Genomic DNA, 54926 nt, shown 5'->3' with positions numbered 1-54926 from the left:
ATCGTACGCGCCGAGGAAACGTTCGCACTCGATCCCACGAATGGCTAGGAGATGTTCAACCAGTTCGTGCAACGGATAAAGGTTGTAGCCGCCTATCAGGGCGAGGCGGAGTCTTGGCTGGACGCTTCCGGGTGCATAAAGCTTCGCCTTTTTTCGAAGCGTCGACAGAAAGAACAGCTCGGAGAAGCTCGTCGCTTGCCGCGAGCGGGCGACAAGATGCCCCCAGAACGTGGCATCGCCTGACAACGCCAGGGACTTGAGTTCGGCATCATTGATGGGCCGGTCTGGCACGGGTACTGCAGCTAGAATGGCGGCCTCCGTTCAGGACAGCGGCATCATTTGATTGTTCACTACATTAAATGATGATATGACTTGGGTCAATTAAATGTATTTAAATGATCGGTTAAGGTGTAATAAATATATGATGGCGTATATCAGGCCGGAGCCGGTGAGCCCAAGCACGCTTTCCACGAAAGCTGAGAATCTGAAGCGGCTTCCCGGAGGAAATAACCTGCTTCTCCGAGAACTTCGGCTGGAGGACTCCGCGCAAGTCATCGCCTGGCGGAACGATCCCGTTCTCGGCAAGTTCCTGACCCGCGAGAAGCTGACCTTGGCTCAGCAGGAAGAGTTTTTCCGGAAATATCAGGCGAGGGCCGACGATTACTATTTCATTGCCGAATTTAAGCGCTCGAAGAAGCCGGCGGGCAGCATCGCGCTTGCGAACCTGGATTTCGCGGCGGGACAGGGCGAAGTTGCGCGGTTGATAGTCGATCCTGCCGCGCGCCTTTTTCTGGCAGAGATGTTCGACCTTTTACTTGAATTCGCATTCGAGCAGCTGGGGCTTTCGGCCGTCGTGGCCAATGTTCAAGGCAGGAATAAAGCCGCGAAGAACTTTCATATTCGCCTCGGCTTCCAAGTTGAAAAGGTTGCGCCGAAAGCTTGGTGGAACGGCGACGACGTGATTACGTTTCGGATGTCGCGCGCAGACTATCCACGGCTAAAACAGGTCTGGTCGGCGCTGCTCCTCGATGCACGAGAAGGTTAAATTGTTGGAGCAACCAGCCAGATTCCGTTCGACGCCGCCCGTCTCCCTAGGCTGCCAGGGAAGGGAGGAGCAGGGTATGGATTTGCACTTTCATCACGTGGGAATGGCGTGTCGAAAGATCGCGGCGGAGCTGCCCGAACTCGCGGTCGTTGGCTACAGTCCTGAAGGCCCCATGGTCGAGGACCCGATCCAGCAGGTTCGGATTCAGTTTGTGTCGGGCGGCGGTCCGCGCCTGGAGCTCATTGAGCCGACCGGCGCACAATCGCCGGTTACGGGTATCTTGAAGCGCGGCAGCAAATTCTATCATCTTGCTTACGAAGCGGCTCGCTTCGACGAAGCGATCGCTTGCTTTAGGGCGCAGCAATATCTTCCTGTATCGTCACCCGCGCCGGCGATTGCCTTCGACATGCGCCGCATAGTGTTTCTTGCCTCCGCCACGCTCACGCTCGTTGAGCTCATCGATGCGAGAACCTAGCGCGAGTTGGCGATGGATCCGGATGCTGGGTAACGATTTGCGCGAGTCCGTCAGGCGACACAGCTCGGCTGCGCCGAACCCATTCAGCAGCGCGCAGGCCGCCGGCCTGCAGTCTCACGACCGGTTCGGGGCCGAGGTCGGACAGCAGAATGCCCATGTGCCCCAATCCCGGAGGCGTTATTGGCCAAACGCCCAACCCGTTTTCTGACAATACGGTTCGATCGATGTCGCCCCAAAACTGCACGACAATGGCGCCATGGGGCGCGCACGCAACGAGGTGAGCTGCTTCCGGCGAGCCGATGCGAGGCTCAGCCGCCGGTCGCAGCGCGACGATGATTGCGTCCCATTCGTCATGATACAAGGTCCGAACGTCCTCGAAGACGTCCACGCTCGCTCCGGAGCTCACGAGACCGGAGCGAAGCGAGCCAATGAAGTCGTTGTCGCACAGCAGAGCAATGCGATTTTTGTAAACGGATAATCCGCTATCCTGCAGTTGCTTCACGCACAGTGGACCGAGAAACGAGAAGACATCGACTGACGGGTGACGTTCGTTCACGCCGACGATTGGAATTCCGCGCCGCAAGCATGCGTCCAGGTCGAGGTCCTCGGAGCGAAATTCCCAGGCCTCGAACATCAAGGCGATGACGGCCTCCCTTGGTAGCTCATCAATAAGCGCAGCGGTCAGAGGCCGAAGATGGCCGCTGTTGGTTACGATATCCGTCTGATGGATGATATCGGGGGTGATCTGCTCCAGGATGTCGATGCGATGGGCCACACCGACGGAATCTGCGAGCTTGAGGGTCTGGTCCCTGGCTTCAGCCGAGGTGCCGTGCTGCGTAGTTTTCGTAAAGGCATAGACGTGCCTGGCTCCGGCCATCGCTGCGAGAACGGCCGTCACGGCATACGCCCCGGTCGCAGCCTCGGTGAGAACCGTAAGTTCCGAAAGGTCTAAGAGAGTTTCGGTGAGGGCACGGCTCATCAGGGCGCCCAGACGTGGCAATGAGAAGGCTGGTCGGAAGGTGGTGTCGAGGCGAGACCGCAATTGCCCGAATGCTGCACCGGACTCGGCCCCGATCATGAATCGCCTCTTGTTTTCGCCAGTTGGGAAAGGGGCCGTTTGCGCGCATGTGCGGCGACTGCTCGAGCCTCGTTTTGTGCCGAAGCGGAGGCTAAAGAGTGATGCCGCATCATTTCATGCAATTAAAATTATAATAGTTCCAAAAGCGCCCCGTGCATATAATGCGTTCGGTATAAGCTGCCTCTGGATCTCGCTTTGCGCGGGAGTTCACCGATGTCGTGACGGAAGCCTAGCATGCGATAGCACTCAAGGTGTCGTTTGCGGGCAGGAAATTTAAAATGCGAGATTAACATATTTAACTTGCGGCGTATCCAAATCCGTTTATTTTTTATCCTCGACTATCGCAGGGAAGGCGCCGATGAATCCACTCGACTCCAATAATGAAGACCGTCGTGAGTTCTTGAGGAACTGCGGAAAATTTGCCGCCGTCACTCCTCCCGTGATGACGCTGCTGCTTTCGACCTCTCTGACCTCAACCGCCATCGCTAGTTCTGGCGGAAACCTTGTGCAGGGCAACAATGGCGGTGGCAACGGTTGTTGCGACGGCAGTCCTAACGGGAAAGAAGACGTTACTCGCTAGAGTGGCGCCTGCGGGTCCGGTCCTGACACCGCCGTCCCGGTGACGGGTTGGAGGTTCAGCCGGCCCGGCGGCGCCTTTGCGCCGACGAGCGATCGATCAGCAGATCGTTGAGCTTCTTGCCGGCTCGAAGCTGGGCTTTCAGCCATCGGGGTTGCTTGCCGCGACCGGACCAAGTTTCGGACGGATTCTTCGGGTTCTGGTATTTCGGCAACACTGGAGGGTAGGGGCGGCGAGGACGTCCCTCGTTCTGGGCCGAAGCGGCCGTCCCCTCAATCTTGCGAAGCCGCTCTTCGAGCTTGGCTTTTTCCGCGGTCATCCTTCGACTGAGAACAGCCGTGACCTCATCATAGAGCTGCCACAGCTCTGCTGTGGTCATAGATCCCCAGTCCTCATTCCCCATGGAAGTCGTCCCCACTACCTCCGAACCAAATCAGGAGGGGGATTATCAGGTCAAACCGGGGTCGGGCAAGCACGATCCACTCGTGCGGCTTCGCCACTCGGCAACGCGGTGGTTGGAGTTATCGGCTGAGGCTGTACCTCCGAACGAGCGGTCGCTTCCCTCGCCCCCGGACTCGTCGTCTCGGCGCAAGCAATCGGTGCTCGGCCTTCAACACGCGGTTACGCAAGTTCTGCAATTCAGTGAATTGAACGATGAGAGCCTGATGAGTTTGACGCAAAACTGCTGAAGAATACATGTGACCACCTACTCATTGCCAACGATGCCCTCCATGACCGCTCATTGAAGTTGCTGAATTGACGAGTATGCAGCTCCAATTTGGGTGACCGGATTTCGTCGTTGCTACACTGGCTGCCCGACGCAGCCGTTTTCGTGCTTCACTAACCAGCTTCGCCTTGATGAATAGTATTACTTTTCCTCCCTTCAAAAGCGTGGCTTTTTGAACGAGCTCGCGTTCGTCGAAATTTCGTCGAATGTTAGATTTGAATCGTGAATGGCCCAATATATCGTTGGTAATAACGGTGCCAACGAAGTTAATCGAATGTTGACCATCATAACACAGCAGCCGATCCGTGGGTCGATGACATTCTCTGAGGGAATTTGCTGATTGAATCCATCAGGCGTTGTCGAAAGAACGCTGCTTTCGTCGAGGAGCTTGCAGTCTTGAATTTTGAGCACCGCATTCTTACGGTGCTGCGCATATTTGCCGTTCAAGTTACCGTGGGGCAGCGTCGAATGTTGGGCTGTCCAGGGTATGAGGCGGCGTGATTTTATGGCCGAGCGGACTGGTCCATCCTCGCGTTTCGAAGAAATTGTTGGATTAAACGGCTGCACGGGGGGTTGTTAGCGATAGGCAGGGGAAGCATGCACCGCACCAGAATTGTCATCGCGGATCGACATCCGATCGTTTTGCAAGGGATCAGGAGCGTTCTTGCGACGCAGCGTGATTTTACGATCGTTGCGTCCTGCAGCGATGGTGCAAGCTGCAATGAGGCAATCCGATTCCTTGTGCCTGACGTCGCGCTTGTCGATGCTGCTCTGCCCGATGTCAGCCGGCAGCAGATCCTCGCTCGTGCAAACGATTCAGCCCCAGGACCCGCGGTAGTCTTCTTCGCCGGTGTCGCGGCCGATTGTGAGTTGGAAAGGCTCGCCTCGGACGGCGCCTGCATCGTCCTCTCGAAGGATTCGGATGCCGAGATGCTGGTCTCAACCCTGCGGAAAGCCGCCGAGGGCCAAGCAGCGGCCTCGCCGAACGCATGGCTAGCCAATGATGAGGCCCGCCCCGCTGAGAAGCCCCTAGCACAACTGACGGACCGGGAGCGGCAAATCATGCGGCTCGTGTCGGAGGGTCTATCGAACAAAGAGATTGGACGTCGGTTGAACCTCGCCGACGGTACGATCAAGGTCCACCTTCATCATATCTTCCAAAAGCTGGACATCAGCAATCGCACGGTTCTCGCGGCATTGGCGATTTCGCGAAACGAGGTGAATGCCCCGTCAAGTGAACTGGATTCCCCTGATCTGTTGCGTCAGGATCCGGCGGGCGTGAAATGACCGGGGGCGTCTGGCTTCTTCCGGAGCGTGCGCGGGGGTTATCGTGGCGCCAGATGCCCAGCCATGTCGCTGCAGGCCCCTTCGGCCTCAGCTAACGTTTGAAAGGGCGAGCCGCCAATCTTGATTGCGGCCTGGTTCTTGTGGAGCGGACGCCAACTCGCCAGATAGCCGGCGCGTCCATGAAAGCCGGGGCCGCTGGGGCTTTCGAAGCTGATCACGAACGAGAAGCCCTCGCTGGTCGCGCTCCAGATCTCCATGTCCCGGACGGACCGATGGAATTGCAGCGGCATCGCAATGATCCGTTCCAATCGAGCCCCGCGCTCGACTTCCGTTAAAAAATTAAACTCATTAAATGGCAAGCGCAACTGCGAAACTGCGCCTGAACGGCAGGAATGCACCAGGAAGTGCCACAACGGGCACAAAAATTGCCGATCAACTGACAGCGCACGTTAAGGAGCGCGAGTTCACATAAAAAATTATCGGTTGAAACTGCATTTAATATATAATACCATAAATAAAATTTTAAACCCAGGGAGAGCGTGTTGTGACCCGGGACGGCAACGAGGACGACGACCGGCGGGCGTTCTTGAAAACCTGCGGAAGATTTGCGGCCGTGACACCCCCAGCGATGAGTCTGCTTCTATCCACATCCCTGACCTCGAGAGCCATTGCGAGCTCGGGGGGGCTGCGTGGAGTGACGCAGAAGGAGGGGAGGCAGTCGTTCTTCGATAACGACCGGTCGTCCGTATCAGGGCCGGGGAGCTCCAGCGGCGGGTCGTCAGGCGGCGGCGGGGGAGCCCCTGGCGGTCGGTCTGCTGGATCATCTCGCCCCAGCGGGGCAGCCGGGGGTGGCGGATCTGGCGGTCGTGGCGGGTCTGGTGGTGGCGGAGGCAATGCGAAAGGGCCTTTCGCAACTGGCGGCAGCTCTGGAATTCCAAACGCACAAGGTGGGCTCGATTGCGCAGAAGAAGATGAGGAAAAGCGCAAGGCCGAGTGCCCTGGAGCTAACACGAGGATTTCGAGTGCAGCCGAATCGAGCCGATAGCAGTCTTCTCAGCCCATGCGTGAGCCTGCGGCGCCGTATGGTTTGGCAGGGCTGGACCTTTCTTAAACGTCCGGCCGAGTCCTCCCTTGTTGCACCACCGCAGCGCGATTTGCGGTGCAACACTCCCAAATGTTCATGCGATTGTGGTGAATTGCATCCTTTTCCTGACCTTATCAGTAGGCGACTTCTCCTCAAGACCTCGATCAGGAGCGTGTCATGAATATCCGCGTTCGAGCGGAGGGTCCTGCGGCGCTGCTTCGAGAACGTCTCGAGGCGCTGGTCGCAGAGCTTGCGGAACTTGAAAAGCTCAGAGAGCGGGTAGGTCGAGAGGAAAATCTTCAGCGCAAGCTGCGCAAGGCGGGCGGCGCCAATAACCCAGCTCGGACCGCGGGTGGGCCTTCCGGCTTCGCACAGGCAATGCTCATTCCCATACCGCTTATTCGCAAGAAGTCGGGCTGTTGTGACGAGCGTCCCAAGGCGAATGGATGACAGGAATTTTCGTCCATTGTTCGTTTCGGCCGGGAGCCGGCCGCAAAGTCGAAAAAAATGCCACGCAGGATCGGATGTTTGCAGCGAGCGAGCCTCGCGCGGTTTGCCGAATGGCGCGGGCACATGCGGGTGGTTCGCGAAAACGAACTGGTTCTAAGAGCCTGTCCCGGCTATTCGTCTGCCAGACGAACGGGAGGCGCTCCGCGCTGGAGGCCTATGAACGAGCCCGACCGTGCTCTGCGAGACGATCCGATCGATTCTGCGGCTCATGACCTTGTAACATTCGCATGCCATGGCTTCGAGCCGCGGCCGATCGATTTCAAGCTGGCCACGTCGATTGGATCTTAGTGCTCTTGATGTCCGCATTGTGCTCACGACATGCGTGACGGTGGTGCGGCGGACGCCCAGCAATTCCGACAACGTTTCCTGGGTCAGCGGGAGGAGATCGCTGCCATTTGCCCGATCGTGAATGTGAAGCAGCCAGCGCGCCAGGCGGGCTTCAACGGAATGCAATGCGTTGCAGGCCGCCACGTGCTGGAGTTGCGTCAGCAACGATCTCGTGAAGACTTGCACCATCGCCGCGATGGGGAGGCTGCAACGTTGCGCTGTCAGGAATTGCGCGGGCGAGATCTGCAGCGCTGCCCCCGAAAAACGAACAACGGCCGTCACGGGCGAGTGGGATACGCCAAGCACTGACGTCAGACCCACAGCGCCCTCTCTGCCAACGATCGTCGTGGCGACTGTTTGCCCGTTCGGCAGCTCCATGATGGTGACTATCGCGCCGCTCACGGGGAACAGAAGCTGTTCGATCCGATCGCCCGATCGGACGAGCACCGAATCGCGCTCGATCACGATCTTCCTCAGATGAGGCGCAAGCAAAGCAAAATCCGCTGGCGGCAACGCTGCTAACAACCGATTACCAACCCTGGTCGCGTGGTCCATCATGGGATCAACCCCCCGACGGATGCCGGGCGCGAGGACTCATGCCGGCTTGTTGAGCTGCTCTCTTGTGTGCAGCTCAACAGCAGTTAACTTGCAACCACAGATATGGTTCCTGCGAAGAAGGCCGAGCATTCGTTGGCCTGCAGATCGCACCGCGAGCCTGTGCGTCCGACTTCAACTTGCGCTAATGCAGACCTGTCGCGGACGCACAATTAACCCCATCAACTCGCCAGCCTGCGCGGGGGCTGAATAGCATCTCAGCCACCGATCGTTTCTCCGAACAGCTGTTTGGCTGCGAGTGGTGAAGCGCCAGGTGCGGACCGCGAGCGCGCGCTGAACGTCGTCTCAGGGATCGAACAGTTTCTCAGGTGTGTTCTGGCCGTCTGTCTAGCGGTGTTGGATGACGGTCGTAACCCGATCGAACGCCCACTCGAAGCACGGCGTGGCGTCGCTATACCGTTCGGCAAAATGAACACATTCGGCAAATGCGCGCATTTCCCGCCTGAAAAGTTGCGTTTTTAGGTATGGTTAAACTAATTAAATCTCTTTCTTTATTCGATTAGTTGTATTTTAATGCCCTCGCTCGGTCTCGGCTATATGCCGAAGGACATAGACGGCCGGGGTCGAGGCAGGGTCCATGTTAGACACATCTGCGAAACAGGGAATATTTAAGCGCACCCGGCTTGTGATCGCAGACCGACAGCCGATCGTTCTGCAGGGGCTTAAGTCGGTACTCGGGGCACAGCCGGACTTCGACGTTGTCGCCTTGTGCAGCGACGGGACAAGCTGCATCCAAGCGATCCGGAATCTGACACCCGACGTTGCACTTCTTGCTGACACCCTGCCAGATCTGACGGCATCCGAGATCCTCGCCATTGCGAAAGCTGATCGGCTGCCCACGCGCCTGGTGTTCTTTACAGATTCCGACACGGACCACGATCTAACCTTGGCCATCGCTGCTGGCGCGTGTGATGCAATCGCGAAGTATGTCGCACCGGACGCTGTGCTGCGATCGCTGCGACTGATGACGAAGCGTAGCTTTTTTGAGCAGTCCGATCTCTCGCCAACCGTCGAGAAAACCGACAGCAGCAAAATCGACAACCTGCTGGAGCTATTGACGCCGCGAGAACGTCAAATTGTACGACTGGTGTCAGAAGGAATGTCGAACAAGGAGATCGCGCACCAGCTAAACGTTTCCGATGGAACCGTTAAAGTACACCTGCACAACATATTTCAGAAGCTTGAAATAACCAACAGGACGGTGCTCGCCACCCTCGCATTGCTACAACGCCCGTCCGGGTTCGGAATGCTCTCGCTGGCTCTCCTGGCGGTCGCCATTGCGGACGAACTCAAGGCGTCGGAGGCAAGCGATATGCTTCCGCATGACGACAGCACCGGCCCCGCGGTGGAGTATGCCGAATATGAGCTCTGGAAGCGAGCTATCCTCCGTCACGCCATCGTCGCGAACTCCGACGAAAAGCCGTCGCTCACTCAGAGAGGCGTTTTTGTCGGGGCGAGTCAAATCTCGACCGCGGCATCGGCAATGGAAGCGCCTCGCACCGCTGAGCAATCCGCAGGCTCGAAATCGTGGAGGGACTGCAGTTCTGCTGGATCAATCACGCCCGGTTTGGCCACACCTTCCCTGCGAGGAATGAACGACGCGAAGATTGGAGGTGACTCCACCGCGGAACATCTATTCTCGCAGCTGACATCCAATCCGACGTTGATTCACGGAGGGTATGGTACTTTCGCCACTCTCACCGGTGCGCTGATCTACGCACTGAACGATTCCCATTTGGCCTTGCGGTCGCATGAGTCGGCCAAAGCGCTGCTCGACAGCTTCGTGGATATCACCGGAGATAATGCGGCCACCAAACTTGCTGCGATCACCAATGCCGACGATCATCATGTAGACGATTCAGTCCCGGGTTTCCTTGCGCAGGCTTCTCGCCTGGCTTCCGCGTTTGTGGCCGCTGAAAACGAAAGCGCCGCCGGAGAAGGCACTCGGGGCCACTTGGGTGATGGTACCGTAGGGGAGACTCTCCAAAAACTTGTCGGCCTCGTGCACTTCGGTCACGATGCCGGCAGTAGCGGGGATAGCCACGATCAGCTGACGGGCAGCAACATCGCCGAAAACGTTGTTTATCACGACCCGATCGATTCTACTTTTACCTCTTCGGACTCTGCCTTCAATTTCGCATCTGGGCCGAGCAGGATCAATCTTGCGGCTTTCGGAGCGCTTGCTTGGCTTCATATGACGGCAGCTAGCAAGTCCATACCGCCACACACTGTCGCCTGGATCTTCGACTCCGCAAGCAATGAAACGATCGTCTATGTGAATACGACCGATCATGTTCTGGAGATCGGAGATCGCGGCCTGTTGGAAATCCATCTGCCGGGGATTGTATCCATCGCAGAATTGGATTTCGTTGGCCAGCCCACGGGCGCGGCTGCTGCTCTCACCTTGGAGCAGCTCGAACAAGCGCTGACATCGGTGGCTGCAACCGAAACTGTTCTAAGTACGGACAGTGCCCATACAATTATCGGTGCGGGGGAGACCGCACTCGGGACCGCTGGAGTTTGGGACAGTCTGGCTGATGCCGGCTTGAGGACCGAATTCGCGCCGGCCCGCACAACGGAAGAGAGCGTCGATGGGACCGAGGGGTCGGCTCGCATATCACCGATCGTGCTTGCTCATGCTGCAGCGGTAACGGAAGTTGAAAATCTTACATTGAAGAGTCAGCGGAACGATGCAGGTACCGGCCCCAGCATCGCAGCGGCCGGTAGCGCGGGCGGCAGTAACTCACAGCATGTTCTGGAGCCATGGCCTGCAAAGGAAGCAGGTGCGGAGCAGACAGAAGGTGGCTTCATACCTGGGAGTGATGTCGGTGATGAGAACGAGCATCAATCCCCGGCTTCGGACCCTTCGGGAAGGTCAGGGAAGACGGCAGAAACAGGCAGCGTGGAACATGGCAAGCCGGTGCATTCAACCTCTACAAACGCACCTGAAGCCGCCGATTTTGGTGCATCGAGCCTCGCGACAGCGCAGAAGGACGACCGCGCAGGGGCGCGACACGCTCCCGAGCAAATGTCTGCAATGGCCGGCGCCAGAGATGTGGCCGAAGTGAAGTCCATACCGGGCAATCGCACCGGCAATGAAAACGCGCATCATTCACCGGCTTCGGACGGTGCACCAGGGCCAGCGAAAACGGCCGAACCAGGCGGCCTGGGTCACGGCAACTTGCACGCGTCGGAGCGAGGGCCGGCAACGGCAGCCACGGAGACGGCCGAAGTGAAGTCCATACCGGGCAATCGCGCTGGCAATGAAAACGCGCATCATTCACCGGCTTCGGACGGTGCACCAGGGCCAGCGAAAACGGCCGAACCAGGCGACCGGGGTCACGGCAACTTGCACGCGTCCGAGCGAGGGCCGGCAACGGCAGCCACGGAGACGGCTGAAGTGAGGTCCATACCGGGCAATCGCAGCGGCAATGAGAACGCGCATCATTCACCGGCTTCGGACGGTGCACCAGGGCCAGCGCAAACGGCCGAACCAGGCGACCGGGGTCACGGCAACTTGCACGCGTCCGAGCGAGGGCCGGCAACGGCAGCCACGGAGACGGCTGAAGTGAGGTCCATACCGGGCAATCGCAGCGGCAATGAAGACGCGCATGATTCACCGGCTTCGGACGGTGCACCGGGGCCAGCGCAAACGGCCGAACCAGGCGGCCTGGGTCACGGCAACTTGCACGCGTCGGAGCGAGGGCCGGCAACGGCAGCCACGGAGACGGCCGAAGCAAAGGCCATACCGGGCAACGGCGTCGGCAATGACCATGAGCATCATTCCTGGGCTCCGGCCGATACGCCTGGGCCAGGGGAAATGGCAGAGCCCAGCGGCATGGAGCACAGCAACAAATGGGGGCACTCGACCTCTGCTCACGGGCCGAAGGCTGACGAAAGTGTTGCAACGGCCGGTAGCGCGGACCTCGGTAGCACGCTAAGCGTCGCGGAGCCGGAGCCTGTAAAGGCGAGAACCACCGAGTTGGCTGAAACTGTCTTCATGTCCGAGAAGAGTGTCGGTGATGGCGACAATCATCGTGCATCGAACGCAAGCGCGTCGGCGGCAGCGGCCACGGCAAAACAGGCTGACCTGCAGCACAGCAATTCAGGATACAATTCACACTCGACCTCCGCAAACGCATCAGCAGCAGCCGAGATTGCCGAATCGAGCGCCACAAAAGGCGAGAGTGCAGGGAACGGAAACTCGCAGCACGCTACGCAACCTGCTGCAATCGCATCGGTGGCCGCACAGCCGGCTAAAGCTGCATTCGAGGCCGGCGGCGCCGATCAAGATCGGGTGTTCCGCTTCGACAGCGACGCAACTCCTTTCACTCCCATCGTCAGGATTGAACCTAGAGAGGTCCACAGTCCGCCCGATCCACGCGCCCAGCCCGGTCAGGCGGTCACCCTCGATATCCTCGTCAAAATTCTGCCCAATGCACTGGACGAACCCGCGGCCAACCATGGCAATAACGGTCCCCATCACGCCCCTGTAGCTGCGCATCATGACCTGTTGATTTGAAATGTTGCACGCCGCGCATGGATGCTCGTCCTGCGTCGGTCACGGCGCGCGAGCCCGCGCAAGGTTTCGAGTGCCTAGGAACTTGCGATGCCATCTCGGGTTTGGTGCGCGGCCTACAATCGAAGGACGCACATGAACCGGGGGGGGGAGGACGATGAGGGACAGCACGTCGGATGTGGCCGGTATCAGCGGCGCGGTTCACCTGTGCGTCGACATGCAGAACATTTTCGCTCCCGATGGCCTTTGGGCGACGCCCTGGATGGAGCGGGTGCTGCCGACGGTCGTCTCGGTCGTTGCGCGCCATGCGGAGAGAACGATCTTCACACGCTTCATCACCCCGCGGGATCCGGAGGATCGACCGGGGCAGTGGCAGAGCTATTTCCACCGCTGGCGCCAGGCGACGCGCAGGCATCTGCCGTCATCGGCTCTGGAGCTCGTGCCGGCCTTGGCCCGGTTCGTTCCGCCGGCGGCCGTGATCGACAAGCCGGCCTATTCCGCGTTCAGCAATCCCGGTCTTGCGAGCCTGCTGGTCGAGAAGAACGTCGGCACCGTCGTGATATCGGGCGCGGAGACGGACGTCTGCGTGCTTTCGACGGTCCTGAGCGCCGTCGATCTCGGCTTCAGGATCGTCATCATCGAGGACGCGCTGTGCAGCTCGTCCGACGTCGGCCACGATGCGCTCATGACGATGTATCGCACCCGCTTCCACGGCCAGGTCGACCTGGTGACGGCGGAAGAGCTGGCCGAGGTCTGGCGGGAGTAGGGTCCGACTTCATCGAGCCGCACAAGGTCCTCGCGTCCCACGAGGCGGATCAAGCGACCGCGGCGTCGGCCGCCACCGGTCTCGCATGCGGCGGCCGAGCATCGTCCGCGCCGGACCGCATGCTCAGGTAGGTTGGGTCGAAGCCGGCGAGCCGGACCAGGCCCGGCCAGTCCGTGATGGTCAAGGTCTTGCTTTGCCATTGCAGCAGATGGCAGCGGCGCAGCTCCTGGATGGTGCGGTTGGCATGGACCGGGGAGATGCTGCAGGCTGCGGCGAGGTCGGACTGGGTGAAGGGCGAGGACAACCTGAAATCCCGGGCAAGCCCGACGGTTTGCAGCCGCACCGTGATCTCGCAGAGCAGGTGCGCCACGCGTGTCAACGCGTCCCGGCTGCCGAGATTCACCGTCCAGTTGCGCTGGATGGCGTGATCGGCAAGCAGCATCAACAGCAGGGCGTGCGACATTGCCGGAGATTGCACCGCGAGCTCGCGAAAGAAGCGGTGCGGCACGAGCGCGACGATTGCGGAGCCGAGCGCGGTCAGGTTGCCCTCGAGGCGCGGGCGATACAGGCTTTGCAGGTTGGCGATGTCGCCGGGCACGCAGATCGCGGTGATCTGGCCATCTGCGCTTTCGTCATTCTGCCAGGACAGATATCCCTGGAGCACCAGGCAGCATTGCGTTGCCTCATCGCCGTGCCGCAGGATGGTCTGATGCGCGCCGAAATGCGCGATGCTGCTCGGCATGTCCGCGAGCAGATCGAGATGCTCCGGGGTCAGTTCGACGAGGCTCGTCAGTCGATCGGCGAGCTTCGAGAAAGCAAATCCTGCCTGCATTTGATCTCCGACATCCCCATCGGCTCCAAGTGTGGCCGATAACGACGGCGGAAAGCATTAACGTTTGATAGGTTCGTCTGGAGTATCGGCGAGGCAGCAGGCCGCTTGCCGATAAAAGATCCTCACGTTCAATTGACGTTGTCGCCGAGCATGTTGCGGACGCCTTTGGTGACGGCGGCGAGGCCGCGCGTGCCGTGCATCAGCGCGATCTCGCCCTGCTGTTCGTGGCGGATGGCATGCGCCATGATGCGCAGGCGAGGGTCGCCTCGGCTGTGCCACATCTGGTCGGCCATCCTGACCGCACCGCGGTGATGCCGGCTCATCGCCTCGACGAACAGCATATCCAATTGGTCCGGCGGAGCGGTCTTGACCTGGCGCATCTCGGCCGGCGTCAGGAAGCCCTGCATCGCCGCCCGCTCCTCGGTGCTGCAATCGGGCATCTCCGTGTCGAACCAGCTCAGCCACCAATTCTCGAAGATGCGGTTCGCCCCGCTCTGGCTCGCGACCATCAGCATCGCGAGCTTGCGCAGATGTGGATCCTGCGCGCGCTCGGCAGCCGTCCGTGCCAGCTCGATGCCCTGGGCATGATGCGTTGTCATGTGACGAATGTAGGCCTGGTCTTGATCCCTGTCGCGCCCCATCCACGGCAGCTCGTAACCATGACCGCCGAACAACGCGACCGTCCCAAGTAGCGCAATCACGGCCAGCGCGCCGGTGATCCACAGGTTGGTGAACCGCACGTCGCTGTCAGGCGCAGTCCCGCGCCGCCAGCGCAGGCGCGCGAACAGGGGATACATCACGGCCGACGAGCCATGGACCAGCATTCCGATCCAGTAGGGTTGTTGCAGCGTGAACAGCGGCTGCCAGAATGGAAACAGCGGCACCAGCACGAACCATTCCATGCCCGAGGAGAACACGGCCCAGGGCAGCGCCAGCAGCAGGATCGTCATCGGCCGCAAGTCGGCCGTCCAGCGTCCCAGCACGCCGAAGAAAACCAACGCCCAGGAAAAATCGGCCCATTGGTGAAAGGCGATCCCGGCCAGGATCGCGCTCCAGGATGGCTCGGAGCTGATCGCCCAGTCGCGCGCAGGAATCGCGGCAACCGTCATCCAGTCGACCGCCGCATCGCGGCCGATGCGGGCAGCGAAGAGCTGGCTGACGATGGTCGAGAAAGTGCTGCTGATCAGGCCGAGGGTGGCTGCGGCAATCCAGCGCGAACGCCGCCGCTCGCCGGTGGTGCGCCGCGCCCCACTCGCGAGAGCTGGTCGCGGCTCTGCGTTCACGTCAGCTGCTTGAGCTTCTTCAGCGGATTGAGCTCGCTCGGCTTGTCCTGTTCGGCGCGCCCGCGCTCGGCTTGCGCCTTGCCGTCATCGTGCAGATCCTGGTCGCCGACGATTTCGCCGACGGCCTGCTTGGTCTTGCCGGCGATCCGCTGCTGCAGACCTTTGGTCTTGCCCATGAGCTGCCTCCGATATGTCCTGCCGTTGGCTCACGCCGCTACCCCGGCGCCTGAAGGGGGGCGTGGGCGCCGGGGCTGCGGTCTTGCAAATTGCTTCCGGCGGCGGGGGGAGACGCCGGAAGCAAGGATCAGACTCATCGCGACGCGGATGGTTCCTCCAGATATCACCGAGGTTCGAGCGCGATGATCACGCCTTCGTTGCCCCGGAGCAGAACGGACGCATCCGGCACCGGCTCGGCCGGCCGATCCAGATGCGTCGACATCAAGAGACGACCGCGACCTTGCCAATGGAATTTCCGCGGTTCGGCCGCGAGATTGAGTGCAACCAGAATCTCGTTCCGGCCCTTCGTCCGTTTGAAGGCGAGGACATCGTTCTGCGAGCGCAGCGGTTCGTAGCCGCCCCGTCGCAGTCCGGGATGCTCGCGCCGCAGCGCCATCAGCGCGCGAAACAGTGCGAGGAGCGAGCGCTCCTCGCGCTGCTGTGCGGCGATGTTGGCCGCACCATCAGGCGGCTCCAGCGGCAGCCATGGGCGGCCCGCGGTGAAGCCGCCATCGGGGCTGTCGTCCCATCGCATCGGCGCGCGTTCGGGATCGCGGCACAGGCCATAGCCGGGCACGAGCTTCTCGAAGGGATCACGGACGCGGTCGGCAGGGATCGGCACGCGCTTGCGGCCGATCTCGTCGCCCATGAAGAAGAACGGCGTTCCCCGCAGCGTCATCAGCAGCATCGCCAGCACGCGCATCTGTGTCTGGCCGATCTTGCTCGCGATCCGCTGCTTGTCGTGGCCGCCGATGACCCAGACCGGCCAGCCGTCGTCAGGGATGGCGTTGAGATAGGTGTCGATCGTTGCCTGCAGCGACAGGGCGTCCCATTTGGAATCGAGCAGGGCGAAATTGAGCGGCAGATGCAGGCGCGGCCGGTCGTTGCCGTAGAAGTGGCCGATGCGGTCGGTCTTGCCCTGGACTTCGCCGCAAAGCGTGCGCCCGGGATAGGCGTCGATCACCTCGCGGATGAACTCGATGCAATCCATCGTTTCGGGCCGGTCGTCGGTGAACACCGGCGTCTGCCGCTGCGGCGGCGGCTTGCCCTCGGCTTGCGGGTTCGGCGGATTGTCGCGCAAGAGCCGGTCCTTGATCAGGACCGCGCTGGCGTCGACGCGAAAGCCATCGACGCCGCGGTCGAGCCAGAACCGCATGGCGTCGGCGATCGCGGCGCGCACTTGCGGGTTGCGCCAGTTGAGGTCGGGCTGCTCCACCAGGAAGGAATGATAGTAATATTGCCGGCGCGGCTCGCACCACTCCCAGCCGCTGCCGCCGAACCGGCTCAGCCAGTTGTTGGGCGGGCCGCCATTCTCGGCAGGATCGGCCCAGATGTACCAATCGGCCTTGGCGCTGTTGCGCGAGCTCGCGCTCTCGACGAACCATGCATGATCGTTCGCGGTGTGATTGGGGACGAGGTCGAGGATAAGCCGGATGCCCGCATCGTGCAGCGCCTCGAGCAGGCGATCGAACTCCTCGAGGCTGCCGAAGGCGGGATCGATCGAACAAAAGTCGGAGATGTCGTAGCCGAGGTCGCGGAACGGGCTCTTGTAGATCGGCGTCAGCCACACCGCGTCGACGCCGAGCCATTTCAGATAGTCTATGCGTGACATCAGCCCGGCAAGGTCGCCTTTGCCGTCACCGTTGGAGTCCTGAAAGGAGATCAGCGCGATCTCGTAGATGACGGCGGATTCCCACCACGCAGCTTCATCACGGGACTCGTCGCTCATCACCTTGCTTCACCTCGTTCGTCTTGTCGTTTGTCTTGGCATCGGCCGCGATCTGCCTTGCCGCAGTTCGGGCGCTCTCGATGCCCCTGGGAAAACCGCTGCGGCTCGGATAGAGCCTGCGCCGTGCATCGCGCGGCGGGCGGCGCGGCTTGGTGTCCTGCGCGGCACGATAGTCGAGCACGGCGATGCCGCCGACCATCAGCAGCGCCAGCGCGATATTGCCCTTCTTGGGATTGTCCACAGTCAGCCCGGACAGCAGCGCGGCGGCATCGAGGCCGTCGCCGCCGACGCGGGCCCACAGGCCGGCATTCTTGTCGACCGAGAGCGACATGATGCCGGCCGTGATCTCGCGCACGCCGAAGGCGCGGACCATCGTCTCGTGGCCTTCCATGCCCAGCGTGCGCGTGACGCGCCGCGGCGCGAACAACTCGACCATGCCGAGACCGATGCTGAACCAGCCGAGCGCGCGCGCGAGCTGGTCCGCCGGCCGCTTCAGGCTCGGCCCGCCCTCGACGATCTCAGGGTCGCCCTTGGTGCGTACGATGTTGGAGAAGTGAAACATGGCTAGCTCCTTCAGGGCTTCAGCACCACCTTGACGCAGGACTCGCGCTTGTCGCGAAACACCTGGTACATCTCCGGGCCTTGCGCGAGCGGGACGGTGTGGGTGATGACGAACGACGGATCGATCTCACCTTCCTCGATTCGGCGGAGCAGGTCGTCGGTCCAGCGGTTGACGTGGGTCTGGCCGGTGCGCATCGTCAGGCCCTTGTTCATGAAGGCGCCCATCGGCAGCATGTCGGACAAGCCGCTGTACACGCCTGCCACCGAGATGATGCCGCCGGGACGGCAGACATAGATCATCTCCCGCAGCACGTGGGGCCGGTCGCTCTCGGCCATCACCATCTGCTTGGCGCGGTCGAGCAGGGTGTCGGGCTGAGACGGCATCACATGGGCCTCCATGCCGACGCAGTCGATGCATTTTTCCGGGCCCTTGCCGTCGGTCAATTCCTGGAGCCGCTCCACCACGCTCTCGGTCTCGAAATTGATCGTGGTTGCGCCGCCGGCTTCCGCCATGCTCAGCCGTTCGGGCAGGCAGTCGATCGCGATCACCTGGTTGGCGCCGAGCAGGATCGCGCTGCGGATCGCCATCTGTCCGACAGGGCCGCAGCCCCAGATCGCGACCGTGTCGGTCGGCTCGATGTCGCATTGCACGGCGGCCTGCCAGCCGGTCGGGAAGATGTCGCTGAGGAAAAGCAATTGCTCGTCCGGGATGCCCGGGGGCACCTTGATGTGCGTGGCGTCGGCGAAGGGCACGCGGAGATATTCGGCCTGGCCGCCCGGATAGCCGCCGGTCAGATGCGTGTAGCCGAACAGGCCGGCGGTGGTGTGTCCGAACACCTTATCGGCCAGATGGCGCTTGCGGTTGGTGGTTTCGCAGACGGAGAAATTGCCGCGCTTACACTGGTCGCACTCGCCGCAAATGATCGTAAAGGGCACCACGATCCGGTCGCCCTTCTTCAGCTTGCCGTTGACGCCCGAGCCGACCTCGACCACTTCGCCCATGGTCTCGTGGCCCATGATGTCGCCGGGCAACATGCCTGGAATGAAATTGTGGAAGAGATGGAGGTCGGAACCGCAGATGGCGCAGCTCGTGACCTTGATGATGGCGTCGCGCGGGTCCTGGATCTCGGGGTCGGTGACCGTGTCGCAGCGAATATCTTCCTTGCCGTGCCAAACCAGCGCCTTCATCTTCCGTCCTCTCGGCTGAACCAGTTGGCACTTAAAGTCCAGGAATGAATGATGGTTGCTAATCGACGTGCATTTCTTCGCAAGCGCACCCGATAGGAACGAGATGGCGGCGTCGCGATTTGGGGGGCATCATCCTCCTCTCAAGGACCTATGCCATGCCCGCCAATCAGCTCGCCGTCGTCACCGGCGCCTCCACCGGCATCGGCCTGGAACTTGCGCGCTGCTGCGCCCAGGCCGGATTCAACCTCGTCATCGCCGCGGATGAACCTCAGATCGAACGGGTGGCAGTCGATCTGCGCCGGCTCGGCGGCAGCGTCGAGCCGGTCGAGACCGATCTTTCCACCACGGAAGGCGTCGACAAGCTCTGCGCCGCGATCGGCGACCGGCCGATCGACGCTTTGCTGGCCAATGCCGGAATCGGCCTCGGCAAGGCGTTCCTCGACCAGGACTTCACCAGGGTGAAGCACCTGATCGACACCAACATCACCGGCACGCTTGATCTGATCCACCGCATCGGCAACGAGATGCTTCGCCGCAAGGCCGGCCGCATCCTGATCACCGGCTCGATCGCCGGCTTCATGCCGGGCAGTTTCCAGGCCGCCTACAACGCCAGCAAGGCGTTCCTCGATTCATTCTCGTTTGCGCTGCGCGAGGAGCTGCGCGACAGCGGCGTTACCGTCACCTGCCTGATGCCGGGTGCGACCGAGACCGAGTTCTTCCGCCGCGCCGACATGATGGACACCAAGGTCGGCACGGAGAAGAAGGATGGCGCCTACGACGTCGCGAAGGCCGGCTTCGACGCCATGCTGCGCGGGGAAGCCGACATTGTCACCGGGCTGAAGAACAAGCTCCAGACGACAGTCGCCAATGTCACGCCGAACGAGATGCTGGCCAAGCAGCATCGCAAAACGGCCGAGCCTGGCACGGCAAAGTCGTGAGCTGAAGTTCGCCGCAAGCCCCGCGACCAACAGCCGCCCAATGAAACGCTGGACAAGGCGTGGCGGCTGATTCACATAGCCTAATGCGCTGAGTTCGCCGTCAGGCCAGACTGCATCCGTCAGGACGGGGCTGCAATGGCGATGGACCGCGTTGAAATTGCCTTTGTAGCGACCGCTATTACAGGTTTCCTGGTGATGATGGCTGCGATCGTCTGGATGATGCTGAGCTGATGGGGCAGGAGGCAGTCTTGCGGATCGCTCTGCCCTATGCGGCAGTCATCCTTTGCCTGGCGGTGACCGCTTGGCTCGCATTCGCGCATCTTTTCTGATCGTCAGTCGATCGTTGTCAGCTTCCGGGCTCGACGATCAGCGCCGCGAGCTGACGCGCCAACTTGGCAAGATCGATCGGTTTTTCAAAAAGCGGTACGTCCTGAAACTCCGGTCCGACGGTGACCCTTTCGTACCCCGTGGTAAAGACGAACGGCACGTTGCGCGCCCTTAGTTCGCGAGCGACCGGAAAGATCCTCTCGCTGTGAATGTTCACGTCCAGGACCGCCGCATCCAGCGTGCTGCCGTCACGCAGGATCTTGAATGCGTCCTCGATGTGCCCGGCAGGACCTGCCACCTCGGCACCCAGCGCCCGGAATGCCTCGCTGATGTCGTCGGCGAGGAAATACTCGTCCTCGACCACGAAAACCCTGCGCCCGGTGAAAGGCGCAGGCTGACCGGATGTTGTGCGCAACATCGTTTTGATGCCTCAGCCTTCGCTTCGGCCCCCTAGGAACATAAAACGGACCCCGCCTTGATCCGAAACGATCAAATCGAAAACAGGTTCCATGAGCAACCGCGACATCATCGTGATCGGCGGCTCGGCAGGAGCGACCCAGCCATTGAAGCAGATCCTGAGCCGCTTGCCGCCGGATTTGCCCGCAGCCGTCTTCATCGTTCTGCACATTCCGGCGCAGGGCATCGGCATTCTGTCAACGATCGCCAGGAGCGCCGGCCCGCTTCCGGTCCGCCAGGCCGAAAACGGCATGGAGATCGAGCTGGGGCAGATCTATTTGGCCGCGCCGGACCACCATTTGCTGCTCTCGAGGGATCGGGTGTTGCTCGGGCGCGGTCCGCGCGAGAACCTGGTGCGGCCATCGATGCCCTGTTTCGTTCCGCAGCCATCGCTTACGGGCCGCGGGGCGCAGCGGCCGGTCCGCTGTCGCCGAGATGTACCAGGCGAGGGCGGCCGAATATCGCGAATATGCCGACATGATCCGGCGGGTGGTGCTACAATCGCTCGATGCTCCCGTCCGCACGCGGCAGACGTGAAGGGACTGCCATGGCCATCTCCGAACAAGCCGAGCAGCTCGGTGTCGAGCAGCGCCTTCTGGTCAGGGCCGACCGGGACATCGAAGAGTTCTCGCAGCGCATCCGCAAGCAGGAGGATCGTGTGCGCGAACTTCGCGCCGGCGGCCATGATACCCGCGAGGCGGAACGGCTGGTCGACCTGTTCAAGCAGAACCTTGCCGAGTGGGAGCGCCGCCGCGTTCTGATCGCCCAGCGCATCGCATATCTGCAACGGCAGGTGGCTGCAGAACAGCCCGAAGCTGGTTGATGGTCCCAGCGTTCAACGCCGCTCGTCGCCTGGCTGGCCGAGATGCCGCGCGGCCCCCCTGGGTTGACGCGCGAAAGATCGAAGGAAGCTCTGTTACATTATCGTCTTTCAACTGTTGGGATCGGGCTAGTTTCTGTTTTCTGCAAGGATCGGGCGCCCGTTGGGGCCGGCCAGTGAGAGAGAGCTACCAAGTCCATGACCGAAGCGGGCGAGCAAGCGGCAGAAGGAGAGCGCCAGACCATGTCCCCGCTCGTGATCGGCGTCGGCGCCTCACCGTCCGCTCTGGACAGCATCGAGCGCTTCTTCGCCAAGATGACCTTGAGCGAAGACCAGGCGATCGTGCTGGCGCTTCAGCACCACGAGGCGTTCGACGAGGCTCAGCTGCGTCAGATCGTGCAAAGCTCGAATGGCGGCAGGTTGTCCGACCCCCGCCACGGCCAACCGATCGAAGGCGGGAACATCTATCTGTGCCCGCCGGCGATGATTACCACGATCCAGGGCGGCCGTTTCGCGATCCGCAAGGCCGAGCAGGCACCGGGCGATCGAGCTACGATTGACAGCTTCCTGGTATCACTGGCGGAGGAGCACGCCGAGGAATCCATCGGTGTGATTTTGTGCGGGACCGGCGGCGACGGCACGCTGGGTACTGCGACGCTGAAAGATCACGGCGGTCTTGCCATCGCTGAAAGGGTCGCCAGCGAGAAATCGGTCCCTCTCAAGGATGCCAAAACGGCGGCGGCGATCGCCGACTATGTGTTGCCGGCCGAGGAGATTCCCGAGCACATCCATGTCTATGCTCGCCATCTGCGTCGTCTGGAGGAAAAGCGGGGGTTCGACGAGGAGCCCGCCGCCGCTGCGACCTCGCTCTCGCGGATAGCCGACATCCTGCGTAACAAGACCGGCAACGATTTTCACGGCTACAAGCAAAATACCTTCCTGCGCCGGGTGCAAAGGCGCATGCAAGTCGTCCAGATCGACGGCATTCCCGCCTACATGGATTTTCTGCGCAACGACAAGGATGAGGCGCAACACCTCTTCAATGATCTCCTGATCGGCGTCACCGAATTCTTCCGCGACAAGCGCGAATTCGAGCTTCTGGAGACCCAGATCATTCCAAAGATCTTCGAGGGCAAGGGTGCCGCTCAGCAGATTCGCGTCTGGGTGCTCGGTTGCGCCACTGGCGAGGAGGCCTATTCGATCGCCATCCTGCTGCGCGAACACATGGCGCGGATGGACTCCTTGCCGCAGGTGCAGATCTTCGCCACCGGCATCGACGGACGGGCGCTCGCCGCTGCGCGGGTCGGCCGCTATCGCACCTCGATCGAGGGCGACATGACCAGCGAACGCTTGGCGCGCTGGTTCGTGCGGGAGGGGGACACCTATTGCGTGGTCAAGGAGCTGCGCGAGATGTGCATCTTCTCCCAGCACAGCGTCACCAAGGACGCGCCGTTCTCCAGGCTGGACCTGGTTTCGTGCCGCAATCTGCTGATCTATCTCAACGCGGAGCTTCAGAACCGCGTCATTCCGCTGTTTCACTTCGCGCTGTTGCCCGACCGCTATCTGGTCCTCGGAAATTCGGAGAATGTGACGCGGCATCCAAAGCTGTTCGTGCCGATCGACCGCCGTGCACGTATCTTCAGGAAACTCGATACCGGAGCGCGGCTGCCTCCCGAGTTTCCGATCACGACCGCTGCGAGCAGGGCGCCGGTCGACGTGCCGCCGGTGCGCTCGCTCAGCCCTGACGTCGGCCTGGAGCGGCGCGCGCAACGGATCGCGGACCGATATGCCCCGGCTTACGTCATCACCGACGAGAATTTCCAGATCCTGCACTTTTCGGGACGTACCGGTCGGTACATCGAGGCGACCGCCGGCGCCGCCAGCCTCGATCTGCTTCAGCTCGTGCATCGCGATCTCCGCCTCGAGCTGCGGACCGCGCTCGGCCGCGCGGCGGAAACCAACGAGCCTGTCAATGCCGAGCAGGTGCACCTCGGCGTGAGCGATCACCGCATCCTTGTGAGCATCACGGTGGAGCCCATTCAGGACGACGCCGGCGGTCACCGGAACTTCGTCGTTCTGTTCAAGGACGGACCGGCCCAACCGATCGGGGACGACCAGGGCAAGTCCAACGCCCTCATTCGCACCGAGCATGTCGAACGCCTCGAAAGCGAGCTGCGCGCGACACGTGAGCGCCTCCAGGCCACCATCGAGGAACTCGAAAGTACCAACGAAGAGCTGAAATCCTCCAACGAGGAATACCAATCGCTCAGCGAAGAGCTCCAGTCCGCCAACGAGGAGCTCGAGACTTCACGCGAAGAGTTGCAGTCCGTCAACGAGGAGCTGACGACGGTCAATGGCGAGCTGGCGCACCGCGTCCGAGAATTGACGCGCGCCACCAGCGATCTGAAGAATTTCCTCGAAAGCACGCAGATCGCGACCGTGTTTCTCGACAACGATTTACGGGTGATGACCTTCACCCCGGCTATCACGCAAATCTTGCACTTGGTGGAAACCGATGCTGGCCGCCCGATATCTCACATCAAGGCGCGCGTTCCGATCGAGGCGCTCTACGACGATGTCCGCCGCGTGCTGCGCACCCTGGCCAGCGTCGAGCGCGAGCTGACCGCGCCGGATGACCGCAAGAGATATATCGCGCGCGTCTTGCCGTACCGCAGCGTCGACAATTTCATCGCAGGCGTCGTCATCACGTTCATCGATGTTACGGAGATTACCCGCGCCGAGGAGCGGCAGCGCCTGCTGCTGGCCGAACTGCAGCATCGCGTCCGCAATACGCTTGGTGTCGTGCGTTCGATCGCCCGCCGGTCGGCGGAGACGAGCACCACAGTGGAGGAATACGCCTCCCATCTGGACGGACGGCTCAACGCCTTCGCCCGGACCCAGGGACTGGTGACGCGGGATCCCGAGGGCGGTGTTGATCTCGAATACCTGGTGGTGGAGGAACTGCTCGCCTACAATGCCCGCGAAGGCGAGCAGATGCGTGTTTCGGGCCCGAAGGTCCGCTTCCAGCCCAAGGCCGCCGAAACGTTCGCTCTAGCCATTCACGAACTCGCGACCAACGCGCTGAAATACGGAGCGCTGAGCAAGCCGTCAGGCCGCATAGACGTGTCTTGGCGCATCGACGAAAGCACGGAACCCGCACAATTGACGGTCGAATGGCGGGAACGTGGGGGGCCGCAGGTGAAGCCGCCGCTGCGGAAAGGTTTCGGAACCGAGCTTCTTGAGCGTACACTGGCGTTCGAGCTGAAGGGCCAGAGCACGCTGACCTTCCATTCGGGAGGGCTGCAATGCACGATCAGGATCCCATTGAACAAGGGCTCCTTCCACACTCCCCCTGTGGCTGACTGATGTCCTTGTCGACCACCGATCGCAGCCTTTTGGACCCGGCCATTCGCCGGCTGAATGCGCTGAGGCCGCTTTCGTCGGCGGCGCGCGCGTCACTTGAGTATGCGATGCTCGAAGGGGTGCAGCACGCCGGAGCAAACGAGGACCTAGTCTCCGAGGGAGACCCCGTCGACAGTGTCCGCATCGTGCTGTCGGGCTGGCTCTGCCGCTACAAGATGCTCGAGGACGGCCGGCGCCAGATCGTTAACTTCATCCTTCCCGGCGAAAGCTGCGACGCTCATGTATTCCTGCTCTCAACCATGGATCACACCATCGGTGCGTTGACCCCGGTCGTTTTCGCCGAGGTCAAGCGCGCGCGCTTCGATAGCCTGCTGGCGGCCGACCGTTCGCTTGCCGAAGCCTTTCTTTGCGAGACGCTCGTCAACAACGCGGTTCAGCGCGAATGGGCCGTCAATCTTGGCCGTCGCGTCGCGCTCGAGCGCGTGGCGCATCTGTTCTGCGAGATCTTCGAGCGGTTGCGTCCCGTCGGCATGGTCGACGGCAACAGCTGCGCAATGCCCGTGACGCAGATGGATCTTGCCGATGCCACCGGCCTCTCGGTGGTCCATCTCAATCGCACGCTTCAGGAACTGCGCGCATCAGGACTGATTGTGCTGCGCGACCGTACCCTGGTCATCAAGGATCTCGACGCGCTCAAAGATGTGGCTCTGTTCTCGCCGGGTTATCTGCAAGTCTATCGCGGTGGCCGAGAGCGCGGGTGAAAAGCCGCCGTCGGCCGTCTGCGCACTAGGAACATCGGCTTACCTGAGTTAGTTTACCGGTATCACCGGCCAAGGCCCTGTCCGTAGGCGCCGGTGGCTGAGAGATCGCGCGCTCCCGCCTGCATGATGAGGAGCGCGGCCATGGATGGTGATCATCTTGGTCTGGAAACTCGGCGTCTCCTGGAGCGCGCCGATCGAGCCATCGAAGAGAGTATCCGTCTGCGGGCTCTCAATGCCGAAGTCAGGCGGCAGCTCCGGCAGGCCTGCTATGACATGGAACGGCAGCTCGCCGAGGCTTTCGCCAACGCGAGCGCCGCCATAGCGAGCGAGGGGCCATGCACCCATGTTCGATCGGAAACTTCGCGTCCCTGGCGCACGATCGAACGAGAGCTGATAACCGTGCACATCAGGGCAATTACTCATTTTGAGTAACCTAGGTGAATGGCTCCGCGCGCAGTAGGCCTATAATTGTACCATGCGCGACGTTCTTATTCCTCGCGCCATTCGCGCGATCGATGTCAGCCGCACTCTTCGAGAGGAGCGTCGACAACTCGTGGAGCATCGCGATCAAATCGTGGCTGACTTGCGCCTGGCCATCCTGGAGAGCGCCATGGTTCGTACGGAGATCAAGGCTCGCCGCGACGATGAGGACAATTAACCCGCGTTCGGCGCAGTTTGCGCCTCCTAGGAATGATGTTGTTGCTTCAGCGACTTAAGACTCCAATCACAGTTTTTGGGCAGCGGGAGCAACCGTTCCGGTTCCAGAACGTTAGATGCAGGCCAGCGCGACTTGCCTGGCATTATCACCATATGAACGCAATGGCGCGTTCCGCTGACTACAGGGATACGCCCATGACGATGATGCGGCGTCGGATCAAGCACGAGGATACCTTGGAGGCCCGGCTGGCAGCCGAAGCGGAGCGGTTGCGCGAAGAGGCCAAATCACTTCCGCCCGGCGCGGCGCGCGACGAGATGCTGCGCAAGGCGCGACAGGCGGAAACAGGGTCTCAAATGAGCGAATGGCTGCGCTCACCCGGCCTGCAGCCGCCGAACTGACGGGCGCAGCGCTGCAGCCTGTCAGGGTTGCACGCGCCGGGAACGGGTTAGATGTCGGCGCGTACCGATGCGCTGATGTTGTGGGCAGAAACCGGAAAAATGAGCACCACATCCATCGTTCCCCGTTGCGTCCGGTTGTCACCCGGCAGTGCGGGAATCAACGCCGCTTCGCGGCTTTGGTTCGCCGGTTGTAGGGCGAGCGATTGGCGGGCCGCAGCGAAATTCCTTCGCGCTGCGCCTTGCTGCGGATCGCCGCGACGGGGCGCTGCAGCTTGATGCTCATCACGCCGGTCGGCGTGTTGCCTTTCGCAAGCTGCTTCAACTTGCTCACATCTGCAGCCGTCCACGGCTCGCGCGCGCGGCGCTTGTAAGCGGGATTTGCCTTGCGCGGTCCTTTGCGGCCGATCGGTGAGCCCGGCCGTTTCAATGCTGCTTTTGCCATGATGATCCTCCTTCAAGTCGTCCTTGAACATACGAATCAGCATTTCGGTTCCGGCGCAGTCCAAATCGATCGCGCTTTGCGCAAAATCGCGCAGCGTTAACTTATTGAAATGCCGGAACCGGCCGTTGCGACGGAAGCTGCAATCGTTGCCGGGCGGAGCCGCCTCAACCGGCAAGCGACTTACGTGAAAACAGAACCTGGGCCCCCGCGCCGATCCCGCCGGGGCCGATTTCCTCCAACCGAATTGTCCACGGAAGTTCAAAAGTACAAATGACCGCCAAACGTAACCGCAGGAAACAGACTCAAACGCTTCAGGAGCGGCTAGCCGCCTTTGCCGAAAGCGCCCGCGAGAGCGCAAGCAGCCTGCCGCCCGGCAGGGAGCGCGAGGTGCTGCTGCAGCGCGCCAAGCAGAACGAAATAACCTCGAACCTGACCGATTGGCTCAGCGCGCCCGTCGCTCCAAGGCGAGGACCATCATAGTGGCAAGCATCAAGCATTACCGCGCGTTCCAGATCGATCCGGACGGGCACGTGTTCGGATGCATCAACCTTGTCTGCGACGACGACGAAGAGGCCAAGCGCGAAGCCGCCTCGCTCGTTCTGGTGCATCGCATCGAGCTGTGGCGGCTGGACCAGCGGATCGCCAAATTCGATGCGCCGCAGGAGCTTGCTCGCCAGTAAGCTTGGGAACTGCGCGCTGGGCGCCGGGTTGGTCGGAGGACATCGACCTCGCCAGGAGCCAGCATGACGGATGCCGACATTCGCAAGGGGATGCCGCCCGTCAGGCTGTCGCGCGAGGAGTTCGAGCGGCGCTACAAGCGCCAGTTCGTCGATCCGGCCTTTGCTCCGCTCGGGCGTGCGCTCGATGCCATCATCGCGGCCGCCTGGGACGCCTACAGCCATTCGCGCAAGGCACCATTGACGCGGAAGGCCGGCGCAGGGTTCGCCGACCCCGATTACGATCTTGCCGTCGACTGGCTTGATGCGCGCGCAAAAATCCTGGAGGCGCAGCGGCGCCACGACGATGCCGACGCGACGCCGCGCATCCTGATCATCAACGGCTCGGCCCGCAGCGAGCACACCTGTCCCGGCGAGATGTCGAAGACCTGGCGGCTGGTCAAGCTGGCCGAGCCCGTCTTCATCGAGATGGGATTTGCCGTCGACATCCTCGATCTGTCGCGCCTCGCTTCGGAGTACGGCAAGACCATTCATCCCTGCAAGTCCTGCGTCAGCACCGCCATGCCGCTGTGCCACTGGCCGTGCAGCTGCTATCCGAACCATTCGCTGGGCCAGACCCACGACTGGATGAACGAGATCTATCCGCTCTGGGTTGCGGCCCACGGCATTCTGATCGTGGCGCCCGTGAACTGGTATCACGTCCCCGCCGGTCTCAAGGCGATGATGGACCGCATGGTCTGCGCCGACGGCGGCAATCCCGATCCGACCTCGACCCACGGCAAGAATGCCGCGGAAGCCAAGGCGATCGAGCTGAAGGGCTGGCCCTATCCGCGTCATCTCGCCGGCCGCCATTTCGGCCTCGTCGTTCACGGCGATGCGGTCGGCGCAGAGGGCGTGCGCCGGGCCTTGTCCGACTGGCTGACCGACATGCAGCTGATCTCGGCAGGGCGCTACGCCGAGCTCGACGGTTATGTCGGCTACGACGAGCCATACGCCACGTCCCATCGCGAGCTCGACGAGGACCGCGAATTCCAGCAGGAAGTGCAGAATGCGGCGCGCGCGCTCGGCAATGCCGTCCGGCTCGCGCGAAGCGGGCGCCTCGATGAGCCCGGCGCCGGTCTTGCGGACCCGAACCCCAAATGACCGGCGCGCCACCCCTTGAATGCCTGATCGTCGGAGGCGGCCCGGCCGGACTGATGGCCGCGATCTATCTGGCGCGCTTCCGCCGCCGCGTCTGCGTCGTGGACGCCGGCGCGAGCCGGGCGGCCCTGATCCCGCGCAGCCACAATGTCCCCGGCTTCGTCCACGGCCTGTCCGGCGCGGAGCTGATCGAGCGGATGTCGGCCCAGCTGAACGAGCTCGCCGTCACACGCGTGGAGGCCGAGGTCACGGCGTTGCAGCGTCACGAACACGGTTTTGAAGCGAGCTGGAATGGCCGTGCGCATGCGGCCGCCACGGTCATTCTCGCCTGCGGGATCGTCGATACCCATCCGCCGTTCGACGCATGGCGCGCCGCCGTCGCGGATGGCCTGCTGCGCTATTGCCCGGTCTGCGACGCCTTCGAGGCGACCGGCCGCCGCATCGGCGTCATCGGCCCGCTCGCGCGCGCTGCGAGCAAGGCGCTGTTCCTGCGCGGCTATTCGCGCGACGTGACGCTGCTCGCAATTGGGCAGGGTGACGATCGGTCGGCAACGTCACGGCTGGCTGAGGCGGGCGTCGAGGTCGTGTTCGCGCCCGACCTGCGTTTGCGGCGAAGAGGCGAGGGCCTCGAAGCCGTCTTTGCCGACGCCAGGACGGCGCAATTCGAGATGGTCTATCCCGCGATGGGTGCCGAGGTGCGCTCGCAGCTCGCGATGGCGCTCGGCGCCGATCATACCGCGGAGGGCTATCTGGAGGTCGACGATCATCAGCGCACGTCGATCGCCGGGCTCTATGGAATCGGCGACGTCGTCACCGACCTGCACCAGATCTCGGTCGCGTTCGGCCACGCGGCCATCGCCGCCTGCACCATCCACAACAGCCTGTCGCCGCGATTTGCGTGATGGGACGGCGGTGAGCCTCACAATCGGCTGGAACCGGGAACGAAGCGCGTTGCCCCGCTTTGGTCGAGCGGAGCGGGGCGCGACTGGAGACAACCGATGGCTCAATCCGAAGACATGACCCGCTGCATCGCGCTTTGCATGAGCTGCTACCAGACATGTCTCGGCACGGCGATGAACCATTGCCTCGAGACCGGCGGCAAGCATGTTGAGCCGAAACATTTCCGCCTGATGATGGCCTGCGCCGAGATGTGCCGGACCGCCGCGCACTTCATGCTGATCAACACGCCGCATCATAAGCACACCTGCGGCGAGTGCGCCGAAATCTGCACCGAATGTGCCGAGGATTGCGCCCGGATCGGCGGCATGGACGAATGCGTCGCGACATGCCGATCCTGCGCCCAATCCTGCCGCGCGATGGCGGCTTGAGGAGGTGCCCATGCTGGAAGAGAAACTCAAGGAAGCGATCGTCGGCGAATTGCAGCGTCAGGCCGCCGACCGGCCGCAATCGCTGAAGGTGCAGGGCGCGGGAGACGCAGCGGCCTCGGAGGAGCTGACCGTCAACGGCAAGATCGACCTTGGCGCGCTTGTCATGGTGATCGCAGGATCGGTCGCCGGCGGGCCTTGAGCTCGATCGTCGACCGGCGGCCTCAGCCATACTCCTCGCCGATGCCGTATTCCCGGTAGATCTGCAGCGGGTCGAGCTCGGGAAACAGACGGCATTTGGCCTGCGCAAGATGCAGGCTCACCGCAGCCGGCTCCTTGCCGTTCGCGAGCAGCTTGCGGATGTCATCCATATGCGCGTTCGGCTGGTGCTTCGGTTCGAGCTGCTCTAGCGCGACCAGGGCGGTCGCGAGTGCCTCGGTCAGAACCCAGTCGTCGTGGCCCGTGATTCCCTTCTTCGACATCGGAAGAACCCCACATCTGGTGGCGGTCACAGTTTACCGCGCCTTCGGCCAAATCGCCATCGAGCCGTTGCGGGCCCTTCGCGCGCGCGAGGCCATGGGCCATGCTCCGGCTTGCCTTATGGCCGCGTCAGGCTAAAAGGCGGCCAGTTGCGGGGGCGGCAGTATCTTTGTTGAAACAAACTTGGCGTAGACGGGCCGTATCCAGGCTCGCCGTTCCGGTCTGGGTCCCGATCCCGCACTTCGCAACACCATAGGGTTGCGACCCCCTCAAGGTTCGAGCCAGCATGGTCTTTCTCAGTTTCGTCTACCGCTTCCTCACCAATTTCGCCTTCATGGCGGTGGTCTATTTCAGCTTGAACTTCATGGAAAAGTATCCGAACCGGGCGATCCTGGCGATCCTGGTGCTGGTCTATGCCGCCATGCGCGCGGCCTCGACGCTGCGGGCGTTCTACTTCTTCCAGAAGATCGAGAAGCTGGAGGCCGAGACCAAGCGCCTTCAGGCTCCGATCAACGACGGTTCGGGCAGCACCACCGCGCGCAAGCAGGTGATCACCGACGTCGCGCGGCTGCGGCGGGACGGCGAGCTCAAGTCCTACATGGACCTGTTCTTCCTGGCGCTGATCGTGCTGCTCTGCGTCGCCGCCATCATGCGGCAATAGCAGATCAGGCGCGTTTTTTCAGGCTGGCGACGCGGGTCGGACGGGGCGGCACGCCCTTGGAGGCCGCGCCATTGGCCGCGGCGCTCTTCGCTGCGGTACTCTTGGGTACGATGTCGACGGGCTGCGCGGCATGATCCGCTGCAGCCGGCGCCGCCTGGGCGGTACGTCGCCCATGCAGCTTGGCCGTCTTGCCCTTCGCGCCTCTGCCCTGTGCTGCCTTGTCCTTGGCCGGATGCGGCCTCTCGGCCGCCATGGCGAGCCGGGTCGCGGCGCGCCGCGATGAGGTCGTCGACATCAGCACCTCGACCGAGCCTTCCGGAATCGCGAACAGATCGCGACCCGGGACGGGCAGGGTGGATGCGAGGTCCATCTGGCCCTGGCTCCGGCGCGGCAGCAGCGACTGATGCTCGCCCTGCACATTGAGGTTCGCGAGCGCAGGCGCCGACAGCGTCCTGGTCTGCGTGAACACGAAATGCGGCACACGTGGCCAGCGCGCGATCGGCGTCGTCTCGGTTGGCGGATGCAGCAGCCATTCGACCTGCGTGGTCGGCGTCGCCGGCCGTTCGGCCGTGGCGGGCACCACATGCACGATGCGATAGCCGCGCGCCTTGAGGTCGCGGATGATCTTGGGCAGCGCCGCCACCGTGCGGGCCTGGATGTCGTGCAGCAGCAGGATGCCCTTGCCCTTGGCCTCCAGCCGCTGGATCGCGAGCTGGTAGACGCGGTCGGACGACACGTGCCGCCAATCGTCGGCCGGGAAGTCGGCGCTCCAGACCTGGAGGCCGCGCGCAATCAGATGGTTCTCGATGCCCTCGGCGCGCATCAGTCCGGGAATGCGGAAGAACGGGGCGAGCTGCGACGGATCGGTCATCGCGGCCGCGGTCCATTCGATGCCGCCATTGATCTCCGCCTCGGCCTTCTCGATCGGCATCCGGTCGAAGGTCAGCGGATGGTCCATGCTGTGCGTGCCGACGGTATGGCCCGCCGCGACCAGCTTGCGTACGCCTTCCGGATTGGCCTTGGCCTGGTTGCCGACGATGAAGAAGGTCGCCTTGATGCATTCGTCGGCGAGGATCTTGAGCACCTGGTTGGAATATTTCGGGATCGGACCGTCGTCGAAGGTCAGGACGACCTCATGGTCCTTCAGCGGCAGCGTCTCGCGGTACTGCATGGTGCCGATCAGCGGATGTTCGCGCGGATCGACAACGAGGGTGCGGGAGGTGCCGAGGGCGTCGGGGTGGCCGGGACACTCGGCTGCGAGCGCGGCCGGCGAACCGGCGGTGAGCATTCCCAGACAGAGGACGATCCACGATCGCGTCCGCAAAACAACGCTACTTCCGATCATGAACCTCGTCTGCCCCCATGCAATTGGCGCTTAGATAGGTCGGAGATGCCCCAAAAGGGTTCAGCCGCAGCCGCCCTCATCTTTGAGGGGGTAGCATGAACAGAGTGTTAATTGGCCCCAAATCGCCCCATTTTGCCCCGGCGTGACATTCCGGCATCAGCGCGTATCGGCGCTCTTCCGTGATGTGCCCGCCGGGACGATGTGGACCACCCGATAGTCGTTCTCCCTCAGATACCGCAGAAACGCCGGCATCATTGCGGCCGTGCGCGCCTTGTTGTCGTGGAAGAGGATGATGCCCTTGCCGCTCGCCGCGAGGCGCTCGGTGACCAGCTTCAATTGCTGCTCCGGCGTCATCTCCTCCCAGTCGCTGGCCCATAAATCGGCCCCGAACACAATGATGCCGCGCGACTGGAGCAGGTCGAGCTGCGATTGGGTCGACTCGAAATAGGGAAAGCGGAAGAACGGCGTCGAGGGTGTCGTCGTCGAGGCTCCGTGCAGCGCCATCTCGTCTGCGGCAATGCCCCGGTCGATGTCGGCCATGGCCTTCTCGAACGGAATGCGCCCCATGAACGGATGCGAGTAGGAGTGATGCCCGACGGTGTGGCCCTCGCGGGCGATGCGCTTGACCATGTCCGGATGCTCGGAGGCGTGCTGGCCGATCAGGAAAAAGGTCGCGCGCACGCATTCCTGTGCCAGCGCCGCCAGCACCTTCGACGTCGTCGGCGGGTTCGGCCCGTCGTCGAAGGTCAGCACGACCTCGCGATCGGCCAGCGGCAGGGTCTGCGGAAAGCTCTTCAGGCCCACGCGCGGATAGGACTTGGGATCGACGCTGAGGACGCGCGAGGTGCCGAGCGCGTCCTTGCGCGGGCACTCGGCGGCCTCCGTCTCGGCGGCGCCGATGACCGTCGTGGCATTGCCGATGATGGTCGCGACGAGCGCGCCCGCCATGGTCGAGGTCCGCCTCAGTCGCAGCATCTTTGTCATTGCGCTCGGCTTTGCCTTGTGGGTATTGCCTGAAGCCTCAGCTCACACCACCGGTTCCAACCTGTCAAACGGCGAGGCGCGCCATGGATGAACATCTGGACGTTGCCCCATCGGCTGCGGATTCGGTACTCGACCACGTGCCGATGCGCAATGAAGACGGCGAAATTCGTCACGAATTCGTCGAGGAGGTCGCCCGTGCGATCGAGGCCGGGGACAGCGCGGCGCTGCGCGCCTGCGTCGCGGAGCTGCACGAAGCCGATCTCGGCGATCTGATCGGCGCCCTCGAGCCCGACGACCGCGTCCGCCTGGTCGAGCTCACCGGCCGCGATTTCGACTTCTCGGCGCTGAACGAAGTCGACGAGACCGTGCGCGAGGAGATCCTCGAGGAGCTGCCGCCGGAGACGGTCGCCGAGGGCGTCCGCGTTCTCGAATCCGACGATGCGGTCGAGCTATTGGAAACGCTCGATGCCGAGGAACAAGAAGAGATCCTGGAGAAGCTGCCGCTCAAGGAGCGCGTCGCGCTCGAGCGCAGCCTGCTGTACCCGGAAAACTCCGCCGGCCGCCGCATGCAGACCGAGTTCATCGCCGTGCCCCAGGATTTCACCGTCGGCCAGGCGATCGACTACATGCGCGAGACGCCGGATCTGCCCGACCGCTTCTACGAGATCTACGTCGTCGACAAGGAGCAGCACTGGCAGGGCGCGGTGCCGCTCGACGTGCTCCTGCGCACGCGCCGGCCGGTGGCGCTGACCGAGCTCACCGACGAGGATCGCCGCCGCGTCTCCGTCCTGGAGGACCAGGAAGAGGTGGCGCGCATGTTCGGCAAGTACAATCTCGTCGCCGCCCCGGTGCTCGACACCCAGGACCGCCTCGTCGGCGTCATCACCGTCGACGACGTCGTCGACGTCATCGAGGAGGAGGCGGACGAGGACCTCAAGGCGCTCGGCGGCGTCACCAGCGACGAAGAATTGTCGGACACGTTCCTCACCATCGCCCGCGGCCGCTTCAACTGGCTGCTGGTGAACCTCGCCACCGCGTTCCTGGCCTCCGCCGTGCTCGGCCTGTTCGAGGGCCAGCTGGAGAAGATGGTCGCGCTCGCGGTGCTGGCGCCGATCGTGGCGAGCCAGGGCGGCAATGCCGCGACCCAGACCATGACGGTGGCGGTGCGGGCGCTGGCGACGCGCGAGCTCGGCTCCTCCAACGCCTGGCGCGTGGTGATGCGCGAGGCCCTGGTCGGCCTCGTCAACGGCCTCGCCTTCGCCGTGATCACAGGCATCGCCGCGGTGGCCTGGTTCAAGATCCCGGGACTCGGCATCGTCATCGGGCTCGCCATCATCTGCAACCTCGTCGCCGGCGCGCTCGGCGGCATCCTGATCCCGATGGCGCTGGAGCGGGTGCGGGCCGACCCGGCGGTGGCGTCGGGCACGTTCGTGACCACCGTGACCGACGTCGTCGGCTTCTTCTCCTTCCTCGGGATTGCGACGCTCTGGTTCGGGTTGAAGTAGCGAACGGCGCACGCTCTCTCCACGTCATTGCGAGCGCAGCGAAGCAATCCAGAATCCCTCCGCGGAAAGATCCTGGATTGCTTCGTCGCAAGGGCTCCTCGCAATGACGGGGGAGGCGGCGGGGCACTCTAACCCTCGTGCCGCGACTGCGCTGCGTCTTTAATCCGACTTTAAGCGACCTGCCGCATCATCGCCTCTGCTTGGGGGAATGGGCATGCGGCTGCGGCTGAAGGCGGACGGACGGATCGTCGAATTGCGGGATGGGCAGGAATTTCCGGTCCAGCCGCTTTCGGTTCAGCCGACGGCCAATGCGGCGCCGGCTGACACCGGCCCGCTCGCGGTGCGCGACCTGCGCCGGCGCGCCTGCCTGACCCAGATAGAGTTCGCCGCCAGGCTCGGCGTTCCCGTCGAGACCATCCGCAACTGGGAGCAGGGCAAACGCGCCCCGCGCGGCCCGGCCCGCGCACTGCTCACGGTGATCGCGCATGCCCCCGACACGGTGTTCCAGGCGCTCGCCAAGGCCTGACGCCAAGACCTGACGCCAAGGCCTGACACCAAGGCCTGACGCACAACCTCCCGTTAGGCCTGCATCGAATTTCCCGCCAGGCTGCCGCGGCTTCCGTTGGCAGCATCATCGACCGGGTCCATAATGACGTCTGGGGCTGTCGCAACGGAAGAGGATTCCTCATGCTGTTCGTCGAGGCCAATGGCGCAAGGATTCCGGCGATCGGTCTCGGGACCTGGGAGCTGAGCGGAAGGCCGGCTGCGCGCGTGGTCGAGCAGGCGCTACGGCTCGGCTATCGCCATATCGACACCGCGCAGGTCTACGACAATGAGCGCGAGGTCGGCGACGGCTTGCGCGCCTCCGGCGTGCGCCGCGACGACGTATTCCTCACCACCAAGGTCTGGACCAACCATTTCGCACCCCATGATCTCGAACGCTCGGTGAAGGAGAGCCTCGCTCGTCTGCGGCTTCCCTCGGTCGATCTGTTGTTGCTGCACTGGCCCAATCCTCATGTGCCGCTCGTGGAGACGCTGGGCGCGCTCTCGCATGCGAAGACGATGGGCCTGACCCGCCACATCGGCGTCTCCAATTTCACCGTGGCACTGATCGAGCAGGCGGTCACGCTGTCGGCGGAGCCGCTGGTCTGCAACCAGGTCGAGTATCACCCCTATCTCGATCAGGCGAAGGTGAGGGCGGCCTGCGACCAGCATGGCCTTGCCCTCGTCGCCTACAGCCCGATCGCCAAGGGCCGAATCAAGTCCGACCAGACGCTGGCCGAGATCGGTCGCGTCCATCGCAAGACGGCCGCGCAGGTCTGCCTGCGCTGGCTGGTGCAGCAGAATGTCGCTGCGATCCCGCGCACCTCGCGCATCGAGCGCCTGTCGGAGAACATCGAGATCTTCGATTTCGAGCTGTCGGAAGACGAGATGGACCGGATCGCCGCGCTCGCCAATCCGAAGGGACGCCTGACCGACTTTGGCTTCGCCCCGAAATGGGATTGAGAGGGACCCGGGGTATGCTAGGACCGCGGCGGCAACCCAAGATCGGTCGATGGAACTGGGGAAGATCATACGGACGGACATTGCCGCCTCGGCAATCGCCCATCTGACGCTGGTGGCGCTGATCATCGTGATCAGCGAGGTCCGTCCATTTCATAGCCAGCCGCCCGAAACCGTCGCGGTCGACATCGTCACGCCGGAGCAGGTGACGCAGGAGGAAACCAAGGCCGAGGAGAAGAGGGAAGAGGCGAAGCCGCCGGAGCCGCTCCCCGATCTGAAGTTGCCGAAGCCGGATAAGGCGGAAGCATCGAAGCCTGCGGCCAGGCCGCAGGCGGCAGCACCATCGCCGTCACAGCAGGCCTCGCCTGAGCCGCAGCAGAAGCAGCCGCAGGCCTCGAAGCAGCGTGAGGCCAACGCGCAGCCGCCGCCGCCGGCCGCGCCGCCGCCAGCCTATCAGACGCCGCAACCGGACGTCACCATCAAGTACGGGGTCATGCTGGGCTTGCCGCCCGAATTGCCGGTCGAGCCGAAAGGCGCCAAGGATGACGGCGGCGATGCCAACGATTCAATCGCTGCGAAGCTTCCGCCCGAGGTCATCGCGGAGCTTCGCCGTCACTTGCGCGGCTGCGCCAAGCTGCCGCCCGGCGTCGCACCGACCGACAACGTCCATGTCAAGCTGCGCACCGTGTTCGCCACCGACGGCACGCTGGCGCGCGAGCCCATCCTGATCGAGGCGCCGCCGTCCGCCAAGGGCGTGGCCATCGTCAAGTCCGCAACGAGCGCGCTGCAGAACTGCCAACCCTACAAGATGCTGCCGGCCAATCTGTACGGGGAATGGAAGGTGCTGGATCTGCCGTTCAGCCCGAAGGATTTCGGCGGATAGCGCGTCGTCGTGTAGTCGTGTAGCCCGGATGGAGCAAAGCGTAGTCCGGGCTGCTCGCCCGGCATCTCGAATTGTCCCGGATTACGCTCGCGCTCCATCCGGGCTACGAGAGCAGGGTGTTTCGCTTCTCTGTCAATCGGTCCGCATAAAAATATTCCGCTTTACCGAAATTCGGAAATGGCGTATGTGTCGCCCATCCCGGCTCAATCTCGAGGGGCGATCATGCGGTCGTCATTGTCGCGGGCCGGGCTTGCGGTGGACGCGGCAGCGTCGGCATGAGAGGTGCGGGCAGGGCGGGTAGTCCCTGTGAGCTCGCGGCCGCGTGCGGACGAACGGCGCTGCTAGGCTTCGTCTCGTTTGTAAGTTCCCGGCTCCGTCGACAGGGCTGGGAATACTGCGGCGAAATGGCGGGCCGTGCGTACGGCAAAACCGTGTGGTCCTGGCCGTCGTTGCTACGGTCAAGCCTTTCGCGGAGGTGCGAGCGAGCCCAACCGGGCGGACTGCATCATTCAAATTCGCGAGGCGAGGGAGGCCAGAGAGAACTCGGCTCCCGGGAGAGCGCGGCATAAGCCGTCCGACCATCGCGCAGGGAAGGCCGTGTGTTGGGCTTCACCTGTATGCTGCTGTGCGGTTCTTCCTGCGCGTGCCTTTCGCGCAGCGGACCGCGGGTGCCGCCGGCACCCGGTCTTCCCTGCGCCCTCTTGGCTCAAGAGGGCGGCGAGATCAAGCGAAGCTCGGGCGACATGCGCCGCGAGATCGCGAAGGCATGTCTGCGATGCCGTAGGATGGGTAGAGCGAAGCGAAACCCATCATGCTTCGGCGAGGAGGATGCGTGATGGGTTTCGCTTCGCTCTACCCATCCTACGAGTGCACGTGAGAGTGCCGCCTCAATGACCACGCTTCCGCACCTCTTCGCCATCCACCTCAAGCGCCATCGCGGCCCAGGCGCTGGACGCGAACTGCCGCCGCCAGGTCACGACCACGACCGCTGCCGTGGTCACGAACAGCACCCAGGGGCTGACGAACCAGCCGAGATAGCCGAGCGCGAAGAAGAAGGCGCGCTGACCGCGGTTGAAGTGGCGGCCGGCGGATTCGAACAGGCGGGAGGTGCGGATGACGTGGGCTTCAGCCTCGGGGGTGTCGCGCTGCGAGGCCGGCGGCATGCCGCCGAACAGGATGGCGACATAGTTGAACAGGCGATAGGCCCAGGCGAACTTGAAGAAGGCGTAGACGCAGATCAGCACGAGGCCGACGCATTTCAGCTCCCACATCGCCGGCGAGGTGCTGAGGTCGATCGGCAGCTTGCTCAGGATCGTGATGGCGTCGTTGGTGGCGTGCAGCAGCGCCAGCGCGCCGCCGAGCGCGAACAGGCTGGTGGAGGCGAAGAAGGCGGTGCCGCTCTGGAGCGAGGCCATGATCTGCATGTCGACCATCCGCGTCTCGCGGTCGAGCAGCCGGCGCACCCAGACCTCGCGATAACGGTTCATGCGCGCCGACAGGCTGTCGCGGCCGTAGGCCGAGTGCTCCAGCGTCAGGGCATAGGCCAGCCATTCGATGATGAAGAAGCCGACGGCGGTAATGTCGACCCAATGCCTGCTCATGTCGGTCTCATGTCTGTCTCTTGGCAAGGACCGCAACGATTGCCACGCATGAAGGGGCGCAGCAACGATTGATTGGCGGCAGGCGATGGCGCTAAAAGCGGCTGCAACTGCAGGACTCAACGAAGGACCAGTGACATGGCTGCGCTGAAACTCGCGATCGGCAACAAGAACTACTCGTCATGGTCGATGCGGCCCTGGCTCGCGCTCCGCGCCAACGACATCCCGTTCGTGGAGACGCTGATCCCGCTCTACACTGACGATCCCGCCGACAAGGCGCAGATCCTGTCCTTCAGCCGCGCCGGCAAGGTGCCGGTGCTGGTCGACGGCGACGTCACCGTGTGGGATTCGCTCGCCATCATCGAGTACATCGCCGAGCGCTATCCGGAAGCGAAGCTCTGGCCTGACGACGTCGCCGCGCGCGCGCATGCCAGGTCGGTATGCGCCGAAATGCATTCCGGCTTTGTGACGCTGCGCAACGAATGCGGCATGAACCTGCATCGGCCGATCCGCGCCGTGGCGCTGTCGGCGGATGCCAAGGCGAACGTCGCGCGCATCGAGGAGATCTGGCGCGAGTGCCGCACCCGCTATGGCGCACAGGGACCGTTCCTGTTCGGCCGCTTCGGTGCGGCGGACGCCATGTATGCCCCCGTCGTGCACCGCTTCCGCACCTACGCGATCGAGGTGGCGCCAGACACCAGGGCCTACATGGAGACCATGATGGCGCTGCCGGCGTTCCAGGAATGGACCCGGGATGGACTGGCCGAAACGCTCGTCATCGCCAAGTTCGAGGATGCCTGAGCGGCAGCCCGACCGGCGCCGGCCGGCGGCGGGGGCGCCAGCCGATCGGGGGGAGGGTGCGACAGGCCTGCGACATGTCGGCGGAATAAGCAGCTCCGCCGGTATCACCGCCCCACCGGCTGTCCCGTTATCATCCTGAAATAACTGCAAAAATTGTGCGCGGGCCATGCCGGCATGGCGCTGGCCAAAAGCATCGGACGCGTGCTATACACCCGCCCGGGTTTCCGGCCGGCCCTCGCAGTGGGACACTGGGCGAGGCGGGCGCTGTTTGAGTAATGGAGAGGGTGTTGAAGCACAAATTCCCCGTGGGAACGCGCGTCCTGTTCACGGCCAGTAATGTCGCGCGTCCGGCTGCGAGCGGCGCGTATGAAGTCATCCGTCTGCTCCCGACCGAAGGCGACGACTGCCAGTATCGGATCAAAAGCTCGACCGAAGCCTTCGAGCGCGTCGCCAAGGAAAGCCAGCTCGCGCTCTCCTGACGACGCCGTCAGTGCATAGGCGCTTCCCGGGAATTGTACTCTGCCGCCGTCAAAAGGCCCGCTTACCTTCACAAGGGTGGGCGGGGGCAGTTGCCGGCTCGCGGTGCTCGCTTGACCATCCGCTCTTCGCTCGCGTGAGGGGACGTCGCGCATGAACTGGGCATGGGCCACTTCGCTCGACCAAATCTGGAGCTCGCCGGCCTTCCCGATGTGGATGACGCTGGCGGCTGCCGGATTCTTCGGATTTATCCTCCTGATCACGCTGCTGCGCGCCGACCGATCGGTTGCGAACGGGGCGTTGACCGTCATTACCCTGCTATCCATCGCGATTGCCGGCGCAGCCACGATGCGTCTCTATGGACCGGACGCGCCGTCCGCTCCGGCCGAGGCGCGCGCGCAAGCTGTGGTGAGCGCGAGTCTTCCCGCGCTGTCCTGTCTCGACGATCTCGCCGGCGATGCCGTTGGCGCCGGCTGCGAGAAGGCGCTGTTCGGCGCGCCTGACGCTGCGGCCGCGGCGGTCTCCTACACCGCCGCCAGGATCGACCGCCTGACCGGGCTCGGCGATGTCGCCACGGCGGAGAAGAGCCTGACCCTCGACATGAAGGTGTTGCGCAAGTCGCTCGAGCGGGATCGTTATGGTCTCGTTGCACATGTGCTGGTGGCGCGCGACGGCTGCACGCAGTTCGATTGCGCTGCGTTCCGCTCGCTGACCGACCAGCAGCAGGTTGCCGCCAACATGACTTCCCATCTCTACGAGACCCTGGTTGCGCGCTATGCGCCGACCTGGAACGCGCCCGCAGCAGCCGCAGCGGCGATGCCCGCCAACGCCGCCCTCGCCGGACTGCCGCCGTCAATGCCGACGGGCAGGCCGACCAATGCCGAGTTCCCGAGCGCGTCCTCGACGCCGCCGGTGAGCATCATGAATCCGGAGCCCACGGCGGCGACGCGCCAGGCCGCGCCGGCGGCAAATGCGGCGGCAGCACCGCGCGCGCCGGCCGCAGCCTCCGCACAGGCCGCAGCGCCTCCGGCATCGAGCCCGCCGGCTGCGAAGAAGCCGCCGCCCCAAAAGGCTGCGCGTGCGCCTGCGGCGCCGGTTCCGCTCGCGCCGCCGCCGGCCTCGACCGCCGCTCCCGCGCCTGCGGATAACGAGTAGATCGGCATTCCAAATGCTGGGTTGCCCGGCTAATGCTTGGGCATGCCACTCCATCTGATCAAGCTCGCCGTCGGCTGCGACTCCGTCAAGGAATTGAAGGAGTGGGTGGCCGAACGGATGCAGACCGCCAAGAAGAAGGGTCTGCCGCAACATCACATCCACATCACGCGCATGGTGCCCAAGCGCGACGCCGAGATCCTCGCCGGCGGCTCGCTCTACTGGGTGATCAAGGGCGAGATCGCCGCGCGCGAAAAGATCATCGGCATCGAGCCGTTCCGCGACAAGGACGGCATCGGGCGCTGCCGGATCGTGATGCAGCCGAAAGTGATCTCGGTCTCGCCGCGGCTGATGCGCCCGTTCCAGGGCTGGCGCTATCTGACCGACGATTCCGTGCCGGCCGATCTCGGCAAGTCCGCGGCCGGCTCGATTGCGGCGATGCCGGAGCCGATGCGGCGCGAGCTGCGTGACCTCGGACTGCTCTAAACAGCCATATTGTCGATCAGCCGGGTGGTGCCGAGCTTGGCCGCGACCAGGATCCGCAGGGGGCCGTCCTTGCGCGAGGTGACCGGTGCCAGCGTCTCGGCATGGCGGACCTCGTAATAGTCGAGTACCAAGCCGGCCGCCTTGATCATCTCCGCACCGCCGGCCATCGCCGGCGCGATCGAATCGCCGGCACGGATGCGCCCGGCGCTCTCTCTCATGGCGCGGTAGAGGACAGTGGCGGTCTGGCGCTCCTCGGGCGACAGGTAGACGTTGCGCGAGGACATCGCGAGTCCGTCGCGCTCGCGCACGGTGCGGGAGCCGATCACCTTGACGCCGAGGTCGAGGTCGCGCGCCATCTGCGTCACCACCCGCAATTGCTGGAAATCCTTTTCGCCGAAGATTGCGACATCCGGCCGGCACTGCGTGAACAGCTTGCCGACGACGGTGGCGACACCGCTGAAGAAGTGCGGGCGGAAGCGGTCCTCGAGGCCGGCCAGCGCCGGCCCCTCAGGCACGATGCGGGTGGCAAACCCCTCTGGATACATGGCCGCGACGCCCGGGTGCCAGACGATATCGACGTCCTCGGCCGCCAGCTTGGCGATGTCGGCCTTCCAGGTGCGCGGATAGGCGCCGAAATCCTCGGTCGGAGCGAACTGGGTCGGGTTGACGAAGATCGACACCACGACGCGGCTGGCGCGCCGCTTGGCGAGGCGAACCAGCGACACATGCCCGTCATGGAGCGCTCCCATGGTCGGGACCAGTGCGATCGTGGCCTTTCGCTTGCGGAGATTGTCGACGGCGCGTCGCAGGGCAGGGACCGTGCGGGCGATCAATGGGCTTGCTGACATCGGGACTCGGCGATTGGGAAGCGGCGCAGGTGCGGGCGTCGCGCCCGGCCGGCTAACCTTAACAAGCGGAGATCGTGGACGCCATGCATCCGGATGCGGCACAGCATCCCGCGCGAGGTGGCGTAGAACGTCGCGGCATTTGTGGGCTGGATCACAGACGAAAGACGGCGCCGCGATACATCGTGAGAACGGCGCATTGCAATTTGCATTACCTGTCACGCATTTCACTTGACCGCTGACGCGGTCAACTCGAAGATATTCGCAAGGGGTGTTGAGGATCGCCATGCTTGTGCAGGCTAGCCAAGGCCAATCCGGCTCGGCGCACGTGGTCGTGCTCGGCAACGAGAAGGGTGGCTCCGGCAAATCGACCACCGCCCTGCACATCGCCGTTGCGCTTCTGAAGGCCGGCCAGCGCGTTGCCACCATCGACCTCGACTGCCGCCAGCAGAGCTTCACGCGCTACATCGGCAACCGGTCCGCCTGGGCACAACGTACCAAGCTCGACCTCGAGCTTCCGGTGCATCGCTGCATCAAGCTCGGCGACACCATGCAGATTGCCGAGAACGAGAATTCCGAGTTCCAGCAGTTCATGGAAGCCGTCTCCGCGGTCGAGAGCAGCTTCGACTTCATCGTCATCGATACGCCCGGCACCGACAGCTATCTGATGCGGCTCGCGCATTCGATGGCCGACACCCTGGTCACGCCGATCAACGACAGCTTCCTCGATTTCGACGTGCTCGGCACCGTCGATCCCGCGACTTACGCAGTGACGGGCGAGAGCCACTACGCCGAGATGGTGCGTGATGTCAGGCGCAAGCGACGCCAGCTCGACGGCGCGACCACCGACTGGATCGTCGTGCGCAACCGCTTGTCCATGCTCGGCTCGCGCAACAAGCAGCTCGTCGCCGAGGGCCTGAAGGATCTGTCGCTGCGGCTCGGCTTCCGCTACGTCGACGGCTTCGCCGAGCGCGTCGTGTACCGCGAATTCTTCCCGCGCGGCCTGACCGCCCTCGATGATATCGACGAGGCCACGCTCGGTATGCGGCCCAATCTCGGCCATCTCACTGCGCGGGAGGAGGTGACGAGCCTGCTCCGCCAGCTCAAGCTCCCGCTCGACGAGCGCGGCCGCCGCCGCGCGGCCAACCGGGCCGAGTGGTTCAGCCAGGTCGACAAGCCGCTCGAGGTCCACGACATCCTCGGCGCCTGACGTCGCGGTATATCGCTACTCCCGGCCGATCCGGGCCCTCGGCTGGCGCGGGAACCCGGTGTGCGCCACGCGCGTTTTCACCCTGCATTGACTGCGAGTCGAACCCGATCGAGATCGGTTGCGTCGAATAGGGACCTGCACCCTGACGTAGCGGTATGACAATGGGGTGCTCACGGAACGAGTGCGACGCACAATGAAAGGGCTGCCGATTCACAACATTTAGCCTTCCTGTCACGCTGCTGTGACATATATTAGGGAATAGGCGACAAGGGGACGAAGAGCCCCGGAGAACACGATTTTCAACAGGGATTCAGGCCGCTTAGGCCTGAGGCTGAGGACGAAAATGAAGCGTGGAATTGCCGTTCTGGTTTCGGTCAGTGCCCTCTGCGGCATCGCCTATTTCACGGCGAGCAAGTGGGCGATCAGGCATGAGACCATCACATTCTACGATGCCTCGCGCGACAACCGTCCGGTGCCCGTTTCCATCGCGGTGCGCCGCGACAAGGAAATGCAGGCCAATGCCGGCATGATCAAGCTGCCCGTCGCGGTGATCAATCACGGCAACACCGTCAAGAACACCGAATACGGCTTCCTCGCCAACATCTTCGCTGCGCGCGGCTACATGGTCATGAGCCCGCAGCACGATCTGCCAACCGATCCTCCGATGGTCACCAAGCCCGGCGAGCTCTATGTCGGCCGGCTGCCGCAGATCCTGCGCGGTGTCGCCAACATCCATCTCGCCGTGCAGGAGATGAAGAAGGTTCAGCCCAACGCCGACTACGACAAGGTGACGATGGTCGGCCATTCCATGGGCGGCGACATCACCATGTACTTCGCCAAGCAATATCCGGACGAGGTCAAGAAGGTCGTCACCCTCGACAATCTGCGCGTGCCCTTCGTCACCGCCGGCAAGTTCAAGATCCTGTCGTTCCGCTCCCAGGATCCGCAGTTCAAGGCCGACGCCGGCGTGCTTCCGACCGACGAGGAATGCGAGAAGGCGGGCATTCAAGTCGTGAAGACCGAATTCCAGCACAACGACATGCGCGACACCGGTCCGGATGTGGCGAAAAGCTCGATCCAGAGCATGCTCGACAAGTTCCTGAGCGCGACCGACAGCGAGATCGCACCGGTCGACACGCAGTCCGCCCCGCCCAAGATCCTCGAGCCGGGCCCGGTTGCCCTGATGGCTCCTGCCAAGAGCTGATTTCGAACGGCTGACTTCCAAGAGCTTGCCGAGCTGACGTCACCGCTCGACTGCACCAATCCTCGAAGCCTCCGCCGGTGCCCGCCTGCGGAGGCTTTGCGCATTGACCGGGCCGCATGCGCTGACCACATTAGCTGCTGACGCAAGGTGTAGCAGCGATGTCGGGCGAACCCATCAAACCGCGCGGCCGCGATGCCGTCTCGGCGCGAGCAGACGGCGTGCTGCCGCAAGCGCAAACCTCGACCTCGGAAGACATCGCCGCGTTCGTTGCCAAGGCGCGGACCCTCTCGCCGCATGCCCCGGGCGCGAGGGGGCGGCTGATCTTCGCGCTGGATGCGACCATGAGCCGGCAGCCGACCTGGGACATGGCCTGCGCGCTCCAGGCCGACATGTTTCGCGAGACCGCAGCGCTCGGCAGTCTCGACATCCGGCTGGTCTATTATCGCGGCCTCAACGAGTGCCGCGCCACGGCTTGGATTTCAGACAGCGCCAGGCTGGCGACCCTGATGAGCAAGATCGATTGCCGCGGCGGCGATACGCAGATCGGCAAGGTCCTGAGCGAGGCCAGGCGCGAGGCAGTCGCATCCGGCGTGCGGGCCGTGGTCTTCGTCGGCGATGCCATGGAGGAAGACATCGACGAGCTCTGCGCCAAGGCCGGCCAGCTCGGCATGCTCAAGGTGCCCGTATTCGTCTTTCAGGAAGGCCATGACGCGGTCGCCGAACAGGCCTTCCGCGAGATCGCGCGGCTGACTGGCGGTGCCTGGTGCCGGTTCGATCCCGGTGCGGCGGCGCAGCTGCGCGAGTTGCTGCGGGCAGCTGCGGCCTATGCCGCGGGTGGACGTGAGGCGCTGTTGAAGCTGGCTGGAAGCGTGAGTGGCGCGGCGAAGCTGATCAGCCAGATGAAATAGCGGTCCGGCCGGTGCGGCTTGCGGCGCTGGACGCCATGCTTTTTGACAACAGCACGACTATATTCCGGCCATGACCCTGATCGCCGGCGCTGTCGCTGTTATCACGCTGTACCTGCTGCTCCAGATGTTCCGCTCCGCCAATCCAGCGGTGCTGGCGCGCACCCTCAAGTTCGGCGGCGGCGTGCTGGCGCTGGCGGTTGCGGCCTTCACCGGCTTGCGCGGCGAGCTGGCGGTTGCGATCCCGCTCGGAATTTTCGGCGCGGGCCTGCTCGGCTGGACACCACTCGCGAATGCTGGCTTCGGCAATGTCGGCGGGCTGTTCGGCGGCGGTGCGACGCGCCCGTCCGGGCAGGCCTCGCGGGTGCGCTCGCAATTCCTGGACATGCGGCTCGACCACGATTCCGGCCAGCTTTCCGGCCAGATCGTTGCGGGGCCTCATGCCGGGCGCAATCTCGACGAATTCGATCTCGCCGGCTTGCTCGCGATAGTCCCGACGTTCGACGCCGAGAGCGTGGCCCTACTTGAAAGCTATCTGGACCGCCGGTTTCCCGCTTGGCGTCAGAACGCGCAGGGCGATGCGGCAGGGCGGCAGCGCCGCACGGCGGCGAGCAGCAAAATGACGGCGGAGGAAGCCTATCAGATCCTTGGCTTGCAGCCGGGAGCGGGGCGCGACGACATCAGCCGGGCCCACAAATCCCTGATGAAGAAACTCCATCCCGACCAGGGGGGCTCGACGTATCTCGCTGCCCGGGTAAACGAGGCCAAGGATACTCTGCTTCGCACGCATAACGGCTAACTCCGGCACCAACGCTACAAACGCCCGTACCGCGTGAGCTCCGTTTGCTCTGTCTGCCGTCGCCCGCCCTTGTCGGCGTGGTCGATCCCCTTGAGCAAAGTTTTAACCGTAAATCCTTGACGAGAGGTTGTCGTGGAACAGCCTTGTCCGGAAAGCCCTGCGCATCACCGCCGCACCAAAACGAAAATGCCCGCGCAAGGCGCGGGCATTTGGTCTGGAGCGGAGAAGGAAATCAGTTGCGAACGGTGATGCAGGAGATCTCGGCACGCTTCAAGGTGCGGCAGACGGCTTCGGCCTGATCGCGCTCAAGCCCGGCGAAGCGGGCGCGGTAAAGCTTGCGATTATCCTTGGCGACGACCGGCTCGGTGAACGGGTCCGCCTTGCTGAGCAGGCCGCGGGCGGAGTTGCGGGCCGCGTCGATGCGCTGCTGAGCTTCGTTCTCGCTCTCCAGCGCACCGACCTGGACGATCCAGCCGCTGTGGGTGACGGCGGGCTTGGTGGTGGCGCTCATCTGGATCGGCTGCGGCGCCGGGTCGGCCGACGCGAGCTTCGGAGCGGGAGCCGGTGCGGCGGCGGTTGCGGCCGGCAGCACGCCGAGAATGCCGTTGCCGGTACCGAAGCCCGCCGGCTGCCGCGGCAGTTCGGTGCGGGCCATCTCGGCCTTCGGCGCTTCCGGCTGGCTCACCGCCTCCGGCCTGTTGATGAGATCTGCTCTGGCGACGACGGCACCTGAGGTTTCCGCGACGTCGGAACGGGGCGGGACGGTGCTGGTGATCGGTGGCGCAACGACCTGGACACCACCCTGGGCCGGAGCCGCGGAGGCGACCTTCACGGCGCCAGCCTTGACCTGAACGGTCTTGACCCGAACCGGCTTCATCGGCTCGGACGAGCCGGGGATGATGGAGAGCGGCTGGCTCGAGATCACGCCATTGGTGAGCGGCGCCGGCTCCACCTTGGACTCCGTCGGCCGAGCTTCGGGTTTGGAGTGAGCGGGCGGCATCGCCGCAGTCGCTGCGGCCAGCGTCGACAGACGCGCGGCGAGCCGCGAAGGGGCGGCTTCGGGAGCAGGGACCGCCGCGGCCTGGACCGGCAGGGCGGGCCGTGCCGGCATATCCGAGGCATCGGCGACATCGGTGTTGGCTTCAGTGCCGTTGCGCTCCGTGACCGCGGCGACGGTGCGGACGGTCGCACCCTTGTCGAGGTTCTCCGCGAGCAGGTTGCGCATGATGGCGTCGCGCGAGCCACCGCTGCGGCCGCCGAGCACCACGCCGATCAGGTGGCGGTTGCCGCGGCGGATCGAGCTGACGAGGTTGAAGCCGGAGGCGCGGGTGTAGCCCGTCTTGATGCCGTCCACGCCTTCGACACTGCCGAGCAGGCGATTGTGGTTGCGGATCGACTGTCCGCGCCAATTGAACGTCGAGGTGGCGAAATAGCGATAGTAGCGGGGGAAGCGCTCCTGAATGGCGCGACCCAGCGTGGCCTGGTCGCGCGCGGTCGTGACCTGCTCGTCGTTGGGAAGGCCGTTGGCATTGCGGTAGACCGTCCTGGACATGCCGAGCGAGCGCGCCTTGCGCGTCATCATCCGGGCGAAGTCGTCCTCGTCACCGGCGATCGCTTCCGCGATCACCACGGCTGCGTCGTTGGCCGAACGGGTGACGAGGCCCTTGATCGCGTCCTCGACGCGGATGGTCTGGCCGGCACGCAGATTCAGCTTGGTCGGATCCTGGTCGGCGGCGTGCTTGGACACCGGCATCTCGGTGTCGAGCTTCATCTTGCCGGATTCGAGGCGCTCGAACAGCAGATAGAGCGTCATGATCTTGGTCAGCGAGGCCGGGTGGCGGATCCCGTCAGGGCTCGTCGCCTGGAGCACTGCGCCGGAATTGCCGTCGATGATGATGGACGCGAATTTCGAGCTGGAGCTCTCGGACACGTCATGCTGCACCCGGTGGTGCGCATAATGTCGACGGTGGCGCCGCGCCTCGGCTGCGTCGACAGTGAAGATGACTGCGGTGGTGACCGTAAGAAGCCCGAAAACGCCAACCCGCGCCCAGCGCGAGGCAGACAAGTTTTTACGAAGCATGGAACCCCGTCCCCGTTTCTGACTTGATCACCGGCTCGTGAGGCGAAATTGTGCCCGACGGACCCGGGATCATTACCTGCTCAGGCTGTCCCTCCGCTGGTGTTGGCCGCGGGGGGACGTTGGACCCGAGCCGCTGTTCTGGCTAAGGTGATGTTCTCAAACGGCTTTTGGCCGCTCGCGGAAGTGACCACGTCCAGGGAATCAAGGTAGGGTGGCCCGGTTTCCAAAAGCTTAAGGAACCCTTGCGGAAAACCCCGGGAATCTCTGCGATTTGCGCCCGATTTGTGCGACGCACAAGATTCTTGACTTTTTTGTGCGTTGCACTAATTTTGGGCGGAGTCAGGGAGCCGGGGCTTCCCGACGCGAGCCAGGGAAAAGGATTCCGAAATGTTCAAGGTTGAAGACTTCCAGAGCTACGGGAAAGAGCAGTTCGAGCAGTGCGTTGCCTCCGCGACCTCGGTGCAGCACGGCCTCCAGGCGATCGCCAGCGCCTATGGCGACTACACGAAGAAGTCGTTCGAAGACACCAAGTCCTTCGTCGAGAAGCTTTCCGGCGTGAAGTCGCTGGACAAGGCGATGGAAGCGCAAACCGATTTTGCCCGTTCCGCCTACGAAACCTTCGTCGCGGAATCGCAGAAGATCGCCGGCCTCTACAGCGACCTCGCCAAGCAGGCGTTCAAGCCGGTCGAGACCATCGTGTCGAAGTTCACCCCGGCCGCGAACTGATCCGCTCAATAGGTTCCTAGAATCAAAAGCCCGGCCGCACTGGCCGGGCTTTTCGTCTGCGGTGCAGGCTTGACTTACCTCGCCACGCGCAACTTGGAAATCTGCGTCAGGATGTTCTTGAACGCGTCCGATGTCTGAGAGGCGCTCGTTATCATCTGGAAGTTCCCATTGGTCGCGCAATCCTGCAGCACCTGAGATTTCGGGTCCGCATTGTTGATGTTGACCTGGATCGTGAAGATCGTGACCGGGTTTGCCGTGTCGGCTTTGATGTTCTGGCAGAGGATCGCTTGCCGGGCATCGATGTTGGACTGGCTCGTGCTCCAACGGTTCTGGGTGTTCAAGCCGTCGGACAGCAGCACAAGGTAGTCCTTGTAGACGTAGTTGCTGGCCTTGCTCGGCGCCGAGATCGGCGGATTGGTCGTGCTGAGAGATTGCCATCCCCACGCAAGACCAATGGCCTGGTTGGTGTTGCCGCTCGGAACCATCGCAGCGATCTGGTCCTTGAGCGTCTGCCATTGGTTGCTCATCGGAAACACGGTGGCTGGAAGGCAACCCGACCACTGCTCGGCATAGAACTGGGAGGAGGGGCTCCCGCTGCCCGAACCGGGTGCGGAGTTCTTGGTGTCGTAGTCCTGATCACGGTCGTTGACGCAACCGGTCCAGGTGTTGTGACCCGGCGCTGCCGCAGCCGTTGCTGTGGTCCCGTCGCCGCGCCAGAGATGGCAGATCTTGCCCGAGCCGCTGCCCGTGCAGGTGCAACTTGTGCTCGATCCGCAGCTTGCGCTCGCCCCGGTGGCGGTCGTGTAGCAACCATTGTAGTAGATGCCTGACTTGCCTGAGATCTTGTTGCCATTGTCTCTGCTCGGGCAGATGTACCCGGCATAGGTGCCGGTCGACGGTATCTTGCTGGTGGTGTTGGCGCCGCTCAACGTAGCCGGCCGATCCATGCAGACAAAGCCGTGGGAAGAGTACGAAAAGGGGCAATTCGACCCGCCGATGGCCGAATTGAAGGCGCTGGACTTGTTGTTGACGAGGATCGGAGGCTCGGCCTCCCATTCAGTCCAGTTGATCCATGAGGCATTGACATTGGTCGTGCCGACGTTGACGTCTTTCGAGAATGGAATGATCGAGATGTAAACGTCGCCCGTCTGCTTGTTGTAGTTGGACAAGGTGGTGATCATGTCCGTGGCCGCGGCTTGCATGGCCGTCATTTTGCCGTTCTGGGCCATCGATCCCGTGTTATCCAGGACCATTGCCACCCGCATGCGCGTATTTCCCCACGCCGCAGTCGAACTGCCATTGTATCCAAGCGTCGGAAAGCCAGCGATCTTCATGAAATCGGTCGGCATGGCGCCCGATCCGGTGACCACGACGTTTGAAATTCCATTGGAATCCTTCGGGGTGTAGGTGGCATGGATGTCTGCGGTCGAGACCAAACCGGGGCGACCCGTATAGAGACCGCTAAAATAGGATTTTGCCTTGGCCTCAACTTCGGACTCCGAGATGATGCCGTTGGTGAGGTCTTTGGAGACCATCAATGCTGCGGAATCGAGCGCAGACTGCAGCGAGGTGCGTGCGTGGACGGCCCGGCTGTAGTCCAGCGCGGCGCCGACAAAACCCAGTACGGGTACCAGCGCTATGGCGAAGATCACTGCGATATTGCCTCGCTCGGCCGCTGCGAAACGGGCGAGTTGTCGACCAAGGCGGCTGACGAGGGGCAGACCAGACATGACGATCCCCGAAATCTGTATTTTGCCCGATTTCGCGCCATGCCATTGAATGGCAGGTAAATTGGACCGTAGAAAACCGGAGCGTTCTGCGGAAAACCGTCGCAGCCGGGTTAACGGCCGGGTTCCTGGTCAACACGTTCTAAACGTGCCGGGCGGAAATTTTTGTCAAATCGCTCCGGATTGATTAACCTGATCAGGATCGCCCGGACCGGGAATCGGGACTGCTGCGACCGCATGGGCTGAACCCCCGCGTGCTTGCGGCGGGCCGGGGGCAGGGCCATATTGCTGGCGAGCGATCCGGCCTCGACCGTGTGCCGGGAGCGGCGATCCAAGGCGGCGCGCCTGCGCCAGGCTCCGAAGGGCGGGGTCGCGCGGTGACCGCCATTCGCTTCCGTGGGGAATTTGAACGCCTGTGCCATGCTGCAATTGACTTCCAGCCTCGATCTGTCCGCGCCAGCCGCTGCCGACGCGCCTCGCATGAGCAATGACGACAACCGTCCGGGTACTCCCTCGGGTCCGAGCACGTCGGTCATCACCAAGGTCAAGCCCAAGACCAAGCGGCCGAACCTGTATCGCGTGCTGATCCTGAACGACGACTACACGCCGATGGAGTTCGTCGTTCACGTGCTGGAGAAGTTCTTCAACAAGGACGTCGAAGCCGCGACCAAGATCATGCTGCACGTCCATCATCACGGGATCGGCGAGTGCGGCGTGTTCACCTACGAGATCGCCGAGACCAAGGTGACGCAGGTGATGGATTTCGCCCGCAAGCACCAGCACCCGCTGCAATGCGTGATGGAAAAGAAGTAAGACGGCTTGCGGCGCGTTTGAAGCCGGCTCCTGTACAAGCCGCAGTGTGATTGTCGCGTAGCGGCTGCGCGCGGTGGGCTGCAGCCGGCAAAACTACGGAATTCTGCGCCGGCGCCGATCCCGCCCAAATCGGAACGGGTTTTGCATCGAAAATACCGCAAGTGTGTCGCCGCCGAGTCGCGGAACCGGTCTTTCGCCGCGGTCTTGTATAACTATATGTGACAAAGGTTGTTGTTGCCTGACCGGGCGATGACGATCATGATGGTGGGGGCCATAGAGGACGCGAATGCCGACTTTTTCCCAAAGCCTTGAACAATCCCTGCATCGTGCGCTGGCGATCGCAAATGAGCGTCATCACCAATACGCGACGCTCGAGCATCTCTTGCTCTCCTTGATCGACGACTCCGATGCAGCCGCGGTCATGCGCGCCTGTAGCGTCGATCTCGACAAGCTCCGTACGAGCCTCGTCAACTACCTTGAGACCGAATTCGAGAACCTGGTGACGGATGGCGCCGACGACGCCAAGCCGACCGCCGGTTTCCAGCGCGTGATCCAGCGCGCGGTGATCCATGTGCAGTCGTCCGGTCGCGAAGAGGTGACCGGCGCCAACGTGTTGATCGCGATCTTCGCCGAACGCGAGAGCCATGCCGCGTATTTCCTGCAGGAGCAGGACATGACGCGTTACGACGCTGTCAACTACATCAGCCACGGCATTGCCAAGCGGCCGGGCGTCTCCGAGGCGCGGCCGGTGCGCGGCGTCGACGAGGAGACCGAGACCAAGGGTAACGAGGACGCCAAGAAGAAGGGCGAGGCGCTCGAGACTTATTGCGTCAACCTCAACAAGAAGGCGCGCGACGGCAAGATCGATCCGGTGATTGGACGCAATTCCGAAATCAACCGCGCGATCCAGGTGCTGTGCCGCCGGCAGAAGAACAACCCGCTGTTCGTCGGTGAAGCCGGCGTCGGCAAGACCGCGATCGCAGAAGGGCTCGCCAAGCGCATCGTCGACAGCGAAGTGCCGGAGGTGCTGGCGGCCGCCACCGTGTTCTCGCTCGACATGGGCACGTTGCTTGCCGGCACGCGCTATCGCGGCGACTTCGAGGAGCGCCTGAAGCAGGTGCTCAAGGAGCTCGAGGCGCATCCCAACGCCATCCTGTTCATCGACGAGATCCACACCGTGATCGGTGCGGGCGCGACGTCGGGCGGAGCGATGGACGCCTCGAACCTGCTCAAGCCGGCGCTGGCCTCGGGCACGATCCGTTGCATGGGCTCGACCACCTACAAGGAATATCGCCAGCACTTCGAGAAGGACCGCGCGCTGGTGCGGCGCTTCCAGAAGATCGACATCAACGAGCCGACGGTCGAGGACGCCATCGCGATCCTCAAGGGCCTCAAGCCGTACTTCGAGGACTATCACCGGCTGAAGTACACCAATGAGGCGATCGAGGCGGCGGTGCAGCTCTCCTCGCGCTACATCCACGACCGCAAGCTGCCCGACAAGGCGATCGACGTGATCGACGAGTCCGGCGCGGCGCAGATGCTGGTCGCCGAGAACAAGCGCAAGAAGACCATCGGCATCAAGGAGATCGAGACCACGATCGCCTCGATGGCGCGGATCCCGCCGAAGAGCGTGTCGAAGGACGACGCCGAGGTGCTCAAGCATCTCGAGCAGACCTTGAAGCGCACCGTGTTCGGGCAGGACAAGGCGATCGAATCGCTCGCCGCCTCGATCAAGCTGGCGCGTGCCGGCCTGCGCGAGCCGGAGAAGCCGATCGGCTGCTATCTGTTCTCTGGCCCCACCGGCGTCGGCAAGACGGAAGTGGCAAAACAGCTCGCGGCGACGCTCGGCGTCGAGCTGCTGCGCTTCGACATGTCCGAGTACATGGAGCGGCACACCGTGTCGCGCCTGATCGGCGCGCCTCCCGGCTATGTCGGCTTCGACCAGGGCGGCCTGCTTACCGACGGCGTCGACCAGCATCCGCATTGCGTAGTGCTGCTCGACGAAATCGAGAAGGCGCATCCCGACCTCTATAACGTGCTGCTCCAGATCATGGACCATGGCCGGCTCACCGATCACAACGGCAAGCAGGTCAACTTCCGCAATGTGATCCTGATCATGACCACGAATGCCGGCGCGGCGGATCTCGCCAAGCAGGCGTTCGGCTTCACCCGTTCGAAGCGGGAAGGCGACGATCACGAGGCGATCAACCGGCAGTTCGCGCCGGAATTCCGCAACCGTCTCGATGCCATCGTCTCGTTCGGCCATCTCAGCGTCGAGGTGATCGGCACCGTGGTCGAGAAGTTCGTGCTTCAGCTCGAGGCGCAGCTCGGCGATCGCGATGTCACCATCGAGCTGTCCGAGCCGGCCAAGGCCTGGCTGGTCCAGCACGGCTACGACGAGCAGATGGGCGCGCGTCCGATGGCCCGCGTGATCCAGGAGCACATCAAGAAGCCGCTGGCCGACGAGGTGCTGTTCGGCAAGCTCAAGGGTGGCGGCCACGTTCGCGTCGTCCTTGTCAAGGACGAGGCCGACGAGACCAAGGAGAAGATCGGCTTCGAATTCGTCGAGGGCCCGGTCACGCCGAAGCAGGAGAAGCTGCCCGGCACCCGCAAGCGCC

General features: G+C 63.2%; 57 protein-coding genes and 2 pseudogenes (2 of these 59 cut by a window edge). 37 read left to right on the top strand and 22 right to left on the bottom strand.

Translation table 11 applies throughout. From position 1 onward, the window contains the following. Positions 1 to 291, bottom strand: the start of a protein-coding gene (locus P0R31_RS28750; RefSeq protein WP_275517775.1) for an HAD-IIIC family phosphatase. The gene continues 1584 nt to the left of window position 1, outside the view; 291 of the gene's 1875 nt are visible here — the first part of the coding sequence; it begins with the start codon at positions 289 to 291; its stop codon lies beyond the left edge, outside the window. A 130-nt stretch (positions 292 to 421) separates the two neighbouring features. Here P0R31_RS28750 and P0R31_RS28745 point away from each other — a divergent pair, with 130 nt between their 5' ends. Then, positions 422 to 1045: a GNAT family N-acetyltransferase gene (locus tag P0R31_RS28745; protein ID WP_275517773.1), complete on the top strand. Its 624-nt coding sequence runs from the start codon at positions 422 to 424 to the stop codon at positions 1043 to 1045. A gap of 76 nt (positions 1046 to 1121) precedes the next feature. Next, positions 1122 to 1520: a VOC family protein gene (locus tag P0R31_RS28740; protein WP_275517772.1), complete on the top strand. Its 399-nt coding sequence runs from the start codon at positions 1122 to 1124 to the stop codon at positions 1518 to 1520. Here P0R31_RS28740 and P0R31_RS28735 read toward each other — a convergent pair. Further along, positions 1501 to 2598, bottom strand: a complete 1098-nt coding sequence (locus P0R31_RS28735) for a hypothetical protein (RefSeq protein ID WP_275517771.1) — start codon at positions 2596 to 2598, stop codon at positions 1501 to 1503. The genes P0R31_RS28740 and P0R31_RS28735 overlap by 20 nt on opposite strands. A gap of 358 nt (positions 2599 to 2956) precedes the next feature. Here P0R31_RS28735 and P0R31_RS28730 point away from each other — a divergent pair, with 358 nt between their 5' ends. Further along, positions 2957 to 3178: a hypothetical protein gene (locus tag P0R31_RS28730; protein WP_275517770.1), complete on the top strand. Its 222-nt coding sequence runs from the start codon at positions 2957 to 2959 to the stop codon at positions 3176 to 3178. Between the two features lie 55 nt (positions 3179 to 3233). Here the strand turns inward: P0R31_RS28730 and P0R31_RS28725 are convergent, their stop codons facing one another. Continuing rightward, a complete protein-coding gene (locus P0R31_RS28725; RefSeq protein ID WP_430516871.1) occupies positions 3234 to 3554 on the bottom strand; it encodes an H-NS family nucleoid-associated regulatory protein in 321 nt (106 codons plus the stop codon). Positions 3555 to 4499: 945 nt separating this feature from the next. Between P0R31_RS28725 and P0R31_RS28720 the strand changes: the two genes are divergently transcribed. Then, complete coding sequence (locus P0R31_RS28720) at positions 4500 to 5189, top strand: response regulator transcription factor (RefSeq protein ID WP_275517768.1); 690 nt, start codon at positions 4500 to 4502, stop codon at positions 5187 to 5189. A 38-nt stretch (positions 5190 to 5227) separates the two neighbouring features. On the opposite strand, the gene P0R31_RS28715 is transcribed toward P0R31_RS28720, so the two are convergent. Continuing rightward, positions 5228 to 5548 (bottom strand): hypothetical protein, encoded by a 321-nt coding sequence (locus tag P0R31_RS28715; protein WP_343299343.1) that lies wholly within the window; start codon positions 5546 to 5548, stop codon positions 5228 to 5230. A 185-nt stretch (positions 5549 to 5733) separates the two neighbouring features. On the opposite strand from P0R31_RS28715, the pseudogene P0R31_RS28710 reads away from it, so the two are divergent. Together P0R31_RS28710 and P0R31_RS28705 are read left to right on the top strand one after the other, a co-directional pair. Next, positions 5734 to 6078 (top strand): annotated as a pseudogene (locus P0R31_RS28710) (hypothetical protein); the annotation flags it as partial. Positions 6079 to 6450: 372 nt separating this feature from the next. After that, positions 6451 to 6723, top strand: a complete 273-nt coding sequence (locus P0R31_RS28705) for a hypothetical protein (RefSeq protein ID WP_275517767.1) — start codon at positions 6451 to 6453, stop codon at positions 6721 to 6723. A gap of 153 nt (positions 6724 to 6876) precedes the next feature. On the opposite strand, the gene P0R31_RS28700 is transcribed toward P0R31_RS28705, so the two are convergent. After that, positions 6877 to 7668 (bottom strand): Crp/Fnr family transcriptional regulator, encoded by a 792-nt coding sequence (locus P0R31_RS28700; protein ID WP_275517766.1) that lies wholly within the window; start codon positions 7666 to 7668, stop codon positions 6877 to 6879. 634 nt (positions 7669 to 8302) lie between these two features. Here P0R31_RS28700 and P0R31_RS28695 point away from each other — a divergent pair. Both P0R31_RS28695 and P0R31_RS28690 read left to right on the top strand, forming a co-directional pair. Next, a complete protein-coding gene (locus P0R31_RS28695; RefSeq protein WP_275517764.1) occupies positions 8303 to 12247 on the top strand; it encodes a LuxR C-terminal-related transcriptional regulator in 3945 nt (1314 codons plus the stop codon). 154 nt (positions 12248 to 12401) lie between these two features. Continuing rightward, the gene (locus P0R31_RS28690) at positions 12402 to 13010 is read left to right on the top strand and encodes a cysteine hydrolase family protein (protein WP_275517763.1); all 609 of its coding nucleotides are present in this window, start codon (positions 12402 to 12404) and stop codon (positions 13008 to 13010) included. 49 nt (positions 13011 to 13059) lie between these two features. Here the strand turns inward: P0R31_RS28690 and P0R31_RS28685 are convergent, their stop codons facing one another. From P0R31_RS28685 to P0R31_RS28660, 6 genes are all read right to left on the bottom strand, one after another. Beyond that, complete coding sequence (locus P0R31_RS28685) at positions 13060 to 13842, bottom strand: Crp/Fnr family transcriptional regulator (protein ID WP_275517762.1); 783 nt, start codon at positions 13840 to 13842, stop codon at positions 13060 to 13062. A gap of 128 nt (positions 13843 to 13970) precedes the next feature. After that, the gene (locus P0R31_RS28680) at positions 13971 to 15125 is read right to left on the bottom strand and encodes a DUF305 domain-containing protein (protein WP_275517761.1); all 1155 of its coding nucleotides are present in this window, start codon (positions 15123 to 15125) and stop codon (positions 13971 to 13973) included. Further along, complete coding sequence (locus P0R31_RS28675; protein ID WP_275517760.1) at positions 15122 to 15301, bottom strand: CsbD family protein; 180 nt, start codon at positions 15299 to 15301, stop codon at positions 15122 to 15124. The genes P0R31_RS28680 and P0R31_RS28675 overlap by 4 nt, the downstream gene beginning before the upstream one ends. Before the next feature lie 164 nt (positions 15302 to 15465). After that, positions 15466 to 17070 (bottom strand): alpha-amylase family glycosyl hydrolase, encoded by a 1605-nt coding sequence (locus P0R31_RS28670; protein WP_275517757.1) that lies wholly within the window; start codon positions 17068 to 17070, stop codon positions 15466 to 15468. Next, positions 17051 to 17632, bottom strand: coding sequence for a hypothetical protein (locus P0R31_RS28665; protein ID WP_275517755.1), 582 nt, complete (start codon positions 17630 to 17632; stop codon positions 17051 to 17053). The genes P0R31_RS28670 and P0R31_RS28665 overlap by 20 nt, the downstream gene beginning before the upstream one ends. Before the next feature lie 11 nt (positions 17633 to 17643). After that, positions 17644 to 18819 carry a zinc-dependent alcohol dehydrogenase gene (locus P0R31_RS28660; protein WP_275517753.1) on the bottom strand — a complete coding sequence of 392 codons (1176 nt, stop codon included), beginning with the start codon at positions 18817 to 18819 and terminating at the stop codon, positions 17644 to 17646. Positions 18820 to 18974: 155 nt separating this feature from the next. On the opposite strand from P0R31_RS28660, the gene P0R31_RS28655 reads away from it, so the two are divergent. Further along, entirely contained in the window at positions 18975 to 19757 is a 783-nt protein-coding gene (locus P0R31_RS28655; protein ID WP_275517752.1) for an SDR family NAD(P)-dependent oxidoreductase, read from the top strand. 346 nt (positions 19758 to 20103) lie between these two features. Here P0R31_RS28655 and P0R31_RS28650 read toward each other — a convergent pair whose 3' ends face one another. Beyond that, on the bottom strand, positions 20104 to 20502 hold the full coding sequence (locus P0R31_RS28650; protein WP_275517750.1) for a response regulator: 399 nt from the start codon (positions 20500 to 20502) through the stop codon (positions 20104 to 20106). Between the two features lie 12 nt (positions 20503 to 20514). Beyond that, on the bottom strand, positions 20515 to 20700 hold the full coding sequence (locus tag P0R31_RS28645; protein ID WP_275517793.1) for a hypothetical protein: 186 nt from the start codon (positions 20698 to 20700) through the stop codon (positions 20515 to 20517). Between P0R31_RS28645 and P0R31_RS28640 the strand changes: the two are divergent. From P0R31_RS28640 to P0R31_RS28610, 7 genes and pseudogenes are all read left to right on the top strand, one after another. Continuing rightward, positions 20615 to 20946: pseudogene (locus tag P0R31_RS28640) on the top strand (chemotaxis protein CheB); the annotation flags it as partial. The gene P0R31_RS28645 and the pseudogene P0R31_RS28640 overlap by 86 nt on opposite strands. Positions 20947 to 21087: 141 nt before the next feature. Further along, on the top strand, positions 21088 to 21363 hold the full coding sequence (locus tag P0R31_RS28635) for a hypothetical protein (RefSeq protein WP_275517748.1): 276 nt from the start codon (positions 21088 to 21090) through the stop codon (positions 21361 to 21363). A 195-nt stretch (positions 21364 to 21558) separates the two neighbouring features. Next, positions 21559 to 24726 (top strand): CheR family methyltransferase, encoded by a 3168-nt coding sequence (locus tag P0R31_RS28630; RefSeq protein WP_275517747.1) that lies wholly within the window; start codon positions 21559 to 21561, stop codon positions 24724 to 24726. Then, positions 24726 to 25484, top strand: coding sequence for a Crp/Fnr family transcriptional regulator (locus P0R31_RS28625; RefSeq protein WP_275517746.1), 759 nt, complete (start codon positions 24726 to 24728; stop codon positions 25482 to 25484). Before P0R31_RS28630 ends, P0R31_RS28625 begins: the two co-directional genes overlap by 1 nt. A 141-nt stretch (positions 25485 to 25625) precedes the next feature. Continuing rightward, positions 25626 to 25916, top strand: coding sequence for a hypothetical protein (locus P0R31_RS28620; RefSeq protein ID WP_275517745.1), 291 nt, complete (start codon positions 25626 to 25628; stop codon positions 25914 to 25916). Between the two features lie 43 nt (positions 25917 to 25959). Beyond that, positions 25960 to 26142 (top strand): hypothetical protein, encoded by a 183-nt coding sequence (locus P0R31_RS28615; RefSeq protein ID WP_275517744.1) that lies wholly within the window; start codon positions 25960 to 25962, stop codon positions 26140 to 26142. Positions 26143 to 26342: 200 nt separating this feature from the next. Then, entirely contained in the window at positions 26343 to 26540 is a 198-nt protein-coding gene (locus P0R31_RS28610; RefSeq protein WP_275517789.1) for a hypothetical protein, read from the top strand. 47 nt (positions 26541 to 26587) lie between these two features. Here the strand turns inward: P0R31_RS28610 and P0R31_RS28605 are convergent, their stop codons facing one another. Continuing rightward, positions 26588 to 27157: a hypothetical protein gene (locus P0R31_RS28605; RefSeq protein WP_275517743.1), complete on the bottom strand. Its 570-nt coding sequence runs from the start codon at positions 27155 to 27157 to the stop codon at positions 26588 to 26590. A 304-nt stretch (positions 27158 to 27461) separates the two neighbouring features. Between P0R31_RS28605 and P0R31_RS28595 the strand changes: the two genes are divergently transcribed. The 5 genes from P0R31_RS28595 to P0R31_RS28575 all read left to right on the top strand — a co-directional run bounded on the left by P0R31_RS28595 (position 27462) and on the right by P0R31_RS28575 (position 30326). Beyond that, positions 27462 to 27662 carry a hypothetical protein gene (locus P0R31_RS28595; RefSeq protein WP_275517741.1) on the top strand — a complete coding sequence of 67 codons (201 nt, stop codon included), beginning with the start codon at positions 27462 to 27464 and terminating at the stop codon, positions 27660 to 27662. 63 nt (positions 27663 to 27725) lie between these two features. Continuing rightward, positions 27726 to 28802, top strand: a complete 1077-nt coding sequence (locus tag P0R31_RS28590; RefSeq protein ID WP_275517740.1) for a flavodoxin family protein — start codon at positions 27726 to 27728, stop codon at positions 28800 to 28802. Then, entirely contained in the window at positions 28799 to 29701 is a 903-nt protein-coding gene (locus P0R31_RS28585) for an NAD(P)/FAD-dependent oxidoreductase (protein WP_275517739.1), read from the top strand. Before P0R31_RS28590 ends, P0R31_RS28585 begins: the two co-directional genes overlap by 4 nt. A 96-nt stretch (positions 29702 to 29797) precedes the next feature. Next, positions 29798 to 30127, top strand: a complete 330-nt coding sequence (locus P0R31_RS28580; protein ID WP_197947764.1) for a four-helix bundle copper-binding protein — start codon at positions 29798 to 29800, stop codon at positions 30125 to 30127. Positions 30128 to 30137: 10 nt separating this feature from the next. Then, a complete protein-coding gene (locus P0R31_RS28575; protein WP_036013742.1) occupies positions 30138 to 30326 on the top strand; it encodes a hypothetical protein in 189 nt (62 codons plus the stop codon). A 22-nt stretch (positions 30327 to 30348) separates the two neighbouring features. Here the strand turns inward: P0R31_RS28575 and P0R31_RS28570 are convergent, their stop codons facing one another. Further along, positions 30349 to 30606, bottom strand: a complete 258-nt coding sequence (locus P0R31_RS28570; protein WP_275517737.1) for a hypothetical protein — start codon at positions 30604 to 30606, stop codon at positions 30349 to 30351. Positions 30607 to 30890: 284 nt separating this feature from the next. Between P0R31_RS28570 and P0R31_RS28565 the strand changes: the two genes are divergently transcribed. After that, positions 30891 to 31265 (top strand): hypothetical protein, encoded by a 375-nt coding sequence (locus P0R31_RS28565; RefSeq protein WP_036013747.1) that lies wholly within the window; start codon positions 30891 to 30893, stop codon positions 31263 to 31265. A gap of 4 nt (positions 31266 to 31269) precedes the next feature. Here P0R31_RS28565 and P0R31_RS28560 read toward each other — a convergent pair whose 3' ends face one another. Together P0R31_RS28560 and P0R31_RS28555 are read right to left on the bottom strand one after the other, a co-directional pair. Beyond that, positions 31270 to 32610: a polysaccharide deacetylase family protein gene (locus P0R31_RS28560; protein WP_275517735.1), complete on the bottom strand. Its 1341-nt coding sequence runs from the start codon at positions 32608 to 32610 to the stop codon at positions 31270 to 31272. Between the two features lie 156 nt (positions 32611 to 32766). Continuing rightward, positions 32767 to 33594 carry a polysaccharide deacetylase family protein gene (locus P0R31_RS28555; protein ID WP_275517734.1) on the bottom strand — a complete coding sequence of 276 codons (828 nt, stop codon included), beginning with the start codon at positions 33592 to 33594 and terminating at the stop codon, positions 32767 to 32769. An 83-nt stretch (positions 33595 to 33677) separates the two neighbouring features. Here P0R31_RS28555 and mgtE point away from each other — a divergent pair, with 83 nt between their 5' ends. The 4 genes from mgtE to P0R31_RS28535 all read left to right on the top strand — a co-directional run bounded on the left by mgtE (position 33678) and on the right by P0R31_RS28535 (position 37485). Continuing rightward, on the top strand, positions 33678 to 35099 hold the full coding sequence (mgtE, locus tag P0R31_RS28550) for a magnesium transporter (RefSeq protein WP_275517733.1): 1422 nt from the start codon (positions 33678 to 33680) through the stop codon (positions 35097 to 35099). Between the two features lie 208 nt (positions 35100 to 35307). Further along, positions 35308 to 35625, top strand: coding sequence for a helix-turn-helix domain-containing protein (locus P0R31_RS28545; RefSeq protein ID WP_275517732.1), 318 nt, complete (start codon positions 35308 to 35310; stop codon positions 35623 to 35625). 161 nt (positions 35626 to 35786) lie between these two features. After that, positions 35787 to 36605, top strand: a complete 819-nt coding sequence (locus tag P0R31_RS28540) for an aldo/keto reductase (protein WP_275517731.1) — start codon at positions 35787 to 35789, stop codon at positions 36603 to 36605. A gap of 49 nt (positions 36606 to 36654) precedes the next feature. Further along, positions 36655 to 37485 carry a hypothetical protein gene (locus P0R31_RS28535; protein WP_275517730.1) on the top strand — a complete coding sequence of 277 codons (831 nt, stop codon included), beginning with the start codon at positions 36655 to 36657 and terminating at the stop codon, positions 37483 to 37485. Between the two features lie 887 nt (positions 37486 to 38372). Here the strand turns inward: P0R31_RS28535 and P0R31_RS28530 are convergent. Beyond that, complete coding sequence (locus P0R31_RS28530) at positions 38373 to 39086, bottom strand: DUF599 domain-containing protein (protein ID WP_275517729.1); 714 nt, start codon at positions 39084 to 39086, stop codon at positions 38373 to 38375. A gap of 135 nt (positions 39087 to 39221) precedes the next feature. Here P0R31_RS28530 and P0R31_RS28525 point away from each other — a divergent pair, with 135 nt between their 5' ends. From P0R31_RS28525 to P0R31_RS28510, 4 genes are all read left to right on the top strand, one after another. After that, on the top strand, positions 39222 to 39884 hold the full coding sequence (locus P0R31_RS28525; protein ID WP_275517728.1) for a glutathione S-transferase family protein: 663 nt from the start codon (positions 39222 to 39224) through the stop codon (positions 39882 to 39884). Positions 39885 to 40159: 275 nt separating this feature from the next. Next, positions 40160 to 40363, top strand: a complete 204-nt coding sequence (locus tag P0R31_RS28520; RefSeq protein ID WP_085969273.1) for a hypothetical protein — start codon at positions 40160 to 40162, stop codon at positions 40361 to 40363. Positions 40364 to 40514: 151 nt separating this feature from the next. After that, positions 40515 to 41516 carry a hypothetical protein gene (locus P0R31_RS28515; protein WP_275517727.1) on the top strand — a complete coding sequence of 334 codons (1002 nt, stop codon included), beginning with the start codon at positions 40515 to 40517 and terminating at the stop codon, positions 41514 to 41516. Between the two features lie 42 nt (positions 41517 to 41558). Beyond that, on the top strand, positions 41559 to 41999 hold the full coding sequence (locus P0R31_RS28510; RefSeq protein WP_275517726.1) for a DUF1489 family protein: 441 nt from the start codon (positions 41559 to 41561) through the stop codon (positions 41997 to 41999). On the opposite strand, the gene panC is transcribed toward P0R31_RS28510, so the two are convergent. Continuing rightward, complete coding sequence (panC, locus tag P0R31_RS28505) at positions 41996 to 42847, bottom strand: pantoate--beta-alanine ligase (protein ID WP_275517724.1); 852 nt, start codon at positions 42845 to 42847, stop codon at positions 41996 to 41998. The genes P0R31_RS28510 and panC overlap by 4 nt on opposite strands. A gap of 283 nt (positions 42848 to 43130) precedes the next feature. Between panC and P0R31_RS28500 the strand changes: the two genes are divergently transcribed. The 4 genes from P0R31_RS28500 (at position 43131) to P0R31_RS28485 (ending at position 46962) form a co-directional block, all read left to right on the top strand. Next, positions 43131 to 44054, top strand: a complete 924-nt coding sequence (locus P0R31_RS28500; RefSeq protein WP_275517723.1) for a division plane positioning ATPase MipZ — start codon at positions 43131 to 43133, stop codon at positions 44052 to 44054. Between the two features lie 343 nt (positions 44055 to 44397). After that, complete coding sequence (locus P0R31_RS28495; RefSeq protein ID WP_275517722.1) at positions 44398 to 45258, top strand: alpha/beta fold hydrolase; 861 nt, start codon at positions 44398 to 44400, stop codon at positions 45256 to 45258. A 158-nt stretch (positions 45259 to 45416) separates the two neighbouring features. After that, complete coding sequence (locus P0R31_RS28490) at positions 45417 to 46166, top strand: VWA domain-containing protein (protein WP_275517720.1); 750 nt, start codon at positions 45417 to 45419, stop codon at positions 46164 to 46166. A 70-nt stretch (positions 46167 to 46236) separates the two neighbouring features. Then, entirely contained in the window at positions 46237 to 46962 is a 726-nt protein-coding gene (locus tag P0R31_RS28485) for a DnaJ domain-containing protein (RefSeq protein ID WP_275517718.1), read from the top strand. Between the two features lie 232 nt (positions 46963 to 47194). On the opposite strand, the gene P0R31_RS28480 is transcribed toward P0R31_RS28485, so the two are convergent. Beyond that, a complete protein-coding gene (locus P0R31_RS28480; protein ID WP_275517716.1) occupies positions 47195 to 49042 on the bottom strand; it encodes a D-alanyl-D-alanine carboxypeptidase in 1848 nt (615 codons plus the stop codon). A 387-nt stretch (positions 49043 to 49429) separates the two neighbouring features. On the opposite strand from P0R31_RS28480, the gene P0R31_RS28475 reads away from it, so the two are divergent. Next, on the top strand, positions 49430 to 49768 hold the full coding sequence (locus P0R31_RS28475; protein ID WP_011087913.1) for a phasin family protein: 339 nt from the start codon (positions 49430 to 49432) through the stop codon (positions 49766 to 49768). 74 nt (positions 49769 to 49842) lie between these two features. Here P0R31_RS28475 and P0R31_RS28470 read toward each other — a convergent pair whose 3' ends face one another. Continuing rightward, positions 49843 to 51498, bottom strand: coding sequence for a TadE/TadG family type IV pilus assembly protein (locus P0R31_RS28470; protein WP_275517714.1), 1656 nt, complete (start codon positions 51496 to 51498; stop codon positions 49843 to 49845). A 110-nt stretch (positions 51499 to 51608) separates the two neighbouring features. Beyond that, positions 51609 to 51917 carry a hypothetical protein gene (locus P0R31_RS28465; protein WP_275517713.1) on the bottom strand — a complete coding sequence of 103 codons (309 nt, stop codon included), beginning with the start codon at positions 51915 to 51917 and terminating at the stop codon, positions 51609 to 51611. Between the two features lie 58 nt (positions 51918 to 51975). On the opposite strand from P0R31_RS28465, the gene clpS reads away from it, so the two are divergent. Continuing rightward, positions 51976 to 52308: an ATP-dependent Clp protease adapter ClpS gene (gene clpS, locus P0R31_RS28460; protein WP_172783349.1), complete on the top strand. Its 333-nt coding sequence runs from the start codon at positions 51976 to 51978 to the stop codon at positions 52306 to 52308. Between the two features lie 286 nt (positions 52309 to 52594). Beyond that, positions 52595 to 54926: the 5' portion of an ATP-dependent Clp protease ATP-binding subunit ClpA gene (gene clpA, locus P0R31_RS28455; protein ID WP_036015184.1), read on the top strand. 77 nt of this gene lie beyond the right edge of the window; 2332 of the gene's 2409 nt are visible here — the first part of the coding sequence; it begins with the start codon at positions 52595 to 52597; its stop codon lies beyond the right edge, outside the window.

Origin of the sequence: Bradyrhizobium yuanmingense, assembly GCF_029167105.1 — a bacterium.
GTDB lineage: Bacteria > Pseudomonadota > Alphaproteobacteria > Rhizobiales > Xanthobacteraceae > Bradyrhizobium > Bradyrhizobium yuanmingense_A.
The sequence above is the reverse complement of the archived record's forward strand: the minus strand, read 5'-3'. Positions and strand labels throughout refer to the sequence as shown.

Bases quoted from the DNA above. Each gene is read 5' to 3' on its own strand.
- P0R31_RS28610 (WP_275517789.1), top strand. From the start codon at position 26,343: ATGATGCGGCGTCGGATCAAGCACGAGGATACCTTGGAGGCCCGGCTG.
- P0R31_RS28630 (WP_275517747.1), top strand. From the start codon at position 21,559: ATGACCGAAGCGGGCGAGCAAGCGGCAGAAGGAGAGCGCCAGACCATG.
- P0R31_RS28685 (WP_275517762.1), bottom strand. From the start codon at position 13,842: ATGCAGGCAGGATTTGCTTTCTCGAAGCTCGCCGATCGACTGACGAGC.
- P0R31_RS28645 (WP_275517793.1), bottom strand. From the start codon at position 20,700: ATGAAGACGGCTGCGGGCAAATCCGGCGGCAAGCGGCTCAGGATCTGC.
- P0R31_RS28510 (WP_275517726.1), top strand. From the start codon at position 41,559: ATGCCACTCCATCTGATCAAGCTCGCCGTCGGCTGCGACTCCGTCAAG.
- P0R31_RS28650 (WP_275517750.1), bottom strand. From the start codon at position 20,502: ATGTTGCGCACAACATCCGGTCAGCCTGCGCCTTTCACCGGGCGCAGG.
- P0R31_RS28655 (WP_275517752.1), top strand. From the start codon at position 18,975: ATGCCCGCCAATCAGCTCGCCGTCGTCACCGGCGCCTCCACCGGCATC.
- P0R31_RS28535 (WP_275517730.1), top strand. From the start codon at position 36,655: ATGGAACTGGGGAAGATCATACGGACGGACATTGCCGCCTCGGCAATC.
- P0R31_RS28530 (WP_275517729.1), bottom strand. From the start codon at position 39,086: ATGAGCAGGCATTGGGTCGACATTACCGCCGTCGGCTTCTTCATCATC.
- P0R31_RS28690 (WP_275517763.1), top strand. From the start codon at position 12,402: ATGAGGGACAGCACGTCGGATGTGGCCGGTATCAGCGGCGCGGTTCAC.
- P0R31_RS28745 (WP_275517773.1), top strand. From the start codon at position 422: ATGATGGCGTATATCAGGCCGGAGCCGGTGAGCCCAAGCACGCTTTCC.
- P0R31_RS28590 (WP_275517740.1), top strand. From the start codon at position 27,726: ATGACGGATGCCGACATTCGCAAGGGGATGCCGCCCGTCAGGCTGTCG.
- P0R31_RS28540 (WP_275517731.1), top strand. From the start codon at position 35,787: ATGCTGTTCGTCGAGGCCAATGGCGCAAGGATTCCGGCGATCGGTCTC.
- P0R31_RS28470 (WP_275517714.1), bottom strand. From the start codon at position 51,498: ATGTCTGGTCTGCCCCTCGTCAGCCGCCTTGGTCGACAACTCGCCCGT.
- P0R31_RS28615 (WP_275517744.1), top strand. From the start codon at position 25,960: ATGCGCGACGTTCTTATTCCTCGCGCCATTCGCGCGATCGATGTCAGC.
- P0R31_RS28635 (WP_275517748.1), top strand. From the start codon at position 21,088: ATGGCCATCTCCGAACAAGCCGAGCAGCTCGGTGTCGAGCAGCGCCTT.
- P0R31_RS28700 (WP_275517766.1), bottom strand. From the start codon at position 7,668: ATGATGGACCACGCGACCAGGGTTGGTAATCGGTTGTTAGCAGCGTTG.
- P0R31_RS28475 (WP_011087913.1), top strand. From the start codon at position 49,430: ATGTTCAAGGTTGAAGACTTCCAGAGCTACGGGAAAGAGCAGTTCGAG.
- P0R31_RS28720 (WP_275517768.1), top strand. From the start codon at position 4,500: ATGCACCGCACCAGAATTGTCATCGCGGATCGACATCCGATCGTTTTG.
- P0R31_RS28515 (WP_275517727.1), top strand. From the start codon at position 40,515: ATGAACTGGGCATGGGCCACTTCGCTCGACCAAATCTGGAGCTCGCCG.
- P0R31_RS28495 (WP_275517722.1), top strand. From the start codon at position 44,398: ATGAAGCGTGGAATTGCCGTTCTGGTTTCGGTCAGTGCCCTCTGCGGC.
- P0R31_RS28570 (WP_275517737.1), bottom strand. From the start codon at position 30,606: ATGTCGAAGAAGGGAATCACGGGCCACGACGACTGGGTTCTGACCGAG.
- P0R31_RS28625 (WP_275517746.1), top strand. From the start codon at position 24,726: ATGTCCTTGTCGACCACCGATCGCAGCCTTTTGGACCCGGCCATTCGC.
- P0R31_RS28695 (WP_275517764.1), top strand. From the start codon at position 8,303: ATGTTAGACACATCTGCGAAACAGGGAATATTTAAGCGCACCCGGCTT.
- P0R31_RS28575 (WP_036013742.1), top strand. From the start codon at position 30,138: ATGCTGGAAGAGAAACTCAAGGAAGCGATCGTCGGCGAATTGCAGCGT.
- P0R31_RS28490 (WP_275517720.1), top strand. From the start codon at position 45,417: ATGTCGGGCGAACCCATCAAACCGCGCGGCCGCGATGCCGTCTCGGCG.
- P0R31_RS28730 (WP_275517770.1), top strand. From the start codon at position 2,957: ATGAATCCACTCGACTCCAATAATGAAGACCGTCGTGAGTTCTTGAGG.
- P0R31_RS28725 (WP_430516871.1), bottom strand. From the start codon at position 3,554: ATGACCACAGCAGAGCTGTGGCAGCTCTATGATGAGGTCACGGCTGTT.
- P0R31_RS28555 (WP_275517734.1), bottom strand. From the start codon at position 33,594: ATGACAAAGATGCTGCGACTGAGGCGGACCTCGACCATGGCGGGCGCG.
- P0R31_RS28675 (WP_275517760.1), bottom strand. From the start codon at position 15,301: ATGGGCAAGACCAAAGGTCTGCAGCAGCGGATCGCCGGCAAGACCAAG.
- P0R31_RS28740 (WP_275517772.1), top strand. From the start codon at position 1,122: ATGGATTTGCACTTTCATCACGTGGGAATGGCGTGTCGAAAGATCGCG.
- P0R31_RS28480 (WP_275517716.1), bottom strand. From the start codon at position 49,042: ATGCTTCGTAAAAACTTGTCTGCCTCGCGCTGGGCGCGGGTTGGCGTT.
- P0R31_RS28660 (WP_275517753.1), bottom strand. From the start codon at position 18,819: ATGAAGGCGCTGGTTTGGCACGGCAAGGAAGATATTCGCTGCGACACG.
- clpS (WP_172783349.1), top strand. From the start codon at position 51,976: ATGAGCAATGACGACAACCGTCCGGGTACTCCCTCGGGTCCGAGCACG.
- P0R31_RS28545 (WP_275517732.1), top strand. From the start codon at position 35,308: ATGGGCATGCGGCTGCGGCTGAAGGCGGACGGACGGATCGTCGAATTG.
- P0R31_RS28520 (WP_085969273.1), top strand. From the start codon at position 40,160: ATGGAGAGGGTGTTGAAGCACAAATTCCCCGTGGGAACGCGCGTCCTG.
- P0R31_RS28735 (WP_275517771.1), bottom strand. From the start codon at position 2,598: ATGATCGGGGCCGAGTCCGGTGCAGCATTCGGGCAATTGCGGTCTCGC.
- P0R31_RS28620 (WP_275517745.1), top strand. From the start codon at position 25,626: ATGGATGGTGATCATCTTGGTCTGGAAACTCGGCGTCTCCTGGAGCGC.
- mgtE (WP_275517733.1), top strand. From the start codon at position 33,678: ATGGATGAACATCTGGACGTTGCCCCATCGGCTGCGGATTCGGTACTC.
- P0R31_RS28465 (WP_275517713.1), bottom strand. From the start codon at position 51,917: ATGGCACAGGCGTTCAAATTCCCCACGGAAGCGAATGGCGGTCACCGC.
- P0R31_RS28500 (WP_275517723.1), top strand. From the start codon at position 43,131: ATGCTTGTGCAGGCTAGCCAAGGCCAATCCGGCTCGGCGCACGTGGTC.
- P0R31_RS28670 (WP_275517757.1), bottom strand. From the start codon at position 17,070: ATGAGCGACGAGTCCCGTGATGAAGCTGCGTGGTGGGAATCCGCCGTC.
- P0R31_RS28525 (WP_275517728.1), top strand. From the start codon at position 39,222: ATGGCTGCGCTGAAACTCGCGATCGGCAACAAGAACTACTCGTCATGG.
- P0R31_RS28665 (WP_275517755.1), bottom strand. From the start codon at position 17,632: ATGTTTCACTTCTCCAACATCGTACGCACCAAGGGCGACCCTGAGATC.
- panC (WP_275517724.1), bottom strand. From the start codon at position 42,847: ATGTCAGCAAGCCCATTGATCGCCCGCACGGTCCCTGCCCTGCGACGC.
- P0R31_RS28705 (WP_275517767.1), top strand. From the start codon at position 6,451: ATGAATATCCGCGTTCGAGCGGAGGGTCCTGCGGCGCTGCTTCGAGAA.
- P0R31_RS28580 (WP_197947764.1), top strand. From the start codon at position 29,798: ATGGCTCAATCCGAAGACATGACCCGCTGCATCGCGCTTTGCATGAGC.
- P0R31_RS28565 (WP_036013747.1), top strand. From the start codon at position 30,891: ATGGTCTTTCTCAGTTTCGTCTACCGCTTCCTCACCAATTTCGCCTTC.
- P0R31_RS28560 (WP_275517735.1), bottom strand. From the start codon at position 32,610: ATGATCGGAAGTAGCGTTGTTTTGCGGACGCGATCGTGGATCGTCCTC.
- P0R31_RS28585 (WP_275517739.1), top strand. From the start codon at position 28,799: ATGACCGGCGCGCCACCCCTTGAATGCCTGATCGTCGGAGGCGGCCCG.
- P0R31_RS28485 (WP_275517718.1), top strand. From the start codon at position 46,237: ATGACCCTGATCGCCGGCGCTGTCGCTGTTATCACGCTGTACCTGCTG.